The organism is Paenibacillus xylanexedens, from assembly GCF_001908275.1.
GTDB classification, from domain to species: Bacteria; Bacillota; Bacilli; order Paenibacillales; family Paenibacillaceae; genus Paenibacillus; species Paenibacillus xylanexedens_A.
In genome coordinates this window covers 5,132,764-5,190,434 of record NZ_CP018620.1, presented here as the reverse complement: position 1 = coordinate 5,190,434, position 57,671 = coordinate 5,132,764, and the positions used below count along the sequence as shown (strand labels likewise).

Genomic DNA, 57,671 nt, shown 5'->3' with positions numbered 1-57,671 from the left:
ATGCTGTGGATATGGAGCAGGCTGCTCAGGCAGGGAGTCCTTCCATTACGCTGAATAGTGTATATTCAGGTCAGGCCTTACCTTTTATGATGGATGACGAAGGCAAGGTCTATGTAGATTATGCTTTTGACATTATGCAGGCAGTGGAAAAGTCTGACGTGTCTCCAGCAGAGACAGAAGATGTTCGAGATTTGCTGGTGGAACACTCCTACTTCGTACCTGTAAAATCGGTTTTCTACGCTTGGCAAAATAATGCGCCGGTTGCCCAGCCCATAAAATAAGCATGGTTGCAATTCAAATGATTTAGCTGTATGACCACTATGGCTCTAATGGTTCAAAAAGAGATATTCCAAATAAGGGATATCTCTTTTTTCTTTTGTCAGTCTGAGCAATAACCGTCATAAAAGCTTCACGGATCACATAAAGTAGATTGAAATAAAGACGCGCAGTCCGAGATCGGGGGATTCTCCTAATGTCATCACCTTAAGATAAAAAAACAAAAATACGCGTCATATTGCCGCATACGGATACATAAGATGATACTAGTCCAATTGCATGTACGAGTTAACGCCGCTCTCGCCGGTTTCATCAGAATGCAACGTTCGGCGGCGGACGACTTCCGGGCACTCACAAAGGCGGCTCTACCGTTGCAGGGATTTCAGTCTTCTGATTGAAAAAACGAAGCGGATGCTCTTTAGCATTTTTCCTTCGGAGTAATTTAGGGAGGGGATTTCATTGGAGAAAGTGGACATTTTTAAGGACATAGCTGAGCGGACCGGAGGGGATATTTATCTCGGGGTTGTCGGCGCAGTCCGGACGGGAAAATCAACATTTATTAAACGATTCATGGAAACGATCGTATTGCCTAACATCGCAAGCGAGGCTGATCGTGCCCGTGCAGTGGATGAACTTCCACAGAGTGCAGCAGGTAAAACCATCATGACTACCGAACCAAAATTCGTACCAAATAACGCAGTCCAGATCAAGGTGGCAGAAGGACTCGATGTCAATGTACGTTTGGTGGATTGTGTAGGTTACGCAGTGGAAGGAGCCAAGGGATACGAGGATGAGAATGGTCCACGCATGATCTCCACGCCTTGGTTCGAGGAACCAATTCCATTCCAGGAAGCCGCCGAGATTGGTACTCGCAAAGTCATTCAGGAGCATTCTACACTGGGTGTTGTGGTAACAACAGACGGCACAATCGCCGAAATTGCCCGCAGTTCCTATGTGGAATCTGAAGAACGGGTCATTGCGGAATTAAAAGAAGTGGGTAAACCGTTTGTCCTGGTCATCAACTCCACTCGCCCTCGCAGTGAAGAAGCCCTGCAATTGCGCAGTGAGCTTGCTGCCAAATACGACATTCCGGTGATGACACTCAGTGCAGCCACCATGACGGAAGATGATGTGACGGGTGTACTTCGTGAAGTGCTCTATGAGTTCCCTGTGCATGAAGTGAATGTAAACTTGCCGAGCTGGGTTATGGTGCTCAATGAGACTCACTGGCTGCGTAGCAACTACGAAAATTCCGTACGGGATACCGTCAAGGATATTCGCAGACTTCGTGACGTGGATCGGGTTGTCGCTCAGTTCATGGAATATGAATTCATTGATCGCGCAGGCCTGAGTGGCATGAATATGGGGCAGGGTGTAGCCGAAATTGACCTGTACGCGCCGGATGAACTGTATGATCAGATTCTCGTGGAAGTGGTTGGCATCGAGATTCGCGGTAAGGATCATCTGCTGCAATTGATGCAGGAATTCTCGCATGCGAAGAGAGAATATGACCGCTTCGCAGAAGCGCTGGAGATGGTCAAAACGACCGGATACGGCATTGCTGCTCCATCTCTTGCCGAGATGGCTCTGGATGAACCTGAGCTCATTCGTCAGGGCACCAAATTTGGCGTACGTCTGAAAGCAACAGCACCGTCCATTCACATGATCCGGGTTGATGTGGAATCGGAGTTCGCTCCAATCATCGGTACGGAGAAACAAAGTGAGGAACTGGTGAGATACCTGATGCAGGATTTCGAGAACGACCCGATCAAGGTATGGGATTCAGACATGTTTGGTCGTTCGCTGCACTCCATTGTGCGAGAGGGGATTCAGGGCAAAATTGCCATGATGCCGGATAATGCAAGATACAAATTGCAAGAGACGCTGGGAAGAATCATTAACGAAGGTTCGGGCGGCTTGATCGCTATCATTCTGTAAGACATCAAAAGACCGTAAGGGGGCATCCCCTCGCGGTCTTTTTTACGTGATTTCTTTTTTTTGGATGAAATGGATAGGAAGAATAGTACTTTCGAAAAAACTTAGCGAGTTTTAGCTTTAAATTGCTAAAACCCATTTACATACTGGGGATTAGCCGTTATATTAATATTCAACTATTGTGATCGAGATCACAGAGATTGGACAGGGGGATACAGAGATGAAAAGAAGAGAGACAAAATGGCTATGGTTGAGTGTGTTATTAGTATTTACATTGGCGCTGTCCGCTTGCGGAATCAAAAAAGAACCGGCAGCCACTCCGGCTTCGGGTGCATCAGATGATACACCAAAAACGGAAGCAGTTACAGGCCCTCTAAGCGGCAAGCGGATCGCACTTATTATGGAGTTTAATACAGGTACTTTCTCGCAGCAATATGTACAAGGTGTAAAAGAAGAAATCGAAAAATTCGGTGGAGAACTGACAACGTTTGTTGCCGATAACGACAAAGCAAAGATGGTATCCTTGCTTGATAGCGCAATTAACCAGAAATTTGATGCCATTCTCACGGATCACGGGGATTCGCTATTAGAGCCAGGCGTGAAGAAGGCAGTAGAACAGAATATTCCAGTGGTCGTGTTTGACGCAGCTATTAGTGTTCCAGGAGCTACAGTCCTGTCGCAGGATGACCAGAAGATGGCTGAACTGACGCTGGAGCAAATGAAAAAAGATATCAATGGACAAGGTAATATTGTCAAAGTATGGGTAGCTGGTTTCGCACCGATGGAACGCCGTCAGATTGCATACGGTGAATTCATGAAAGCCAATCCGGACATCAAGGAAATAGCAACATTCGGTTCTGCACAGAATCCGGCGCTGGATACACAAGCCAAAATGGAAGCTATTCTCAAGCAATATCCAAAAGGTGAAATTACAGCTGTATGGACTGCATGGGATGAGTTCGCAAAAGGTGCAGCGCGTGCGATTCAACAAGCTGGACGTGATGAGATCAAAGTGTATGGTATCGATATGAGTGACGAGGACCTGCAAATGATTCAGGACCCGAAAAATCCTTGGGTAGCTTCAGCTGCTGTTGATCCAACAGATATTGGTCGCGTCCAGGTACGTTATGCTTATCAGAAATTGAACGGGGACGAGACAGAAGATGCAGTTGTTCTTAACCCGGTCTATGTTCAACGTGAAGCTCTGCCAGATAAACAAATCTCCACTTCGGAGCTGTCTGAGTTCGTTGAAGGTTGGGGTGGCAGCACACAAGGAATCAAGGACTGGATGAGCGAATACGGAATTACTGCTAAATAAGCAGCGTATGGGAAGCGCGCCGCAAGGCGCGCTTTTTTAACCATAATGAAGATATGTGTAGTCTGGATGAAAAAGGGATACTCCCGTATGGGAACGATTGGAGGTTAACATCATGAGCACTGCACCGATTCTGCTTCAAATGGAACATATCCACAAGCAGTTTTCAGGTATTCCTGCACTGAAGGATGTGGATTTCTCTGTAAAAGGTGGGGAGATTCATGCGCTGCTGGGTGCCAATGGTGCCGGTAAAAGCACGTTAATGAAAATTTTGTCCGGTGCCTATCCATTGGATCAGGGTACGATTCAGTTAAGTGGACAAGCGCTTCACTTGAGTTCTCCGGGAGACGCGAAGGCAAGTGGGATTCACTGTGTCTATCAGGAAGTGGATGCTGCACTGGTGCCACAGCTGACGGCTGCGGAGAACATCATGTTGGATCAGCTGGCTTCATCTGCCGGGGGTTGGTGGAAAAGTCCACGAAAACTGCAACAGCGTGCGGTTGAGGCATTGAAGCAATTAGGGGCGGACATATCCGTTCACCAAAAAGTGGCCGATCTGACGCTTGCAGAAAAACAGATGATTTTGCTGGCACGGATTTTGATTCAGGATGCCAAAGTCATCATTTTTGATGAACCGACTGCACCGCTGAGTCAGGAAGAAACGGATGCATTTTTCCGGATTGTTCATCTCCTGAAGGATCGGGGCGTAGCCTGTATTTTCATTACCCATCGTCTTGCTGAAGTGACGGGTCACTGTGATCGCGTTACGGTTATGAGAGATGGACAACATGTATTTACCGGTGAAGCAAAGGGACTGACGATCAACGATTTGGTTACACAGATGCTGGGCAAACCATTCGAAGAAGAGTTTCCGAAGACGGAAGCACCCGTGGGGGAACTGCTGTTGGAGGCGCGTGGGCTTCGTCGTGGAGTGAAGGTTAAAGGTGTTAACCTCTCTGTAAGCCGAGGTGAGGTCCTCGCTGTGGTGGGTCTGGTAGGCGCGGGTAAAACGGAAAGCTCTCGTTTGCTGATTGGTGCAGATCGGCTGGAGGGAGGCGAGATCCGGCTTAACAACCGTAATCTCCGCCTGTCTCAGCCTGCGGATGCGGCGGCTCTGGGGATTGTTTCTGTACCGGAGGAGCGACGTAAACAAGGAATCCTGATTCAGGAGAACGTGGAACGGAATTTAAGTCTTCCTTTGCTAAGTCGTCTTAGTACATTAGGTTTCGTAAGCCGTAAGCGGGAACGTCTAAACGCAGAGTCATTGGTGAAACAGCTTGGAATTAAAACATCGTCCGTGAAACAGGAAGTGAAATATCTAAGCGGTGGTAATCAGCAGAAGGTAGCCATTGGTAAATGGCTTAATGCGGATGCGGATGTATTTATATTTGATGAGCCAACCAAAGGCGTAGATATTGGGGCAAAAAGTGACATTTTCCGCATCATTAATGAACTGGCTTTGGCGGGCAAGGGTGTAATCTATTTCACCTGTGAACTGGATGAAGGCATGGGAATTGGTGACCGAATCGCTGTCATGTGTGAGGGTGTTATCGTAAAAGAGTTCAAACGAGGCGAGACTAACCAAGAACAGCTGCTATACTATGCAAGCGGTGGACAAGAGGTGCAATCATGAAGGATAAATCACTGGATTTTGCGTTCCGTTACGGGGCGATTATAGTCATCATAGGTGTTATCGCATTTTTCGGCATTAAATTGCCTTATTTCTTTACGTACAGTAACTTGACCGATATTTTGGGCTCGATCTCTATCGTTACGTTTGTAGCGATCGGTGTTACGTTATCTCTCATTGTTGATGGATTTGATCTCTCGGTTGGGGCGACTGTCTCATTAACTACCGTTGTTACTGCTTCGTTAATGATTTGGTATCAACAACCACTTGCGATCGTCATTATCGTGCCATTGATTATCGGCGCTGTTATTGGTTTACTGAACGCTTTGCTAATTGTAAAATTGCGTATTCCGGATTTGCTGGCAACCCTTGCCACGATGTACATCATCGGTGGTATTCACAAAACGTATGCACAGGGATATACCATTTACAATCACATGCAGTTCCCTGATGGGAGCAAAGCTGCTGGAGAGATGGACCTGACATTCCTGCTTATAGGGCAGGGTAAATGGCTTGGTATGCCGATATCAGTTATCATGCTACTTATTGCGGTAATAGGTGTGCATATCTTTTTGACGTATACGAAATATGGTCGCCAGATGTACATTACAGGTGGTAATGAGGAAGCTGCACGGTTGTCTGGAATCAAGGTGAAAAAGGTGCGTACACTGGCCTATGTAGCCGCTGGAGTGTTTGCAGCAATCGGGGGTATCATCTATGCCTCCAAAGTAGGATCCGGGCAAATTGATGCGGGTTCACCGTTGTTAATGGAATCCGTAGCTGCAGTATTTGTCGGTTTCTCTGTGTTTGGTGCGGGTAAACCCAATGTCATTGGAACCTTCATTGGTTCGGTTCTGATTGGTGTACTTGTGAACGGTTTAACGATGATGAACGTACAGTATTTCACACATGATATTGTAAAAGGTGGGGTTCTCGTGCTTGCCCTGGCGGTTACATTTTACGTCTTAAACCGCAACCGGACTTGAAATTGTGGGCTGTCTGTATTAGTATGAAATTTGTTCGGCGTCTGAAATGCCCGTGGTTTCAGACGACATTCTGCCGAAAATGACTGTTGACCGCAGGCGGAGATTTGTGTTCATCGCTCAAGATGTACGTAGATTTTTTGCGTATGAACGTATATTTCGCTATAAAACGGAAACACAGTATAACATTCAGGACATTGATACAGGAGGTGAAAAACAAATGAACAAATCAGACTTGATTACACACGTATCTGAAGCGACTGAATTGTCCAAGAAAGATGTAACGAAAGCGGTTGATGCCGTATTCGAAGCAATCTCTGAGGCTCTTCAAAGCGGAGATAAAGTACAATTGGTTGGTTTTGGGAACTTCGAAGTTCGCGAGCGCTCTGCACGTAAAGGACGCAACCCGCAAACAGGTGAAGAAATCGAAATTCCTGCGAGCAAAATTCCTGCATTCAAACCAGGTAAAGCGCTCAAAGACGGAATTAAATAAGATTTCTACATATTCCATATGTCGACAAAAAGACCGTGACTTGTTCACGGCCTTTTCTTTTGCCCTTTAACGATGATTCTTGCGGCTATCCGAGTGCTCAGGATCCTCCGGTTGCCCGGTATAAGCAACCAGAATCAGTTCTTCGCCAGCAACTGCAGACAGATGCTGTTCGATTTCTTTTAACTGATGAATATGCTCGTCTGTAAGTGCGGCAGGGGTGTACTTCATGCAGATTCTCCTTTCTGTGGCTGTACAACTGTAGTGTGACCCGAGGGTAGCTGATTCTTACGGTTCATTCGTATAAGGCGCAGGTTGACAAATGAAACAATCTTAATCATCATTAACGCTATCGAACTAAAGAAGGGGACATGCGTGATGGATCATCCAACCGGCAATGATTATATTGTAATTAAGGCAGAGGAAAATGGTGTCCAGGTGATCGGATTAACCCGAGGTCAGGATACACGTTTTCACCACACCGAGAAATTGGACAAAGGTGAAGTGATGTTTGCCCAATTTACCACCCATACTTCAGCTATTAAAATCCGGGGCAAAGCCACGCTGATTACCAAGCATGGACAGATTGAATCGGAGTAATGGACAGATTGAATACAATCAAATGAAGATTGCAGGCATAGCCTGCTTTTTTTCATTGTACAATGAGGTATGAGCCTTTACCGGACAGACTACACTAACAGGTAAAGGCAGGGAGGCGTATATGAAACCGCGGATGATTGTTACTGCTTCAATCCTGGCAACGGTTGCGGCGGTCTTTCTGCTTGTTGCGATACAAACCTTACATATGCGTACATTGGGCGGGGAAAACGTACAACCTGTCTCTGCATCACATCATCCAGGTCAGCTAACGAATGATAATCTGGTTGATGTTCTAAGCTCCATGCAACTATCTACCCCCATTGCAAGAGTGGAATGGAAACAGTCCATTTTGACACTGGACCTCAAAGTTAAAGGAACGGGTACAAGTTACACTGAAATCTATGAGAACATGGCAGCTGTGGCGGATCTGGGCTTTCGGAGTCTGGATAACGTGGATCAGGTGCTGCTACGTGTGATGGCAGAAGATGAATGGATGCATAAACGACATCTGTTACTTGCTGCTGATATTCGGCGTGGAGAGTGGCCTCTGTATGCGATTGAAACATTACGGAACTGGAAAAGTGCGGCCTTTTCAGATGAATTGAAGGACTGGTTTCATTTGATGGAGACCGAACTCTGGAAGAAGCAATTCGAAATGACAAGTCAGGGGTAATAGAATAGCAGGATTCAGTGCGTGCCCGTTCAACATATGCTATAATATATAAGATTGTAGTGCAGAAATGGTTTAACAATGTTAAGGCTCGGAGGCTGAGAATGAATTCATATCGCGTACCCCAACTAGCAAAGAAATATACGGATTACGACATGATTCGACAACATACGGAAATCCCATCATTTCCGGATAGCCGGGCACGTCTGTTGCAGGTATTTGTGGGCCGCACAGACGAAAAGGTGCATCAAGAGTTATATGCTCTTGCAACTTCGCTCGTTCAGTTGGCCATGGATACGCATGATCGAATCGATACCATTTCCGGTGAGCGGAGAGAGCAGGAGATGCGTTCACGCCAGTTGAATGTACTCGCCGGGGATTATTTAAGTAGCCGTTTTTATCAATTGCTTGCCCAAGCGGGCAGAATTGAAATGATTGGCAAACTCAGTGGTGCTGTATCCGGAGTGAACGCACGCAAGATGACGCTGTATGAACGGATGAAGAAGCTTCTCGTTTCGGCTGACGAATACTTGCGTGAAACGGTACAGCTGAGGATGCAGCTGTTTCTTTCATTTACAGGCATGATTCAACATAACGAAGAGTCATTATGGAACAGCCTGTTGACCGAATTCAGCTCCTGCGAAACGATCGTGGAAGAACTGAAGCGGATGAATGACGCAAAACAATATCTTCACAGCTATGCATACTGGCACATATACGAGCATGGTAATGACGATGAGCGCAGTGTGTTGCGTCAGTCTGAACCGGATGCACGTGCATGGAACGCTATGGTGCTGAAGCATAGGGTTGGCGAGGTTTTGCTGGACAAGCTTCGCGAGTGTACACACCGCATTCAACTGTTGTTGCAAGACGAGGAAGGGCGGATGGGCTTACATGAGATACATGCAATTCTAGAGCCTTACTTGGCATATTTGCAGCCTTCACATGCGGCAGTAAGGGAAGATTGAGGGGGAGACAGACGAATGGGGAGCGGAGAGACCAAACCGAAAGAAGAATATGTCCATTCGGTTTTTCAGAGTATAGCCGGAAAATATGATGTCATGAATGATATTCTAAGTTTCCGCAGGCATAAGGCTTGGCGTAAATTCACCATGAAAAAGATGAATATGTCCAAAGGCGATACCGGTCTTGATTTGTGTTGCGGCACATGTGACTGGACTCTTGCTATGGCAGAGGCAAGTGAAACGGGGCACATGCATGGACTTGATTTTAGTAGCAACATGCTGGAGGTTGGCCAGACAAAGATCAATGCAGTGCAACGTCAAAAGCAGATTACCCTGACACAGGGAAATGCCATGTCACTTCCTTTTGAAGACAATTCGTTTGATTATGTGACGATCGGGTTTGGGTTGCGTAATGTACCTGATCTCAGACAAGTGTTGTCTGAAATGAAACGTGTGGTCAAACCGGGTGGTATGGTTGTGTGCCTGGAATTGTCCAAGCCAACATGGCAGCCGTTCAAAGGCATTTATTATTTTTATTTTGAGAAGGTTTTACCGAATCTTGCCAAAGTGTTTGCTAAAAGTTTTGAGCAGTACAAATGGCTACCGGACTCACTGGCCATTTTCCCGGGAAGGCAGGAACTGGCAGACATTTTTGCAGAAACTGGATTACAACAAGTGCAGGCCTACCCTCTGACCGGAGGTATCGCGGCACTGCATATTGGAACCAAGGAGAATCAGCATGTTTAGGAAAATTCGCATCTTTTTAGAAATGATCAAGATTGAACACACGCTTTTTGCTTTACCTTTTGCATTTATGGGGGCGATCCTCGGCTCCATGGTAGTGAATGATACCTTCCCAAGCTGGATGCAGATCATGTGGGTATTGCTTGCGATGGTCGGCGCACGTAGTGCGGCTTTTGGTTTGAACCGAATTATTGACCAAGCGATTGATAGCAAAAACCCGCGTACCGCGATGAGAGCCATCCCGGCAGGACTGTTGAAAAATGGGGAAGTTGTTATATTTGTCATTATCTCATTTATATTGTTATTCTGGGCCTCATCCAATCTTAATGTATTATCGATGCAGCTGTTGCCTATTGCTGTGTTTATGTTGGTACTGTATTCGTACACCAAACGATTCACATGGTTATGCCACATTGTTCTCGGAATGACGATTGGTTTGGCACCACTTGGTGGCTGGGTAGCTGTAACAGGAACGATGGATTGGACAGCGATTGTGCTGTACGTTACGATTGTGTTCTGGACAGCGGGCTTTGATATTATCTATGCATGTCAGGATCTGGAATTCGATCAGGGAGAGGGTCTTCACTCCATACCTTCCCGTTTTGGCCTGGTTAAATCCTTGCAGATCGCTAAGTTCTTCCATGTGATTACTGCAATTGGTTTTCTTGCGTTATTGTTGATGACAGATCTGAGCTGGTGGTATGGCGCAGGCATGTTGGTGACGTATGGAATTCTGTTCTATCAACACTATATTGTATCGCCTAATGATATGAGCCGTGTTCAAACGGCGTTTTTTACCATGAACAGTTTGCTTAGTTTAATTGTATTTACGTTCACTCTGATTGATCTGGCGGTGAAATAAATGGTGAAGCAGCCGGACAATAAACGACTGGTTGTCGGAATTACCGGAGCGAGTGGCAGCATATATGGCATTCGATTAATTGAAACGCTGCTTGATTTGGAATATAACGTTCATCTGGTCATATCCAATGCAGGGTGGCGTGTACTGAAAGAAGAATTGGACTGGGATGTGACGAATCGGGACGCGGTGCTGGAAGAAAAATTCGGCAACCGTGCCGGTTCTCTGATCTATCATCCTGTGAGTGATATAGGGGCCTCCATTGCAAGTGGTTCTTATCTGGCCGACGGCATGATTATCATGCCATGTTCGATGGGAACTCTTTCGTCCATCGCGCAGGGATCATCGGATAATCTGATGTCTCGCGCAGCCGATGTTATGATGAAAGAGGGAAGAACATTGATCCTCGTACCACGTGAGACGCCTCTTCATGCAATCCATCTGGAGAACATGCTGAAGCTTTCTCGTCTTGGTGTACGAATGATACCGGCTATGCCTGCTTTTTATTACAAACCTCAGACTATGGATGAGTTGATTCTGTTTTTGGTGGGGAAAGTGCTGGATAGCTTGCGCATCCCACATCAACTGTTTACAAGATGGGGAGAACCGGATGAACGGGGATAACGACTGAGTTCGATACAAGGCTGTTTTTTGCCAAAGTGTTGCTCGGTTTATTTGTCCCCCGAATCCCGGGGTATTGGTGAGCACTGATGGTGAGTCTTCATGAACCACAGTCTTGACCCATGCTCCGGCAACTTCTGTATTTTGTTTCAGAACAAGTCGCAGAGTTTAATTTTCGGGTGTCGGCTATGACATTCGGTGAAGAAAAACACGTTAGATTACCTTATAGAACAACACAAGCAAGAACGGTAAGCCGGGTTTTTCGTAATGCCTGCAGGTCCGACTTGCTGGAGGGGAAGGTAAGCATGAATTTATGGACTGACAATACGCTGATACGGGTGAACGAATGAAACTATTGGATATTTTCGGGTTGTTAAAAAAGGACATGGATTACATTGAGAAAGAGTTGTATCGCAGTGTTCGAGGAGAACAGAAGCTGTTGAGTGAAACGTCACTTCATTTGCTCAAAGCAGGAGGAAAACGGTTGCGGCCCGTTTTTGTGTTACTTGGTGGGAAATTTGGTACATACGACATTGAACGTCTGAAGCTGGTTGCGGTTCCGCTGGAACTCATCCATTCGGCATCCCTCGTTCATGATGATGTCATTGATAATGCGGAGACACGCCGTGGCAAACCCACGGTGAAGTCAAAATGGGATAACCGGATTGCCATGTACACTGGAGACTATATCTACGGTAAGGCACTTGAAATGACTGCCGGATTATCCGATCCAGCGATTCATCGTATCCTTGCCAAAGCTATGGTACAGATGTCCATTGGTGAGATGGAGCAAATTCGCGACTTTTTCAATACGGGACAAAGTGTTCGTAACTATCTGCTGCGGATTCGCCGCAAAACAGCACTTCTGATTGCGGTTAGCTGTCAGTTGGGGGCATTGGCTACACGTGCGCCTGAGCATGTATCTTCCCTGTTGTATACTTACGGATACAATGTGGGGATGGCTTTCCAGATTCAAGATGATGTACTTGATCTGGTAGGTACTGAGAAACAACTTGGCAAGCCACCTGGCAGTGACATGAAGCAAGGAAATATCACTCTTCCTGTACTTTATGCCTTGGAAGAATCCGATCTGCGGGAACCTTTGCTTAAGGAGATTTCCCGTGTCCAGCATGAAGAAGGACGGGCAAGTGCATCGGATGCAATTGGAATGATTCGCCAAAGTCAAGGAATTGCTAAAGCTGAAGCCCTTGCTGACCGATATATGAAGAAAGCGCTCGATGCTCTCGATCAGCTACCTAACATCAAGACGACCAAAAACCTGCGTGATATCGCTCATTTTGTGGTTAAACGTACGCATTAAACAATGTATGACCTTCGACTCTCAGATTACTCATACCCAAAGTTGAACAGAACTGTGAGATTCCTCATTGGGAGGATTTGGACATGTATGTTACAATCAGAGGGATTGCGTTTACATAGTGATTAACTTTGAACCGTGAGTGAGGAGTGAGCTGATGGATCGTACATTTTTGATGGTGAAGCCGGATGGTGTGCAGCGTGGATTGATCGGTCGAATTATTAGCCGTCTGGAAGACAAAGGATTTAAGTTGGTGGCAGGCAAATTGGTGCAGATGTCTGAGGATCAGGCAAAACGCCATTATGCTGAACATGAGGGTAAACCATTTTTCGATGATCTGGTTCGTTTTATCACATCTGGGCCTGTATTTGCCATGGTGTGGGAAGGCGACGATATTGTGGCGCTTGCGCGCATCGTCATCGGAAAAACCAATGTGAAGGAAGCGGCTCCGGGTACCATTCGCGGAGACTTCGCCAGCCACACACCACATAATCTGATTCATGGGGCAGATTCACCGGAAAGTGCTTCCCGTGAAGCAGCAAATTTCTTTGCTTCAGATGAACTGGTGGTATACGACAAGAGCATCGCAGCCTGGTTGTAATTATTAGCCAAAAGGGTGATACACGATGCTGGAGCAAGAACAACTACTAGACCCGGATTACACCGGATTCATTCGTAAAATCAAAGAGAGCACAGGCATTGATCTTGCTCAATACAAGGAAGGCCAGATGAAAAGAAGGCTGACCACACTTCGCAACAAAAACGGGTTTCATACATTTTCTAACTTTTTTGAAGCTATGCAGAAAGATAAATCATTGTTTTACGAGTTCCTTGATCGTATGACGATTAACGTGTCGGAATTCTGGCGTAATCCCAATCGTTGGGAAGTGCTGCGAGACGAGATTCTGCCTGAACTGCTGGGGTCCAAGCGTCGTGCTAAAGTTTGGAGTGCAGCCTGTTCGACAGGTGAAGAACCTTATACACTCGCCATGATTCTGGACACGATGGGCATTTTGAAGGAGAGCTCCATTACGGCAAGTGATCTGGATGAAGGTGCATTGGCCAAAGCCAAGGAAGGGCGTTATATGGAACGCTCGCTTAAGGATGTGCCAAAGGAAACGGCGAACCGTTACTTCAAGCAGGATGGCTTGGTATACCGTATTGATGAGCAACTCAAAAATTCGATCAAGTTCATGAAACAAAATTTGCTCGTGGACCGTTTTGACGATGGGTACGATCTGATTGTGTGCCGAAATGTCATGATCTATTTTACCGAGGAAGCCAAAAACCTGTTGTATCACAAATTTGCAGCAAGTTTGCGTCCAGGCGGTATTTTGTTTGTGGGCAGTACGGAGCAGATCTTCTCCCCGGGACAATATGGTCTGGAGACAGCAGAGACATTCTTCTATCGAAAAAAATAACGATACTGGTTGTTCAGCCGTCTGAAGCACATGTACATGTGCTTCAGGCGGTTATTTGTATAACCAAGTACAAGAAAGAGCCGACTTTCTTGTCAAAGCCGGTCAGCTATACTATAATAAGCAAAGAAATTATGGGATTTTAGCAATGTGAAGTTTAACAGTTTAAAGGGGGAACGTATTATGAGTTTACGCTATTTAACCGCAGGGGAGACGCACGGACCCCAATTGACCGCTATTATTGAAGGATTGCCAAGTAATTTGACGATTGATTTTGAAGAACTGAATTTCCAGCTTCACCGCCGTCAAAAGGGATATGGCCGTGGACGCCGGATGCAGATCGAGAAAGATCAGGCGAATTTCGTTGGTGGTATCCGTCATGGATATACAACAGGTGCTCCGGTAGCGCTGGTTGTTCAAAATAATGACTGGAAACATTGGCAGAATATTATGAATATTGAGCCTATTGAAGGCAGTGACGAAGAGAAACGTCGCGTTCATCGTCCTCGTCCTGGACACGCTGACTTGAACGGTGGACTCAAGTATAATCTCAAAGACTTGCGTAACGTACTGGAGCGCTCCAGTGCGCGTGAGACAACGGTACGTGTGGCATGTGGTGCCATTGCACGTCAATTCCTGGCTGAATTCGGAATCAAGGTAGCTGGACGTGTACTTCGTATTGGAGAGATCGAAGCTCCGTATCAGGACCTTCCGATTGATGAATTGATCGCAGTGACAGAAGCTTCCTCTGTACGTGTTACGGATGCTGAGACAGAGAAGAAGATGGAAGCCTACATCGACCAGATTAAACAAGAAGGCGATTCCATCGGAGGAATCGTGGAATGTATCGTTGAAGGTGTACCTATTGGTCTTGGTAGTTATGTTCAATACGATCGCAAGCTGGATGCACGAATCGCTCAAGGCGTAATGTCCATTAATGCATTCAAAGGTGTAGAGATTGGTATCGGATTCGAAGCCGGAGTCATTCGGGGATCACAGGTGCATGATGAAATCATGCATACGGATGAGCGCGGCTACCACCGGGCAACCAACCGTCTGGGTGGATTCGAAGGTGGTATGACAAACGGTATGCCAGTGGTTGTACGTGGTGTGATGAAGCCGATCCCAACGTTGTATAAGCCACTGCAAAGTGTCGATATTGATACAAAAGAAGCATTTACGGCTCAGGTTGAGCGCTCAGACGCTTGTGCTGTACCAGCAGCGAGTGTCGTGATGGAGCATGTTGTAGCGTGGGAAATTGCCAAAGCATTCCTGGAGAAATTCGGCGGGGATTCCATGGAAGAGATCCGTGCCAATGTTGCTAGCTATAACGCTCAACTGGAGAATTACTAATATGCGTCAGCTGACGGTACAGTTGGAGGAACGCTCATATCCGATTCTGATTGGTAGCGGCCTATTGGCACAAGCCCCTCAATATTTTGAGCAATATGGCTTAACCAAAAAAAGTCCGTTACTCATCATTACAGATGAAAATGTGGCTCCCAAATACTTGTCAGGTTTGGAGCAAACGCTGCGTACGGCTGGTTATACAGTCGTATCGGCGGTTGTACCCTCTGGTGAAACATCGAAATCCCTTTCGGTGTACCAGGATATGATGACCGTTGCGATCGAAGGCAAACTGGATCGGAGTTCTGCGATTCTGGCCTTAGGTGGTGGTGTCGTAGGTGATCTGGCTGGTTTTGTTGCCGCTACATATATGCGTGGAATCAAGTTTGTTCAAGTACCTACAACGATTTTGGCGCATGACAGCAGTGTAGGCGGCAAGGTGGCTGTCAATCATCCGCTGGCCAAAAATATGATTGGTGCATTCCACCAGCCCGAGCTAGTGCTCTATGATGTGGACACACTTCAATCCTTGCCGCCACGAGATGTATCGGCAGGGTTGTCAGAGATGCTGAAGCACGGGCTGATCCGTGATGAGGCTTTTGCACATTGGTGTGAGGAGCATGCGGAGGAGTTGCTTGCGCTTAATCCGGAAGCATTGGGATACGGCTTGGAGCGCGGTTGTGGTATTAAGGCAGAGATTGTATCCAGAGACGAACGTGAAAATGGAGAACGTGCGTTGTTGAACCTGGGACATACGATTGGTCATGCCATTGAAGCGATTGCCGGTTATGGAGAATTCCTGCACGGAGAAGCGATCTCGATCGGTATGGCTGGATCAGCATTGCTTGGTGAGAAGCTTGGTGCGCCAGCAGGGCTCTATGAAGATACGGTCCGCATGCTGCGTTCACTTCGCCTTCCAACAACGATGCCTGCGCATCTCGACACGGATGCATTAATGGAAGCGATGATGCATGACAAAAAGTTCCGTGAAGGTCATATGGTGTTTATCATTCCTGATCGGATTGGGGCTGCAAGAATTGTGAAGGACGTACCTGTGTCGGAAGTTCGGGACGTCATTGAAATGCTCAGGAAGGGAGAATGACAGCAATGGTCACACGGGGAATTCGCGGGGCTACAACAGTCACGCAGAACAACGAAGAACAGATTTTGAAGGAAACGGCTGTATTGTTGCAGGAGATCGTGGATCGCAATGAGATCCAACCGGAAGATATCTGCAGTGTGTGGATTACGTTAACTGGGGATCTGGATGCTGCTTTCCCGGCAAAAGCTATTCGTCAACTGGATGGTTGGGAACTCGTACCACTAATGTGTGCACTGGAGGTTCCTGTTAAAGGTGCCTTGGCGCAGTGCATTCGTTTCATGGTGCATGTGAATACAAACAAAGCTCAGAATGAAATCAACCATGTGTATCTGAACGGTGCACAGGCATTACGTCCGGATTTGGCAACACCTTCTGGCTCTTAAATAGTGGGTTGTCAAACCGATCATAATGATGTATAGTGAGAACCAGTTGAGTAGAGTAGAGATTGAGCTGAGAGCAGCTGAGCTAGTGGAGTATATAGCAGAGTCCAGTGGGTGGTAACCGGGGCAACAGAAACCGGTCAACTGATTCACGGTACGTCGTGCTACGGAATAGGTAACAGGAACAGGGAAAACAAACGTGTCATAGGACATCTTTTGTTTTGATATATTTTGGTACAAACACAATCAATGCACTCTCCTATATTTTACGTAATATTGGAATGAGTAGTTGAAGTGTTATAACTAATTTATTTTCCCGATTTGGATGATGTGAGATGCATCAATTCAGCGACCTGTGAATAATCCGACAGCGAAGTATAGGGACTTGTTATTTATGAAGCATCACCCTGTTAAATACAGCTTATAACCAAACCTCTACCTGATGGTAGAGGTTTTTTTGTACATTGAATTGTTTCTTCTCCCCCTATAAGTTCAACTAAACTTTTACACAAAAACGAAGAGGACAGAAATAACGTGAAGAAGCGAAGCGTTCGCCTAAAAGCTTTCTGAAAGAAAGCTACATCGGAAGCATACGCTATCACCGGATTTTCCCTTTAGAAAGGGAATCAAAAAAATCTGGGGATAACAGCGATCGGAAGGTTGTTCTGTCATCGGAGTGCTCAGTGTAAACCTCTTTAGTTGAACTTACCTAAATCTGAAAGGACGTGATCTGATGATAACGCCAAACGTTAATCAAGTACTGAAAATGTCGAATGAGTATAATCTGATTCCGGTAGTCAAACGGATTCTGGCAGATATGGAGACTCCGATTCGAATATTCCGCCGTTATGCTGACAACGACCGGGCATTCCTGTTGGAAAGTGTAGAGGGGGGGATCCAATGGGCGAGATACTCGTTCATCGGTACAGATCCGTTCCTGATGATTTCGGCCAAGAAGGGTCGAATCGTTGTAGAAGAAGCAGGGAAAACTCGTGAATTGCCAGGCAAACCGATCGAAGAACTGAAAGCACTGCTGCGTAAGTACCGCAGTCCAAAAGATGATGAACTGCCACCATTCACAGGTGGGGCAATTGGTTTCTTCGGATATGATCTGCTGTCCTATTATGAGAAACTTCCAGCTCACGCGCTGGATGACCTGAATATGGATGACATTCGCTTTATGTTCTGTGACCAGATTATCGTGTTTGACCATGTGAAGCAGCAGATGCTGCTCGTTGGTAATGTACACGTCAAGGACGGTGCAACGGATGACGAGATACGTCAAGCGTATGCAGTGACTTCGGAGAAGCTGGAGCAGGCCGCAGAACGTTTGCAGCAGCAAGGACCAGGGGAGAACCTGAATCCGCGTTCCATTCCGGGAGACGTGGAACTGGGGGATATTCGCTCCAATCTCACGAAAGAGCAGTTTATCGGTAATGTGGAGCAAGCCAAAGATTACATTCGCGCAGGTGATATTTTTCAAGTGGTATTATCCCAGCGTTTTCACATTGATACGGAAGTTTCTCCGCTTCACGTGTATCGTGTGCTTCGGACCCTGAATCCATCACCTTATATGTACTACCTCAAAATGGATGATGAGATTATCGTGGGTACTTCGCCTGAAGCGCTGGTCAAGGTGGACGGGAATCGTGTTGAGACACGACCGATTGCAGGTACACGTCCAAGGGGGGCAACAGAAGCGGAAGATCGTGCACTCGCTGCTGATCTGCTCCAGGATGAGAAGGAACGCGCGGAGCATCTGATGCTGGTTGATCTGGGTCGTAACGATCTGGGCCGGGTATCCAGCTTCGGCAGTGTGAAGTGTGACATGTTCATGGAGATTGAACGGTATTCTCACGTTATGCACATGGTATCCAACGTTACGGGCGAGCTTAGAGAAGATAAGGATTTCTTCGATGCATTCCTCTCTTGCTTGCCAGCGGGTACTGTATCCGGAGCACCGAAACTGCGTGCAATGGAGATTATCGCGGAACTGGAGAAAGAGGCACGTGGAGCTTATGCAGGAGCAATCGGATACCTTGGTTTCTCGGGTAACATGGACTCCTGTATTACGATTCGTACGATTATTTTTAAAAAAGGAAAAGCGTATGTACAGGCCGGAGCGGGAATCGTATGGGATTCTGTGCCTGAGAATGAATATGAGGAAACGGTTAACAAAGCTAAAGCATTGCTCAAGGCGATTCGAACAGCAGAAGCAATGTTTCCTGCCAAAGAAAAGGACAGCACGTTGAGACTGGCGAATGCAGACTACTTTGTCACACCAGCGGCCGCTAAGAACTGAGAGAGGAGAGACCGGAGATGAACATAAACCCAATAATGAATGAGAACCCTATAACCCCTATTGCTGAGATTACTCGTGAGGAAGGCATGAAAAATGGCCTGGCGAAAATTCTAGAGGGCAGCCATCTGGAGCAAGCCGAAGCAAGAGAGTTGATGTACTCGATCATGAGAGGTGAGGCAACGCCGGCTCAAATCGGAGGTTTGCTGATGGCGCTACGGATGAAGGGTGAAACGGTAGATGAGATCACCGGTTTTGCTGAAGCCATGCGTGGTCAGGGCGGACGAATTCTAACGGATGGCAGCGGATTGCTGGACACTTGTGGGACAGGTGGATCGGGTATTCACAAATTCAACATTTCCACAGCATCCGCGATCATTGCTTCGGCCGTCTCGGTTCGGGTCGCCAAACATGGCAACCGTTCAGCTTCAGGCAAAGCGGGTAGTGCAGATGTATTAGAGGCACTCGGTGTAAATATCCATCTGAACGGGGAGCAGGCCAGACAATGTCTGGATGATATCGGAATCTGCTTCTGTTTTGCCCAGGTATATCACCCTTCCATGCGACATGCGGCAGGACCAAGAAAAGAGCTGGGGGTTCGTACCATTTTCAATATGCTCGGACCGTTAACGAATCCTGCGGGAGCAGATCGCCAATTACTTGGCCTGTATGATCGTTCCCGGACGCCGATGATTGCTGAAGTACTGAATCGTCTTGGTCTCAAAAGAGCGTTGGTCGTGGCCAGCCATGATGGTCTGGATGAAATCAGTATCTCGGCACCGACTCAGGTATCTGAACTTCGCAATGGTGAAGTGCACACCTATGATATTGATCCACGTGATATGGGTTTGTCTCTGCATCCGCTTGAAGCGGTACTTGGAGGAGATGCGGCACAGAATGCCGAAATTATTAAGAGGATCTTCCAGGGTGAGCAGAGTGCCTATCGTGATGTCGTTCTGTTGAATGCCGGAGCGTGCATCTATGTATCCGGTCTTGCAGATAGCATTGCTGAAGGGGTGACACTTGCCGCAGAAGCGGTAGATTCGGGCAAAGCTGCCGGGAAGCTTGAACAGTTAATTCATACAACGGAGGCGTACAGTCATGTATCTTGATCGAATCGTTGCAACCAAACATAAAGAAGTTGAAGTTCTGGCACAAACATTTAACATGGATGAAGCTATCCAACAAATCGAACAACTACCCGCAACCCGGGGGTTTGAACAAGCACTATCAAGCGGACGCAATCGCAAACTCGGCCTTATTGCTGAAGTGAAGAAGGCTTCGCCATCCAAAGGGTTAATTCGTCCGGATTTTCATCCGGTAGAGATTGCTGCTGCTTATGAGCGAGCGGGTGCAGACTGCATCTCCGTATTAACGGATGTGTCGTATTTTCAAGGCAGCAACGAGTACTTGCAGGCGATTCATCAGGCGGTGAACATTCCGCTGTTACGCAAGGATTTTATTATAGATGAACGACAGATTGCTGAGGCAAGATTACTGGGTGCGGATGCGATACTGCTGATTGCCAGCATTCTGACACCTGAACAGATTCGTCAATATCTGGAATTTGCCAAAAGTTTGGGGCTGGACGCTTTGATTGAAGTCCATGATCGAACAGAATTGGAGCATGTATTGGAGATTCCGCAGGCAACACTAGTGGGTATCAATAATCGTAATTTGAAAACATTCGAAACCAGTCTGAACACGACACTGGATTTGATGGAATTGATTCCAAGTGGCGTTACCTTGATTAGCGAAAGTGGTATTGACGGACCAGAATCAACCGTACCTCTGATCCAGGCCGGTGTTCATGGTATTCTCGTAGGTGAGCATCTCATGCGCAAGGATGATGTCGAGGCGGCTGTATATGATTTAATGGGACCCAAATGATGAATACTTCCATACAAGATGGCACAGGCGACAGTATGTCAGAACTGAGAAACCCGCTGCCAGCGGCCGTAAAAATATGTGGACTTCAGGACGTTGAAGTGCTAAAATCGATGATAAACTTGCCTGTGGATTACATTGGTGTTGTTTTTGCCAAATCACGCCGCCGAATCGAACCCGAGCAGGCCGCTGCATTAAGAACGGTGTTGTTCGAATGGTCTACCTATGATCGGCCGAAGCTTGCGGGTGTATTTGTGAATCCTACGATCGAAGAGCTGGAACACATTATGGAGATTGCTCACTTGGATGTTATTCAGCTGCATGGACAGGAGACTGCGGAATTTTGCCAGCAGGTGAAGCAGCGGTGGAATGCCAAAGTGTTCAAAGTTTTTTCTTTTCCCAAAGAAGAAACGGGACCGGAAGCTGATGATGCAGCCATAAGGGATCTTGATAGTTACGATAAATTCGTGGATGCGATATTGCTTGATACCCATGATCCTCTATATGGAGGGGGCTCCGGGAAAACGTTTGCCTGGGAGCGAATCCCTGCCTATGCTGAATGGGCGAAAAGTCGTGAAATTGCTCTGTTCGTTGCAGGAGGTTTGCAGCCGGACAATGTACAACAACTAATACAGACATATGCACCTTTCGGCGTCGATGTATCCAGCGGCGTGGAGACAGAAGGTGTGAAGGATATTGCCAAAATTACAGCATTCGTAGAAAGGGTGAAGCAGGCATGACACATCAATTGCCGGATCAACACGGGCGTTTCGGTCACTTCGGAGGCCGCTTTGTACCTGAGACACTAATGAACGCACTCATAGAGTTGGAGGAGGCATATAGCCACTTCTCTAAAGATGAGGAATTCAACAAGGAACTGAACTATCTGCTAAGCGAGTATTCTGGACGTGAAACGCCATTGTATCATGCAGAGCAATTGTCACGCCGATTGGGCGGACCGAAAATTTATCTGAAACGTGAAGATCTCAATCATACAGGCGCGCACAAAATTAACAACGCCATTGGACAAGGATTGTTAGCCAAACGGATGGGCAAAAAGAAAGTTATTGCCGAAACAGGTGCAGGTCAACATGGCGTTGCAACGGCAACCGTAGCCGCATTACTTGGATTGGAATGCAAAGTATTTATGGGCGAAGAAGATACAGAGCGTCAGCAGTTAAACGTATTTCGGATGAAGCTGCTCGGAGCAGAAGTGATTCCGGTGACGTCCGGAACACGGACACTGAAGGATGCTGGTAATGAAGCACTTCGTTACTGGGTCAGCAATGTGGAGGATACATTCTATGTGCTCGGATCAGTGGTTGGTCCTCATCCATATCCGATGATGGTGCGAAATTTCCAACGTGTGATTGGTGATGAGACCCGTCGTCAGATTCAGGAGATCGAAGGGCGTTTGCCGGATGTAATTGTAGCCGCTGTTGGTGGAGGAAGTAATGCGATCGGTATGTTCTATCCATTTATCGGTGATCAGGATGTGAAGCTTGTTGGTGTTGAAGCCGCAGGCAAAGGGGTCGAAACCGAGTATCACGCTGCGACAATGACCAAAGGTACGCATGGTGTATTCCAGGGATCTATGAGTTACCTGTTGCAGGATGAGTATGGGCAGGTTCAGCCAGCGCATTCCATCTCGGCTGGACTTGATTATCCGGGTGTTGGTCCAGAGCATTCCTATCTTAAGGATATTGAACGGGCAAAATATGTACCGATCACGGATCAGGAAGCACTGGATGCCCTGCAACTCCTATGTCGGACGGAGGGAATCATTCCTGCTCTGGAGTCTGCACATGCGGTTGCCCAAGTTGTCAAACTGGCGCCTGAACTTACAGCAGATGATATTGTAGTCATTTGTCTGTCGGGACGTGGAGACAAGGATGTTGAATCGATCATGAAATACACGGGAGGTGACTTGGGATGAATCTGATGGACCAGACCTTCCAGCAATTGAAGGAACAGAATCGTACGGCACTTATTCCATTTTTAACCGTGGGAGACCCGGATGTGGACACAACGATTGATATCATTAAGGAGCTTGAACAGGCTGGAGCGGATATTTTGGAACTGGGTGTTCCCTATTCCGATCCGCTTGCAGATGGCCCAGTCATTCAGCGTGCTTCCGAACGTGCGCTGAAAAGCCAGATTACCATTCGTACTGTTATGGAAACCGCTGCAAAAGCTCGTAAGGCAGGTGTGAAACTGCCGTTTGTACTGTTCACCTATTATAATCCGGTATTGCAGACAGGACTGGATGTATTCTTTGATGAATTGGTCAAACACGATATTAGTGGCATGATCATTCCGGACCTGCCAATTGAGGAAGCGGAAGAGATGCGAGAACGCGCAAATCGTGCTGGTGTGCATCTGGTGCCGCTTGTTGCACCTACATCTAATGCCCGGATTGAGCGGATTGTAACGGGAGCGAGTGGCTTTATCTATTGTGTATCTTCTCTTGGGGTAACCGGAGAGAGAGCTTCTTTCTTTGATGGCGTAGAGAGCTTCATTGAGACGGTGAAAAGCCTGACAGACCTCCCTGTAGCAGTAGGTTTTGGTATCTCCAGTCATGAGCAGGTGGCACATTTCTCCCGCATCTGCGATGGCGTTGTTGTAGGTAGTGCCATTGTTCGTCAAGTGGAAGATGCGATTCCTCTGCTTGAAAATCCGGATACGCGTGCAGCGGGACTGTTGCAAATTCGCAACTTTGTGGCACAATTAAAGGGATAGATATGTCCTGAAAAGACATCTTTTGGACACGTAAGGTGCACGCTGATTCGTGTCTAACATTATTTCAATAACAGGAGGCGGTCGGGTTGAAACCGAAATCCCAGATTGTCAATCTGCCTGTGTACCAGCCGGGCAAACCGATTGAAGAAGTGAAACGTGAACTGGGGCTTGAACAAGTCATCAAGCTGGCCTCCAACGAAAACCCGTACGGCAGTTCTCCTGCCGCTCTGGAAGCCATTACGAAAGAAATGACTAATATAAGCATATACCCAGACGGTAGCTCGGTTGAGCTGACGGGAGTTCTTGCCAAGCATCTTGGCGTTGAACGGAACAACTTAATATTTGGTTGTGGTTCCGATGAGATTATTGCTTTGATCACGAGAGCTTTCTTCTTGCCGGGTGATGAGAACATTATGGCAGATCAGACATTTTCTGTATATAAAAGCAATGCAGATATTGAGGGTGCCGTGTCCATCGAAGTGCCTCTGAAAGATGGCACGCATGATCTGAGCGCGATGCTGGCGCAAATTAACGACAAAACCAAAGCAGTATGGGTGTGTAATCCAAATAATCCGACAGGTACGATTATCTCCGAGCAGGAACTTACAGCCTTTATGGACCGTGTGCCTGCTCATGTGATGGTCATACTGGACGAAGCTTATTATGAATTCGTAACCGATGAAGCATACCCGCAAAGTGTACCATTGATCGAACGGTATCCGAACTTGGTCATACTGCGGACATTCTCCAAAATTTACGGTTTGGCTTCGCTTCGGATCGGATATGGTATTGCACGTCCCGAAATTATTGATTTGATTAACCGTGTACGTGAACCGTTTAACACCTCCCGTTTTGGACAGGTTGCGGCAAAAGCTGCACTACTGGATCAGGATTTTGTTCAAGAGTGCTCGAAGCGGAATGCAACGGATCGGGATTACCTTCAAAATGAATTTATACGGCTCGGATTGTCGTATTTCCCTTCACAGGGTAATTTCATTATGGTTGACCTGAATATGCCTTCGGCAATTGCGTTCCAATCCTTGCTCAAACAAGGCATTATCGTTCGCTCAGGATTCCACGTATACCCAACTTACATTCGTGTGTCCGTCGGAACATCAGAACAGAACCGTGCATTTGTCACGGCACTGGAGAACACGCTGGCTGAGAAGGCGGTAGCACGCCCTTAATACTGGCGATGAAAGAGTGAGGACCCATGAAACTAAAAATTGCAATGATTGGTGTAGGACTCATCGGCGGTTCACTGGCGCTCTGCTTCAAAGGCAAGCCAGGTGTAACCGTGATGGGCTACGCCCACTTGGATGAACTGAAGGACAAGTACATAGCGAGCGGTGTAGTGGATGATGCTACGCTCTCTCTGGAAGAAGCGGTAGAGGATGCCGACTTTATTTTTTTGTGCGTTCCCGTAGGTTTGCTAGAATCCTATTTCGAAAAGCTCTCCAAGCTGCCATTGAAAAAAGGATGTATCATCACGGACGTAGGAAGCACTAAAGCTTCCATTGCCGCTTGTGCCGAGCATGTGCGGTTGACTGACGCTTATTTCATTGGTGGTCATCCTATGGCAGGGTCGGAGCGTGCAGGCGTAGATGCGGCCTCAGCTGTGTTGTTTGAGAATGCATACTATGTCTTAACCCCTTCAGAACATGTACCTGAGGAAGCCTACAGCAGGTTGTCTGAGCTGCTTGCGTATACGCGGGCACAGATCGTGCGTGTGGAGCCTCTGCTGCACGATGACATCGTGGGGGCGATTAGTCATCTGCCACATGTTATTGCTGTTGCACTGGTGAATCAGGTGCGTGAATATAATGAGTCGAATCCACTGTATAAAATGCTGGCTGCAGGTGGTTTTCGGGATATTACCCGGATTGCGTCCAGTGATGCGATTGTGTGGAGAGATATCTTGCTTAGCAACCGTGATGTACTGCTGGGCTTGCTTAAGGACTGGAATAGCCAGATGACGGCCTTTACGGATATGCTGGAGCATAAGAACGGTGAAGGCATAGAGGAGGCATTCCGTCAGGCCCGCGAGTTCCGCAGTATATTACCAGAACGACGCAAAGGTATGATTTCGCCGTTATTTGATCTATATACTGATGTCCAGGATGCACCGGGTATGATCGGTAAGATCGCAACTGAGCTTGGGGCGAATGATATCAACTTGAGCAACTTGGAGATTATCGAAAACCGGGTGGATGTGCCGGGCATTATGCGTCTGTCTTTCCGTCAGGAAGAAGATATGGAACGAGCCAAGACGTTATTGGATTCCTTAGGCTATCAAGTGTGGATATAAGACGAGAAAGAGGGCGAAAGCCCTCTTTTTTGTGAGGTTATATTGGAGTTCTTATTTGATTTTCAGTCACAGATCAAAGAGGGTTTTATGTAGGGATTATATAAATATTAACATATAAACATCTTTTTAAAGGCAAAAAAAAGACCGCTTACAAAAGCGGCCATTGCTCACGTGGAGCAATACAGTTATTGGATAGGAGTGGAGAGAAACCATACTGTACCCTTATTATATGTATACGTTTTCATTTTGTCAACACTTTCAGTAAAATTGTTTGAATTAATTATATCTTTCGGTAATTCAGGATAATAACTCCTATTTTTAGGGATACCTTAGATCAAATAAATATCACATTTTTGTAACCTTTTCAGTATGTCGAGCGTCTGTATAAGCAAGGGTTAACAAAAAGGCTCAAAATGAAGTCATGAACGTGAAAATGACTGCATATGAATGACAGGTCGGGTTCTGAGGATAGCAATGGATTTGCCAGGATGATGCAGACCGTTGTACAATAAATACTGTTAATGTAGAAACGTTGGGGAAATTGCCATTACATAGGGGAATTTGGCGGGAAGGCCAGTTATGGCGCTGAACGCTTTTTATATGCGGTGAGAACCGCAACTTTTTTGTGCCTGTTCGGTAATACATGGATAGAGTCGAACGGGGAGAAGCACATGGATGGGCGAGGAGGGGTCGCACTCAAATGACGGATTCCCAGTTGATTCGAGAGATCAAGGAAGGTAACCTGGAGTTATATTCCGAGCTGATGAGTCGTTATCAGCGTAAAATACTGGCTTTCGTATATCATATGTTGAAAAGTTCCAATATGGAGCTGCTTGCGGAAGATCTCTGTTCTGAGACTTTCTATAAGGCGTTCCGCAGTCTGCACTCTTTCCGTGAGGTGGATGCCTCATTCTCAACTTGGTTATATACCATTGCGAGAAATACGGTACTGAGTGAGCTTCGCAAACAGCGCAGCGGAAATGTCCCACTTGAAGAGAGCGGGATTGTTCCCGTTGCTCCTTCGGAGAATACACCGGAGTATGCTGTACTACGCAGCGAGCGGGTGATGCTGGTTAGGGATGCGATTAACAATTTGCCGGAGAAGCAGCGTTCTGCGATTATACTCCGTGAGTATGATCAACTAGACTACCAAGAGATTGCGAATATTCTTGGGCAGAGCGTCAGTTCTGTGAAATCGCTATTATTCAGAGCAAGATCAAGCGTAAAAACTCAATTGGAACCTTATTTCTTCGAACCGGTGTACGAGCCATATGAAGGGATGAAGAACCGATGAATTGCAATGAAGCCCAGGAACTGTTTGCACTGGTCTGGGACTTGCCGGAAACTCATCCTCAGCGGATTGCATTTCATGCTCATCTCGTTGGTTGTGAAGAGTGCTCTGAGCAGTTTGAGGTCTGGGAAGAAGCTCAGATCTTGCTGCACAGCATTCCGGTTCCAGTGACAGAACAACAAGCAGAGAGAGTGAACCGTAACGTTATGGACCGGATCTACGCGGAGTCTCCATGGTTACTGCCGGAAGAGGTAAAGGTTAATCGTTTCTCTGCTGTGATCCGCAAGCATATGTCTTTGTGGATTGCCGCGTTCCTGGCTATTTTTTTATGCAGCTTTCTGTATATGGCAATGTTTAAGCCAGACGTATCAGAAGCTGAGCAAACCAAAGTTGTTACTACGGGTATCCTGGAGACAGGGGTTGCCGGAAGCGGACCATCGTCCTCTGGAATGTATCAGTACAACATGACTGGAGCGGACAGAGGAAGTATCATAGAACCTTTTGTTGTGAGCATGGGACCTGCTTATCCGCAGTATTGGATGGCCCTCTCTTTACTTGCAATAGGAATGGCGTTATTTTCTCTTGGACGTATGCATCGAACAACGAATAAACGCAAACAAGGTGCGAGTGCATAGGTAATAACCTTTCGTTCGCCGTGTGGAGAAATGAGGGATGTAAGTGCGAATCGGGCTTATTCGTCACGGTCTTACAGACTGGAATGCGGCGGGCCGTATACAGGGTCAGACGGATATTCCTTTGAATGGAGAAGGTCGTGAACAGGCAGAGCGCCTGGGAAGACGTCTGCTGACGGAAGAATACCAATGGGACTATATCATCACAAGTGGATTATCGCGGGCACAGGAAACAGGGGAGATTATCTCCAAGCTGTTGAATGTACCTTTGCTTGAGCCAGACGCACGGTTGAAAGAAAGGGCTTTTGGTCAGATTGAAGGTCTGACTTCAGAAGAACGGGTTGCCCGTTGGGGCCAAGCCTGGGAGACATTAGACTTGGGACAGGAGCAGATAGCGGATATCCAGATTCGTGCACTGGCGTTTCTGGAAGATCTATGGTCGGCCTATCCGGACCAAAACGTACTCATTGTCACTCACGGAGCTTTCTTAGCCAACCTTTTAACAGCTTTGTTTAAAGATCGGTATACAGAACGGATTGGAAACCTGTCACTGACGATCCTGGAAAAGGAACGTGATGACTGGAGTCCGCTGTTGTATAATTGCACACGACATCTGTCTTTGGACACAGCGAAACAACCTGAGTAATCCAACTTGGGTTGTTTTTTTGCGTTTTATGGGGAAATAAAGACTTTATATGATTTCAAACCTCTCATTTTTCTTCTGATTGACCAACTCGGGGCATAGTATGGTTTAAAACATAAAAGATTTCCAAAAAGAGGTTTAGATTATGGGAATTCCGTCAACGATGTTTACAAAACCAAACTATTTCAGGCTCCGAATCAGTAGTCGAAGTAGTTAACGGGCGAGGCGATGGACCCATGAATCTAGCGGATATGCTTACTTTTGCCGATATTGGCCAGCTTAATCGAATAGCAGACTATTACCAATGTGAATGCAAGCCCAATTCCAAACATGAACTCATCCAGAGTATTCTCACTACATTGGGCAGCAGACCCTTTTTTGAGCAGCAGGTACGTCAACTGAATCAAGCAGATCAGCGCTTTTTGAACAACTTGTTGTTTGACCCTCGCCAGTATTATGGTATGGAAGAACTCATTGCCATAGCCCGTCAATCGATGGACAAAAAGGAGAGTGAGGCTGGCGCGAGTCCACGTGATCTCATCGTTCGCTTCAATAAGAGTGGATGGTTGTTCAATGGGACAACGCAGCAGACCAGGTATTTGTATCAGGTACCCCAGGATCTGAAATTAAGATTCAGGGATGTGTTATCCACACATCTGCGAGCAGGGATTACCAAAACAACGGAACCACCCATGTATCGGGATGAATATCATCTCTTAGCGGATGATCTCAAGTTGTTCCTGCAGTTTGTCCAGCAGCACGAAATTGCCCTTAACGCTGAAGGCATGATGTACCGTCGCTCTCAACAGCAGATTATGGAGCATCTGCACATTAGTGAGGAATTGGTGGGCAAAGGTGGATGGAGATTCGGATATGGCCGTTCCTTCAAGGATTACCCGGATCGTTTCGCACTTCTCTACGACTATGCATTTCACCATCGGCTGGTTCGTGAGGAGCAAGGCACGCTGAAGTTATCATCAGCTGGAGAAGACAAGCTGGGAGCTGAGAAAACAGCCGAAATGATACAGCTATTTAGGTTTTGGTTAAGATTGTATAAAGGTGCTATTCCCAATCTGTCCTCTATTGTGTATTGGACAGGCGAATGTGCCCAAGAATGGTCAACCGCCGAGTCGCTGTTTCGTCAGATCGGTCCGTTCATTCAGCCGTTTTACTATGATACGGCCGAGGCCATTTATGATAACAGAATTGTTAAAATGATGTTGCATCTTGGCATGGTCCGTATTGGGGAACATGAGGAAGGCAGGACTATACAAATGACAGCCTGGGGCACACGTCTTGCTGCATCCTGTCGCTCCATCTCAGGAGACATTACGCCTATTATGTTTGACAACTGAAGGACAAGTTGCTAAAATCACTCCCAAATTAAGGAGTGATAATAATGATAATTCCATACAAAGGTCTACAACCTCAGTTACACCCTTCGGTATATATGGCTGAAGGTGCAAAACTGATCGGTGATTTGAGGATGGGAGAAGAGTCTTCCGTCTGGTTCAATGCAGTCCTTCGGGCTGATTTGGCTCCTATTATCATTGGAAAGCGCTGTAATATTCAAGATAACGTTGTCGGGCATGTCAATACTGATCAACCTTTGATTGTAGGAGATGATGTCTCAGTAGGACATACAGCGATCATTCATGGTTGTTGTATTGGAACAGGATCATTAATCGGCATGGGAGCCATTCTGCTGAATGGAGCCGATATTGGCAAATATACGCTGATTGGAGCCGGTTCTGTTGTTACTGAGAATAGTAAAATTCCGCCCTATACTCTTGCTTTGGGGACACCTGCCAAAGTGATACGTGAGCTGACTGATGCCGATCTGGAGCGGATGTCCAGAACTTCACTGGGTTACGTTACCAAAGGAAAAGAATATAGGAGCTCTTAAATCCGTTTTGGAGGTGCATCCTATTGGATAAAATGAAAGTTACGTATGAAGTCATGTTGGGGCTGGCAGCTGAGATGGTTTGGGACGAAGCGCTTCGCAAACAGCGCAGCGAGAAGCTCTATTTGGAAATCGATAAAGCGTTAGCTACCGGAGACGAAGTAGCTTTCCGGAGTCTGACGGATGAACTGAGGACCATAAACTGATTAGCAAAATAGTTCCTTTCTGAGATAAAAGGGAATGCGCAGATGCGTGTTTCCTTTTTTTGATATGTGTAATTCCAAAATGAATGTCTGGATTTATAAGATATAGTCATATATAATATGGGAATAAAATGGATAGAGAGGGGATATAGGGAATTGAAATTCAGTGAGATGACTCAAGACAGCTGGGCTGAACTGCAACTCTATCTGGATACATGCCTTATTCCATACACAGCTCTTAGCGGTGAGCAGTCGCCAGTTGAAGCTACCGAGGCGTTGGAGCGGCTGAGAGATTTTCTGGATCTGGTTGAAATTCCTTTCAAAGGGAGAATCATGACTTATCCAGCCTATCATTATGCTAATTCGGAATTGTCAATGACATTAAATTCCTTGTCCGCACAGCTTAAATCCTCGGGATTCAAATATGTGGTTATTATGTCATCAGATGGTCATTTGGATGGCGTAGAAATTCCAGCTGCTGATCTGATTTTGAGTCGGCCCGTCTTAACTCATGAGGTTGGAGAAGAAGGGATTGCGAGATTTGTAGGGGAAAAGATACGCGAGTTGTGGAAAAAATAGTTTTTAGCGACAAATGTGACAATTTTACAACAATTTTTTAATAACGCTTACAATTGAACCTTAAAAATGTGTGACAAATTCTTGACGGTGTTCTAGGGCTACTATATGATTATGTATGTTCTAGTAAGTCGTGGAATTTATGAAAATGAAAACGTTTGAGAGAGTTGGCTGAAAAAGGGGGTTGGAGACAGTATGAGCAGTGAGCATGACCACGAAGCTTCATTGAAATTGCCAAGCCGCATGGAGATGTCACGCAGGCAGTTTTTGACGTACACGCTTGGTGGAGCTACAGCCTACATGGCCGCCGGTGCAATCCTTCCTATGGTCCGTTTTGCGGTGGACCCGATTTTGCAACATAAGGGAGAAGGCACCTCTGTCAAAGTAGCTGAAATCAGCAAAATTACGAATGAGCCTCAAGAATTCACCTTTGAACTTAAACAACAGGATGGTTGGTATCTGAGTAATGCATCGTTAGTGGCGTGGATTCGCAAAGACGAGCAGGGTAAAATTTATGCACTCTCACCTATCTGTAAACATCTGGGATGTACAGTAGGCTGGAATAGTGACAAGCAGTACCCTGACGAGTATCATTGCCCCTGCCATGGCGCGCACTATGACAAGGAAGGGAAGAATCTTGCCGTAGCCCCCAAACCGCTGGATGAGTACGTAGTCAAGGAAGAGCAGGGTTGGGTATATCTGGGCGACATTGTTCCGAACACCCGAGTGAATTAGGAGGCGTGAACGCAGATGTTTAAAAATGTCTATGACTGGATTGACGAGCGTCTTGACATCACGCCAATCTGGCGGGACGTTGCGGATCATGAAGTTCCAGAGCATGTAAATCCGGCTCATCACTTTTCCGCATTCGTGTACTGCTTTGGTGGATTGACGTTCTTTATTACTGTTATTCAGATTCTGTCAGGCATGTTCCTGACCATGTATTATGTACCTGATATTATCAATGCCTACGCAAGTGTGGAGTACCTGCAGACCAAAGTAGCTTTTGGCCAAATTGTTCGCGGCATGCACCACTGGGGAGCCAGTCTGGTTATCGTAATGATGTTCTTACATACGATGCGTGTGTTCTTTACAGGCTCTTACAAGGCACCGCGTGAAATGAACTGGGTTGTCGGCATGCTGATCTTTTTCGTCATGTTGGGCCTGGGGCTGACAGGGTACTTGTTGCCATGGGATAACAAAGCCTATTTTGCAACAAAAGTAACACTGGAGATTGCCAATACGGTTCCTTGGCTGGGACCGATTATTAAAGAATTCCTGCAAGGCGGTACGATTGTTGGTGCACAGACACTAACCCGATTCTTTGCCCTGCACGTATTCTTCCTCCCCGCTGTGCTTCTGGTGCTTCTGGTCGGACACTTTATCATGATCCGCAGACAGGGCATTTCGGGACCACTATAAACTGAGAAGGGAGGAATCGCAATGGCTCACGGACATAAGAAGGATGATGAGGAAAAGGTTATCTTTGTCGGTGATTCACGGGTCCGTAAAGGGGCGGGATTTATTACCCCGCCGGATTACACGGCGTATCCCGGCAAATCAGAAGCCTTTATCCCCAACTTCCTGCTGAAAGAATGGATGGTTGGTGTCGTTGTATTGGTGGGGATTCTGGTTCTCACGATCTCAGAACCTGCACCTTTAGGCTATCCGGCCAATCCGAGCGCATCCGTAATTCCTATGCCGGACTGGTACTTCCTTTTTCTGTATCAGTACTTGAAGTATCCATACGCATCGGGCGATTACGTTCTGCTCGGGGTACTGGGGGTCAGCGGAGTCGCTTTTGGAGCTTTGCTGCTGGCACCATTCCTGGACACAGGCAAGGAGCGGCGTTTCTATAAACGCCCAATTGCTTCATCACTGATGATTTTGTCGGTCATTTCTGTATTCTACCTGACAAATGTAGCGTGGACGCACTACGAGCATGAGTTGGAAGCAAGTGGACAGAAGCCTGAACATATTCAACGTGAAGAAGAAGCGCTGGAGAGGCGTGAACAGGGGCTCCCACCCGTTTCCAATGCACCTGGACAGCAAGAAGAAGTTGCGATCGTGGAACAGGATGATCCTGCAATGGAAACGTACAAGAAGGCCGGATGTATTGGCTGCCATGCGGCTGATATGAAGGGCGCAACTGGACCTTCGCTTCGAGGCATAGGTGACAAGCACAGCCAGGAAGAGATTCTGACCATTATCAAAGAAGGCTACAACGAGATGCAGCCTCAGTACAATAATGCTATTGCTCAAGGTGTTACGGATGAAGAGATTACTCATCTGACCGAATGGCTTGCGAAACAGAAAGCAGAACAGTAAAATCGAAATAACCAATGAAACCTGATCGTTTATGCGGTCAGGTTTTTTGAAGTGTTTTTTTGGACAGCACTGTATCGTGCACAATATATGATGAAGGAAGGGGCAGGGAATATGGCTTTATCGTATTTTTGGAGTAGGGAATTTCTAACCAATCGTTATTTCCTGTGGCTATTATTTTGGTGTAATGCAGTAGGAACCGTATATGGATACATCTGGTACGGAGAGCAAATGAAATTGACGCTGGCTGAGCAGCCGGTGTGGCAGATCGTATTTGTGCCAGATAGTCCAACAGCGAGTTTGTTTTTTACTTTAGCGTTGTTATGGGTCTTGTACCCACCACGGTCCATCATTATCAAACGGATCGGACATGTGATTCAGGCGCTTGCCGTGGTCACATCTGTGAAATATGGCGTGTGGGCCGTATCCATTATTTTCGCTGGCTGGATGCAAGGCGGTACACAGCACTGGCAAGACTGGATGTTGATTGCTTCGCATAGTGCGATGGCCATTGAAGCTCTAATTTATGTACGCTTTTTCGGCTTCCGCTGGGCTTCCCTTGTCGTTGCAGGTCTCTGGACACTGTTGAACGATACGATGGATTATACATATGATATTTACCCTTGGTTACCCGCTTCCCTCTATGATCATGTAGAAGCTGTGCGTAATTTCACATTCGGACTGACACTGGTAAGCATTCTGTGCGCGTGGCTGGCCTTAAGACAGGCGAAACGAACCTGACCTCATACTTTGGAGAGAGAATAACATGTCTCATGAAAAGTCGCTATTTTAGCGGCTTTTTTTGTGTCCAAAATGTGTCCATATTGTGCTATTTCATGGCTTGAAAATTAAGGATATCTCCATTCTGCACCTTATAATAAAATTGAAACTGAATTTTGAAATTATTTAACATAATTACTTAATATTGAAAGAGGTGATGAATGATCGGCTTTGTAAGATAATTCGGAAAGGGAAGGTGACATGTATGATGAAGAGAACAAGAATAGTAAAACTATTAACTTTATTTTTGATAGCGCTGTCCTTTTCATATCAAGTTGATGAGGGGAATTCTCAAGCCAATGCCGCTCCACAAACTCCATCTCAGGCATATGTGCAGAAAATGGGCAAAGGCTGGAACGTATTCAATACCTATGACAGTTTTAGAACCGATGATCTCTCCCTGTCTGACGAAACCTCCTGGGGGCAGCCAATAGTAACCCAAGAATTGATATTATCAGCCAAAGCAAAAGGCTTTGATAGTATTCGGATTCCAATGACTGCCTATACAAGGTATACACTAGGTGCAGATGGACACTATGTAATTCATTCCGAATGGTTGGCCAAATATAAGCAAGTGGTTGATTGGGCAGTTGATGCAGACCTTTATGTAATGATTAACCTTCATCACGATTCCTGGACATGGCTTTCCAATTGGGATGGAAATAAGGCGTCAGAGGAGTATAAAAGATATGTAGATCTCTGGACACAGCTTGCTAATCATTTTAAGAATGAACCTGAGCGGGTCATGTTTGAGACAATGAATGAACCTTATTTTGAAAATGATACAGGAACCATCACCAAACAGGAGAAATTGGATATGATCAATCAAGCTGCATATGATGTTATCCGCAGCTCTGGTGGAAATAATGCAACAAGAATGATTGTTATTCCAACGTATTCTACAAGCGCAGATATGGATAAAGCTGACGCAGCCTATCATTTTATCGCGGAGCTGAACGATCCGAACTTGATAGCCACTGTGCATTTTTATAGCGACTGGGTCTTCAGCGGCAACTTGGGTAGAACGGGCTTTGATGAAAAGCTTTACGATGGAGTTCAAGATACGCCAAGAAGCAATATAGACCAGATGTTTAACACATTAAATCATGCCTTAATTTCCAAGGGGATTGGAGTTGTCATTGGTGAATATGGCTGGTTATCCCCTGATGATGGCGCGGCGAAAATGCAGTCAGGTGAAAAACGGAAATATCTTGAATATCTGAACTACAAGGCATCCCAATACGGAGTTAGCTCAATGATATGGCCAGGAGCGTTCTGGCGAGTTCCACCTTTTGACTGGCATGATGAATATGGAACCACCATTCAAGCAGCTAATATGAAACAGCGTTCTTCCTACTCCACAGGTCTAAATGAAATCTATGTTAATCAACAAGCTGCAAACGATATCCAAATTCCGCTTACTCTGAATGGAAACAGCTTTAAGCACGTTAAGGGAGTTCATAAAAAATATTATTCATTCGATACAGCAACCTCAACACTTACGATCTCTAAAGAATTTATAAACGAGAAATTCAATCAGGCTTCAAACGGCACCATTGCTGATTTGGTTTTTGTATTCTCGAAAGGCGCAGACTGGCATCAGCTTATCATCAAATATTCAACGCCTGTGTTTGAAATGGCAGCAGGCACGATAACAGAGGGAATCGTCATTCCGGTCCAATATAACGGGACCTACGTAAGACGTGCCTCCCTCTTCGATTTATCTGGCAACCGATTAGGCAGCAATTCCTGGTTTCCATATATGATGTTTGGCGGTGAGTTTACAGCCGACTACAATGAAGGAACATTCAGCCTTCTGAAAGATGCTTTTAACGCCTCGGTTCCGAATGGGCAAATTAAGCTCAGAATCGAATTTTACGATGGTCAAAGTATAAACTATTCCATTCAAAAAAGCGGAAATAATGTAACAGGTTTAGGTATCGTTTTCTAAATGAAGTGTCATAAGTCTAGTAGGATACGTAATCGTCCTCTGCTTGTTCTAACGATCTGTCCCACGCCATACATTGGTGGTGGGAGGGATGTCCATGAAGAGAACGTTTGGGATCAAAACTGGCTTATTGGTGGTATCGTTCATGGCTCTGCTGCTTTGGACGAACTTAGCATATCGTGTATCCGCGCAAAGTGAAGCATTAGATTCGAATTCAAATCAGCAAGTGTCCACAAGCAATTCAATTGCACAATTGAATGAGGAAGCAGCCATATTGTATCGTCAGGCGCTCGAGAATAATATTGAAGAAGTGCGCGGAAGCATTCTGCGTATCAGTAAAAGTCTGGAGCATATCTCCTTTGAGGGACAAACAACAGTCGAGGGCATTCACGCCTTGTCCGAAACCATAGTCGAAGTGAAACAAGCCGTTGTGAAGGTGAAAAATGACGATGCTTCCCTTCAGCAGTCCTCAGCCAAGCTCAGACTTGCAGCAGATAGTCTCGCGAATCCAACCAAGCCTTTATGGCTTCAGTATTATAAAATCGTGAAAAACGATCTGGACGCTTTATCCGCTGCTACAAATCAAGGGCAAACTGCGGCCGTACTGGCAAACCGCTACACCGTTCTGGAGGAGCATTATGAGACGATTCGTCCTGCCGCACTGATTCGCCGTGAACCGTATGAAATTGCTCAGATGGACGCTTGGTTATCTCATACCAAAGGGCTTACCAATGCAAAGCAGCCAGATCTGGCTCAATTAAAGAGCATGGTGGGCCATGGGGAGGAACTGGTGAACCAGTTATTTGGTCGGGAGAAGGATGAGAGTGCGTTCGTACCATTTGTACAGGGCCCTGATCGCAGGGCGGCCGGGTTGCTCATCAGTTCGGTCATTGTGGCAACGCTTAGTTACGCCGGATACCGTAAGTATCGTGCGCAGCAACAAGGGATTTTTCCTTTTCGGCGCTAATCGGATATGAACTTGATCCTGGTCTATAAGTGGTATATAAAAAAAGACCTCTTTCCGCATGAACAGCCACGCTAACGGCTCTTCATGTAAAAGAGGTTTTTTTGTAGTTTCTGTGTTATATCAGCTTTCTTTGAAACCTTCGCCATGTACATCGTGAACATCGCTGATGATGACAAAAGCTCTCGGGTCAATGGAACGTACAATGGTCTGCAATCGCCTGAACTCTTGCCTGGAGATCACGCAGTAGGCCATGTGTTTGGCCTGTTTAGAGTACGCGCCAATGGCTGGAATGAGAGTAACGCCACGATCCATATCCCGTGTGATCTGATCCGCAATCTCGGGTGCATGGTCACTAATGATCATAAATGCTCGGGCAGAATATGCACCTTCCTGAATAAAGTCGATGACTTTAGAGGCGATGAATACAGCTACAAGCGTATACAGAATTTTTTCTTTGGGGATGTAGATGAGAGAGAGCCCGATAATGACGAAGTCGATGCCCAGTAATACTCGGCCCATACTCCATCCATACTTGCGGTTGAGAATACGGGCAATGATGTCTGAACCGCCCGTCGTTCCGCCCCAACGGAATACAATGCCAAGGCCTGCTCCGAGGGTGACACCTGCATATAGGGCTGCTAACAGTAAGTCATTCTCGGTATGTAATGGTTCAATCCAGCCCAGATGAATCAACTTCTCAAACAACCACAGAAAAACAGTCAGTGCCCCGATTCCGATACCCGTATAGATCATCTGTCTGCCGCCCAAAATTTTGAGCCCGATCAGAAAGAGGGGAACATTCAGAATCAAGGTTGTAAGTGAAGGTGAGATGCCAAAAGCGTAATTGATCAGCACCGTAACCCCGGTGAGGCCACCTTCCATAAGCTGGTTGGGGATAATGAAATAGAGGAGCCCAAAGGCATATAAGGCTGTACCCAGCACGATGGGAAGAACCAGTTTAACTTGTATCCAGGTTTTGGCAGTGCTCATAAGATCCCTCGCTGTAGATAAATTAGAATGAAGAAGCAATCATTCCCATCTAGTATACCTGTTTATTGATTCTTTAAAAATGATTTGTCGCTGATGATGGTGGAAGTGAATCTAAATAACTGATATTATTAGGAACAAATACGACATCATTTCAAAGGAGAATCCGTTCTCATGGAGAAAAGCATCGCAGAAATGCAGCGTGAGGTTGATCAGTATATCTCCCAGTTCAAGGAGGGATATTTCAGTCCTCTGGCCATGTTGGCCCGGATGTCTGAAGAGGTTGGGGAGCTCGCCAGGGAAGTGAATCATGAATTCGGCGAGAAGCCGAAGAAATCTTCCGAAGCAGCCAATTCCATTGAACTTGAGCTTGGAGATATTTTATTTATCACGATTTGTTTTGCGAACTCACTGGGAATTGATCTAGCTGAGGCGCACGATAAAGTCATGCATAAATTTAACACCCGCGATGCCAATCGGTGGACTCCCAAAAACACCGATTAGGCGTAGATTACATATGCTGTACCATCACCCGATCGGGGAGGGTCAGCTTAATGATGAAACCGGAAGAATATATGCAGCAGGCTTACCGCTGTATATTGCAAAATGATTTTGAGCAGGCCATTCGTTGGTTCGAATCAGCCATTCATGCTCATCCAAAACATGCGGAGTTATATTATCGCTGTTCCATTACACACGCCCGCAGCAAACATCTGGTTCCGGCACTTGAATATGCGCGCAAGTCGGTTGAATTGTCGCCAGGAACAGAAGAGTATATTTTGCATCTGCAGACGTTGGAAGCAAAAGAATTGACCTCCAGAGCGAAGTTGCTGTTGGAGCAGGCGGGTATTGCAACACAGGAGCGCTATGTGGAAGCGTCTACGCTTCTGCAAGAAGCGGTCAAACTTGATCCGCTCTCAGTGGAAGCTCATGTTATGCTTGCGCTGGCTTACAGTGATTTGAATGAATTTAACTATGCAATTCAGGCGCTGCGTGAGGCAATTTTGCTGGACCCACAGAATGGGCAACTGCATCAGATGTTACAGGAAATCAAGCAACGTATGAAATCCATTCAATAAGAATTCATTTTGCAAAGATTTCTTTTGAGTAGAAATGGATTCAACGATATGATCCCAACATAGCGAGGAGATGCAGTCAATATGAGTGAAGTAATCAGAGTTGCCGTGATCGGAGCGGCTGGCCGTATGGGCCGTGAAGTTGTGAAATTGGTACTTCAGGACCCGGAATTGGAGCTTGCAGCGGCTGTCAACCGCTCCGGAGCAGGCACGGATGCAGGAACCCTTGTTGGTTTGCCAGAGTGTGGTGTGCTGGTGACTGATGATATCGAAATGGCTTTTGCCGAAACAAAACCTCAGGTTATGGTTGATTTTACAGTACCACAATTTGCGTTTGCACATACTGAGATCGCGATCCGTCATGGAGTCAGACCTGTCATGGGTGTTACCGGCTTCACGCCGGAGCAGATCGAACAGTTGGACAAGCAGTGCCAGGACAAAGGAATTGGAGGGCTTATTGCCCCTAACTTCTCGATTGGTGCCATTTTGATGATGCGATTCGCAGCACAGGCTGCCAAACATATGCCAAATGTGGAGATTATCGAATATCACGGAGATCAGAAGCTGGATGCTCCTTCCGGAACTGCGATCAAAACAGCGGAACTGATTGCTGCCAATCGTGAAGAACTTCGTCAAGGTAATCCAAATGAGGAAGAAACGATTGAAGGAGCACGAGGCGGGTATTACAATGGCTTCCGAATTCACAGTGTCCGATTGCCTGGCGTATTCGCGCAGCAGGAAGTTGTTTTCGGAGACTATGGACAGTCACTCAAAATTCGGCATGACTCCTACGAACGCGCAGGTTATATGCCTGGTGTTAAGATTGGTGTGCAAAAGGTTATGGAGTATACAGGAATGATCTACGGATTTGACCACTTTATCGACTAAAGGAGATTGTCATGTTGAAAATAGCATTTATCGCCCATGATCGTAAAAAAGAAGAGATGGTTAACTTCGTGACGGCATATGAGCCTGTTTTTACGGACCATCAATTATATTCTACAGGAACAACAGGCCTTCGTATTATGGAAGGAACGTCGCTGAAGATTCATCGATTCGAATCAGGCCCATTGGGCGGAGATCAGCAGATCGGAGCTTTGGTTGCGCAAAATGAGATGGATCTGATTATTTTCTTACGCGATCCACTGATGGCACAACCTCACGAGCCGGATATTAATGCGTTGCTACGTCTTTGTGATGTGCAGGGAATCCCACTTGCCACCAATATCGCAACCGCTGAGATTCTGGTCAAGGCTCTGGATCGTGGCGATTTTGCCTGGAGAGAGCTGGTACATAAGTACAAGCCGGAGGCTGGATTGAATTCGGGTGATTCCGAATGAGTCTGGATATTCTCATCTTTGGAGCACATGCAGACGATGCGGAGATTGGTATGGGTGGAACGATTGCCAAACATACCGCTGCCGGCTTAAAAGTAGGCGTGTGTGATCTGACTCGTGCTGAGATGTCTTCCAACGGAACAGTAGAGCGCAGAACCGAGGAAGCGGAGCAAGCCTCCCGCGTCCTCGGTCTTTCGTGTCGAACGAATCTGGGGCTTCCTGATCGTGGCTTATATCTTACGCCTGAACATGTACAGGCGGTGACGGCTGAGATACGGCGTCATGCCCCTCGGATGGTGTTTGCTCCGTATTGGGAAGATCGTCATCCGGATCATGTCAATTGCAGTAAGCTTGTGCAGGAGGCTGTATTTAACGCCAAGCTTCGCAACTACATGCCGGACATGCCTGCCGTGCAGGTGAAGGAATTTTATTTTTACTTTATTAATGACATCGGTCCTACGGATTTGATTGTTGATATTACGGAACACTATGAGCAAAAAGAAACATCATTGCTCTCTTATCGTTCCCAATTCGAACTGGGAGACGGAGCGGTCTCGACGCCATTGAATCAAGGGTATATTGAACGTGTAAGAGCCCGTGATTCCTTGCTCGGACAACGCAGTCTCATCCCGTTTGCAGAAGGTTTTGCTACAATTACGCCTTACGTGGTTCATCAATTTGGCTCGGGTGCCCAATAAGCGATTTCACATTTTACGTCTAATGAAACGAAGGGTTTCATTATTCCATTGTATTATATCAACCTGCATGAAGCGGGAGATCAAAGGAGCGTCCACAGGATGGATAAAAAGCTAAAAATCGGCATCACCTGTTATCCGTCCCTCGGCGGGTCTGGCGTTGTCGCAACGGAGCTGGGCAAATTACTTGCCGAACAGGGGCATCAGGTTCATTTTATTGCCAACAGTATCCCGTTCAGACTGGGTACGTTCCAGAAGAATATTTTTTATCACGAAGTTGAAGTAAATGATTATTATGTTTTCCGTTACCCTCCGTATGACCTGTCCCTGGCAACAAAGATGGCTCAGGTGGCTAAGTCACAGCAGCTGGATCTGCTGCATGTTCATTATGCCGTGCCACACGCAGTATGTGCCTTTCTTGCGAAACAAATGGTAGGGGACGGCCTTAAAGTGGTTACCACGTTACACGGAACGGATATTACGGTTCTGGCTCAGGATGAATCTCTGAAGGATCTGATCCGTCTAGCCATTAATGAAAGTGACGCGGTTACTGCCGTATCAAAAGATTTGATTCGGGAAACGGTCGAACTGCTGGATATTCAGCGTCCAATCGATCTGACCTATAATTTTATTGACAAACGAATATATTATCCGCGTGATGCTGCCAGTTTGCGAAGAGATTTTGCTGCGCCCGACGAAAAAATATTAATGCACATCTCCAATTTCCGACCGGTGAAAAGAACTCAGGATGTGGTAGAGGTCTTCCGTCAGGTACAGGAGCAGGTTCCTGCCAAACTGTTATTTGTTGGTGAAGGACCTGATTTGCCGAAGATGCAATGGAAAATTAATGATCTTGGGTTGAATGATAAAGTTCATTTCCTTGGCAAACAGGATGACATTGCTCAGGTCATCTCCATGGCGGACGTGTTGATGCTTCCATCGGAGAAGGAAAGTTTCGGACTTGTGGCGCTCGAAGCAATGGCTTGTGGCGTACCCACGATCGGTTCACAGGCCGGAGGAATTCCGGAACTGGTCTTACATGGTAAGACGGGGTATTTATCCGCGATCGGGGATACACAATCCATGGCCGAGAACACCATCCGTTTATTGACGGACGATCGTTTGGCTGCTGAGTTCAGGGAAGCATGTCTTCAGCGCGCGCATCACGACTTTTGCAATGATGCTATTCGGCATGAATATGAACAGATATATTACCGGGTGTTGGGAAGGGAAGTTCCGAATCTGAAGCCGGTTTGCGGTTAATCATTTCTTAGACGAAATCATACTGTGCATACCACAACAGGCAAGAGAAGAGGTGATATGTGGTGGTTCAATGGACACAGGTAGATCGTGAAATGGCAATGCAAAGTGAGAATGTACTCACAACATTAAACAAACATGGCTACAAGGCATATTGGGTAGGTGGTTGCGTTCGTGACGAATTGCTGGAACGTGTTGTGGACGATATGGATATCACGACATCTGCTTCTCCTGAGCAAGTCATGGAACTGTTTGACGATTGTATTCCTACAGGTTTGCAACACGGTACGGTGACCGTTCGTTCAGGCGGTTATTACTTTGAAGTGACCACGTTTCGAACAGAATCCGAATATCAGGATAACCGCAGACCTGCTGCGGTTCAATTTGTTCAGGATATCAAGGAAGACTTACAGCGGCGCGACTTCACGATGAACGCTCTTGCTATGGACGTCACTGGGACAATCGTTGACCCATTCGGTGGACAGGCAGATATCAAGGAAGAGCGAGTCAGATGTGTGGGTTCTGCGATGGAACGATTTGGTGAAGATGCACTGCGGATGCTCCGCTGTGTCCGGTTTGCTTCCGTATTTGATTTCAAAATTGCCCATAACACGTGGAAGGGTCTTGCAAGGAAGAAAGACCTGCTTCAACATATAGCAATGGAACGGGTACGTACCGAGATGGTAAAAATGATGTCTGGACCGCATCCTTTAAGAGGGTTGGAGCTGTTATACAGAAGTGATTCCCTTGCGCATATCAAAGCGCCGGTAAGCTCGACCCGATTTAACAAGATGTTGTTATCCAATTTGGAACAATTGTCAGGTCAGCATGTGTTGCTTCGTTGGTCACTCATCCTGATTGCTGGCGGTTATAGCAAGGATGAAGCAGATGTATTATTACGTCAGTGGACATTCTCCAATGAACATCGTTCTCGTATAACAGGTGTCCTTCAGGTGGAACAGTTGATTCATAATTCCGTGCAGGAGCCGAAGGATACGGTCAGTCTCCGTTCCGATTGGATCGTTACGGTTCTGGCTTGTGGCGTTCAGGCTGCGGATGATTGGCTTCGAATACAGTCTACACTGCCAGCAGGATGGCGGAATCAGTCCGAACTGGCAGAAATGCAGGTTGTTTTGGTTCAAGAGCTTGCAGCCGAATGGAGTCAATCGATTCCTGTGCATGACTTGAAAGAGCTGGATATCACAGGGGAACAAGTGTTACAAATGGTGCAGCGCAAAGGCGGGCCTTGGCTGGGTCAACTGATGAAACATTTGTTACGAGAAACAGCGATTGGAACGATAGCGAATCAGCATGAAGCACTAAGTGCAGAAGTGAAGCGGGTGGTTCAAGATGACCAAACATGAAGATCTGTTACATATGTTATTAAATGCAGAAGGACGATTCGTATCGGGTGAAGAGATCAGCCGTAATCTGTCCATCAGTCGGACCGCTGTGTGGAAACATGTGAACAAGTTGCGAGACATGGGTTATGAGTTTGAAGCTGTATCCCGCAAAGGATACCGTCTGGTAACGAAGCCGGATAGCATTGACGCTACTGGCCTCCAATTGGCTCTGGATACAACCGTATTTGGCCGTAAGGCTGTTTTGTTAACCTCGACCCTGTCTACGCAAGGGGATGTTCTCAAGCTAGCTGAGCAAGGGCAGGCAGAAGGTGCTGTGGTCATTGCGGAAGAGCAAACAGGAGGAAGAGGACGTTTCGGTCGACAGTGGTTCTCTCCTCCTGGTAAAGGAATCTGGATGAGTGTCCTGTTACGCCCTGATCTACCACTTCAGCATACGCCGCAGCTAACTTTATTAACAGGAGTGGCTGTATGTCGTGCCGTTCGAGCTTGTTCAGGAGCTGATGCAGGCATCAAATGGCCAAATGATGTGTTGATTGACGGACGCAAGGTATGTGGCATATTGCTTGAATCTACAGTGGAAGATCATGAAGTCAGATACTGTATCGCAGGTATAGGCGTTGACGTGAACTTTGATCCCGAGGATTATCCGGAAGATCTGACCACAATCGCTACTTCGCTCAAGATGGAGACGGGTCAATCCGTTGATCGTACCAAACTAACGGCTGCCATTTTGACGGAGCTTGAACAGTTGTATTTTTTGTATCAAAAAGAAGGATTCGGCGTGATCTCAGCCCTATGGGAGGCCCTGTCCGTATCGATGAATCGAGAGATTACAGTGACTAACCCTCATGGTGTCATTGAAGGGAAGGCAATCGGTCTTGACCCTTCTGGAGCACTTATCGTGGAGAAGCATGATGGAGAACTTACACTAATCATCTCTGGTGAGATTTCCTGGAAATCATAAACAATTTGTCGAATTTTCACTGGTAAAATGAACATAAGACGTGAAGTTTGAGCAGAACTTTGGTATACTGTGTTCGTGAGGCGATATCGGCTAATGCAGACCGAATTGCACTCCCGTAACAGTAACCTTTGTTCTGCTTTGATGTGTTTTATACAAGCAGACCGCAGTGCAAGAATGAAATACGTTTAAGTGAGTTGTTGGATTCTGCTCTGAGCCGAAGAGGACCGAGACAGAAGGGACGATCGCAAGTGACTCTTTTTTGACTTTTCGGGACTTTTTAGTGGAAAACTAAAAGGTTTTTTTGTTGCGTTTATTTGAAAAGAAGAAAGGAGCCATGAAAAAAATGGCGAACAGACAAGCGTTGAATATTGTGAAAATGAAAAAATATAAGCAGGATGGCGTGCCGCTTACCATGATCACGGCTTACGATTATCCAACAGCGCTCCTCGCAGAGGAAGCAGGTATCGATCTAATCCTGGTTGGTGATTCACTCGGCAATGTAGTACTGGGTTATAATTCGACGCTTCCGGTGACCATCGACGACATGGTATACCACACACGTTCCGTAGTGCGCGGTGCTGAGAAGACATTTATTGTGGCTGATATGCCTTTTATGACCTATCATGGCAGCGTGGATGAGACGCTTAAAGGTGTCCGTCGACTGATGCAAGAGGGGCATGCCCATGCGGTTAAAATGGAAGGCGGAGTCGAGATAGCGGACACCGTCAGAGCAGTCGTGCAAGCAGGCGTGCCTGTTCTTGGACATATCGGACTGACACCTCAATCGGTTAATCAGATTGGTGGTTACCGCATTCAGGGCAAGGATGCAGCGGATGCGAAACGTCTGATGGACGAAGCCAAAGCCTTGGAAGCTGCAGGTGCGTTTGGCATTGTGCTTGAACTGGTTACGGAAGAAGTTGCACGGGCGATCTCGGAGGAACTGTCCATCCCTACCATCGGAATTGGAGCAGGACGAGGCTGTGATGGTCAGGTACTGGTATTCCACGATGTGGTTCAATATGCCTCTCCGTATACGCCCAAACGATTTGTCAAAACCTATGGAGATGTGGGTACATTAATCAGAACCAGCATCGAAGCTTACGTGAAAGAAGTGAAAGATCGTTCATTCCCGGCCGAAGAGCATGTATTCAATGTGGCGGATGGTGTTCTGGATCAACTGTACGGCGGACAACGCAAGGAAAAGGTGGGGAGTAACTCATGAAAGTATTACGGACAATCGCAGAGTTAAGACAGGAACTAAGCTTGAAGCGTCAAGCGATTCGGTCCAGTGCGTCTGTTGTAGGTCTTGTACCAACAATGGGTTATCTTCATCAAGGTCATGCAAGCTTGATGCAGGCAGCCAGACAACAGAGCGATATCGTGGTATTAAGCATATTTGTTAATCCGATTCAATTTGGCCCTAATGAAGATTTTGACAGCTATCCGCGGGATGAAGCCAGAGATGTGGAAACAGCACGCTCACAAGGAGTGGATATCGTATTTATTCCCTCTGTTGAAGAGATGTATCCACAGGCAACGCAAACGACGGTATCTGTCTCAAAACTGACGGAGCGCTTATGTGGCGCTTCCCGTCCGGGGCATTTTGACGGGGTAACGACCGTAGTCTCCAAACTGTTTAACATCGTACAGCCACAGCGTGCATTTTTTGGAATGAAAGACGCTCAGCAGGTTGCGGTCATTCAACAGATGGTGAATGATTTGAATATGCCTGTAGAAATTGTACCCTGTCCGATTGTTCGCGAAGAGGATGGGCTTGCCCTCAGTTCACGTAACGTCTACCTTAACCCAGAACAGCGCACACAGGCCTTGGTTCTATCGAAGGCACTACGTGCAGCTCAGGAAGCCGCAGATACAGGTGTAGCTACTACAGCCGCAGACATCCGTCGTATTCTGCACGAGCAGATTGCAACCTCACCGCTTGCCGTTATCGACTACGCCGAGATTCAGGCTTTTCCAAGTCTAGAGCCGCTCACAGATCAGGAAGAAGTTCAAGGCCGTGACGATCTGCTCATTGCACTTGCGGTGAAATTCGGAAAAACAAGATTGATTGACAATATAAGGTTGCAAAAATCGGAGGTACTGTCCCATGTTTAGAACACTGATGAAATCCAAAATTCACCGGGCTACGGTAACGGAAGCCAATTTGAACTATGTGGGTAGCATTACCATAGATGAAGATTTGATGGAAACATCCGACTTGATGGAAAACGAAAAAGTGCAAATTGTGAACAACAACAATGGTGCACGTCTGGAAACTTATGTGATTCCAGGACCGCGCGGAAGCGGGGTCATATGTCTTAACGGCGCAGCTGCACGTCTGGTGCAGCCTGGAGATAACGTCATTATCATTTCTTACGCCATGATGTCGCAAGAAGAGGCAAATACTCACAAACCAACCGTTGTATTTGTAGATGGACAGAATAAACCTGTACAAACGATGAAACAGGAAGTCCACGCAACAATTATGTAATCGACTGGTAAGGAGAATGAAATCGGCCCTTGAAGCAAAAAATGAGTACAGGTCACTGCACTAATCCATTTTTTCAAGGGTGGGGATGCATCGATGTTCCAGCATGTTTTCGCAGAAATGAACGACATGTTAGATGAAATTATCAAGAGCTATCCTTCCGCTGAAGGCCTGAACAAACAGGAATTGCTGCAAAAGTGGAACTTGCTTAAGCGGATGAGTGACGGAATGCTGGATGAATGGCTGATGTTTGAAGAAAAGATGAGCCAGGTGAGGGAGCGGGAGATGGATAAGCCTGCTTCCCTTGAACCGGAACAGGAAGCTGTTACTGCGCTGCCTGAACTCCATCTGGAATGTTTCAGTCGAGGTCAGGGTTATTTCAAATTACAGATGTATCCGCAGGCGATCATGCAGTTCTCCCGGGTTGTGACCGACCATCCGGAGAGTGCATTAACTCGTTTTTATCTGGCGCTCGCGTATCTGAATCTGGAACAAATGGCGGAAGCCGGGACACATTTGCAGCAAATCATGTACCTTCAGGGTTCACCTCGCTTAAAAGGGCTTGTGTGTAACGCCCTGGGCTGTATTCAAGCCAAGCTTGCGAATCCCGAAGCTGCATGTTCACTCTTTGCACAGGCCCTTCAGTATGACCCGACATTGACCGAACCACTGTACAACATGGAAGCTTGCAGGTTGAACAGGGGAAAATTGCAATATGCTAATCAGCTGACGACCCTTCATTAAGCGGGAATTCGGCGACAAAAAACGGTGTTCCCTCCTTTGGCATAGCGGCGGGGACACCGCTTTTTTGTCAGTTAATTTTCAAATCCCCTTTTTTTTGCTATGCTGTAACATAGACTGGAATGGAAGGGACCGTACATTGCAATGAAATTTGCCGTATTGGATTTCGAAACAACCGGCACGCAGTCCGACGGTGAGATTATACAGGCCGGACTTGCCATCATAGATCATGACTACAGCATAACTCAAATATATAGTTCTTATGTGAACCCTGGTGTACCGATTCCCCCGTTTATTTCGGGGTTGACGGGTATTACCGATGAAGATGTAGCGGACGCTCCTTCACTCGAAGAGATGATGATGGAGATGGTTCCGCTGCTTAATGATGTGGTGCTTGTTGGACACAACGTCGCTTTTGATTTTCACTTTTTGCAGAATGCTCTCGACCGTTGCGGTTATTTGCCGTTCACTGGCCGCATTCTGGACACGATTGATTTTCTGAAGATTACATTCCCATCACTGGGTTCTTATCAACTCGGTTATGTGTCTTCCGAATTTGGATTTCAACATGATCGCCCTCACCAGGCAGACAGTGATGCACTGGCGACAGCCTATGTGCTGCTCAAGTGTCTGGATGAGTTAAAGGAATTACCGCTCATAACGATTCAGCGCCTCAGTGACCTGTTTGCACCAGAAGACAGTGACTTGGGCTGGTTCTTGGACGGAATGCGCAGTGAGAAGGAAGCAGAGCCGATTCAGGATCTGGACGGACATACCTATTATCGTCAGCTTGCTCTTAATGTAAGTGATTGGACCGATATTGGTGCACCACGCGATGAGCGGGAGGCTAACCCCCTCGATGGTGTAAGCTTCGAACAGTTTATGGACCAGGTTCGGGAGAACCTGAAGGATACACTGGATCATTACGAAGAGCGTGAAGCGCAGACTCAGATGTTCAGCAGTGTAAGGCAAGCCCTGGATGAAGAGAAACATCTCTTGATCGAAGCTGGAACGGGTACCGGTAAATCTCTAGGGTATCTGTTGCCTGCTATTTACGAAAGTGTAAAGCAAGAACAGAAAGTTATGGTCAGCACGCATACGATCAATCTGCAGGAGCAATTGAGAGAGCGGGACATTCCGATGCTGACCCAAGTGGTTCCGTTCCCGTTTAAGGCTGCTGTTTTCAAAGGACGTGGACATTACCTGTGCCTGCGCAAATTTGAACACAAAATCAATAAACGTGAATTCGCCACACCCAAAGAGGATTATTTCACAGCTGCTCAGATGATTGTCTGGCTTACGCAGACCGAAACCGGAGATGATGAGGAACTTAACCTTAGCGGACGCGGAGGGGACTTCTGGGAGACGGTACAGAGCGAATCTGAGTCTTGTCTGGGAAGATCATGTCCATGGTTCCGCAAATGTTTCTACCATCGTGCCAAACATGAGGCTGGGTTGTCTGATATCGTAATCACCAATCACTCCAAATTGTTTACGGATGTGAAAGCTGCGCATCAGCTGCTGCCAGCCTATGAGAGTCTTGTGATCGATGAGGCCCATCATCTGGAGGATGTCGCTGGTAAACATCTTGGAATGCATATGAAATATTTCACGTTGGTTCATACACTGACCCGCCTGTTTAAAGACAGTCGTAATGGACAGCTGCCTATGCTTCGTTCGCAGTTATCCGGGCATGAAAATTCGGTGCAATGGGGCTCCATGGTGGATCAGATGTTCCCGCTCGCTCTTGAAGTTAAGGAGCTGTGGGATCGTATGAGCGATGCTTTGTTTGGTCTGTTGCCTGAACGAAGTGATGCTTCACCGGGAGAGACGGGGCAATTTTCACTGCGTCTGAAAGCATCTCAGAAACCTGCAAAATGGCAGGAGTTGCAGGATCTGGAGAACCAGATCTATGTGACTCTGGGCGATTTGGTTCGCAAAGGGGACAAATTGCTGCTTGAGGTGAAAGAAGATCAGGATGATTATCAATCGGATAGTCTGATCACGGATATTACAGGATTACTGAAAGATCTGACCACATTGAAGGAAAATTTACGTTTCTTCATGCGTATGGATGACGCCAAAACGGTGTACTGGATGGAAGCCAGCGGACAGTTCCGCAGCAAATCTCTCCAGCTGTATGCCGTACCTGTAGATGTGAGTGCACAACTTAAGGATTTGTTTTTTGACAAAAAGAAAAGTGTTGTTCTTACATCCGCTACGCTCTCCGTGGATAAGTCATTCCAGTTCATGATTGAACAGCTTGGCTTGCAGGAAGCCGCCGAAAACAATCGGCTATTAACGTCGATGTTGCCATCACCTTTCAACTATCGTGATCAGGCACTTCTGGTGATTCCGCGTGATTTCCCAAGTGTGAAGGGCAGTGTGGGTGATGCGCACTTTGTCAATATGCTGGTGCAATCACTGGCAGAGACCGCAATTGCCACGCGTGGACGCATGATGGTTCTGTTTACTTCATACAAGATGTTGAGACAGGTCTATGATCCGCTGAAAGAAGCTCTGTCTGGTAACGACATCTCGTTGCTTGGTCAAGGCGTTGATAGTGGAAGTCGTTCCAAATTGACTCGCAGGTTCCAAGATGCCAAAGCTACGGTACTTCTTGGCACAAGCAGCTTCTGGGAGGGTGTAGATATCCCGGGAGAGGCGCTAACTTGTCTCGCTATTGTGAGACTGCCTTTCCAGCCACCGAATCATCCGTTGGTGGAAGCCAAGAGTGAGTTGCTTCAGGAACAGAAGAAAAATCCGTTCATGAAACTGTCCGTGCCACAAGCGGTCATTCGTTTCAAGCAGGGATTTGGCCGATTGGTGCGTACAGCAAAGGACAGAGGAATTGTCATTGTTTATGATACACGGGTGATTGAAGCGTATTATGGTAAATTCTTTTTATATTCATTACCTGGTCCCAAAATGGAGCATATGCTTACGGAGCAGATGGTTCCACGAATTACCGAATGGTTGGAAAAACCAGCTAATGAACAAGAATAATAGTTGTTTTGGTCGTTATATCATTGCATGACACTATCGTTTGGCGTTAAACTTTATTAGATATTTCCGTATCCGATTAAAGCAGTTGCACGTAAGAACTTATAACCTAAATTACAAGGAGCATTCTGTATAAAATGTCACGTTTATCTTTGAGTTTATACAGAATACTCATCTTTTCATCTATTATTTTATCGTGGCCTTGGTAAGGGGGAGCAAGAATGAAATCGGATAAAATTTCGGAAGCGGTGGTACGACGTCTGCCTGTATACTTGCGCTATTTAAACGAGTTGCATCAGCGTGAGGTGGCTACTGTTTCTTCTCAAGAGCTTGGACAGAGGCTGGATCTGAATCCGGCCCAAATTCGTAAAGACCTGGCTTACTTCGGTGATTTTGGTCGTAAAGGGATCGGGTATGATGTATCCTATTTGATCGAGAAAATTCGTCACATTCTCAAAATCGATCAGCAAATTAATGTGGCTCTGGTAGGCGCGGGTAACCTCGGACAGGCCTTGTCCAACTATAACGCGTATCTGAAAGACAACATGAAGATTGTTGCTGTATTCGATGCATACGGACCGAAGATTGGTAGTCAAATCAACAGTTTGACGGTAAAACCAATGGATGAATTGACGGAAGCGGTTAAAACGGAAAACATTCGCATCGGAATTATCACGGTTCCGGATACGGAAGCCCAAAATGTAGCCGATCAGCTTATTGAATCCGGAATCGAAGCGATCCTTAATTTTGCACCAACAATTCTAAAAACACCGCCGCATATCCGCATTCACCATGCTGACTTTACAACGGATCTGCTTAGTTTGGCCTATTACTTGGAGACTGGAAAGGACGACGAGGAAGATGACAACAAATAGATGGGTAATTCACAACGGCAAATTTGCCGTTAATGAAGGCGGCACAACATGGAACGTGGTTCAAGGATACATGGTTGTTGAGGATGACAAGATTGTGCATATTGGTGAGACATTGCCGGATGGAGACAAAAATAGTACCAAAGTAGATGGAAAAGGACTGTTCTTCCTGCCGGGTCTGATCAATACGCATGGTCATGCAGCAATGTCGTTGCTCAGAGGGCACGGAGATGATCTTGCGTTGCAAGTATGGTTGCAGGAAAAAATGTGGCCAATGGAAGCGAAAATGACTTCAGAAGACGTATATTGGGGAACTTCGCTATCAGTGCTTGAAATGTTGAAAGGCGGAACTACAGCTTTCCTGGACATGTACGATCACATGGATCAAGTTGCCAAAGTTGTGGAGCAATCCGGCGTTAGAGCAGCACTGGCACGTGGTGTAATCGGGCTGTGCTCGGAAGAAGAACAATTGCGGAAGCTGGAGGAGTCGGCTGCGTTTGCACGTGAGTGGAATGGACAGGCAGATGGTCGCATTACAACCGTAATCTCGCCACATGCACCATATACATGCCCTCCTGACTACATAGAGAAGCTTGTACAGGTCGCGAACGACCTAAACCTTCCCCTTCATACACATATGTCGGAAACGCTTCGTGAAGTGGAGCAGAACGTGGCTGATTATGGACTGCGTCCTGTGGCACATCTGGAGAAACTGGGCTTTTTCTCCCGTCCATCCCTGGTTGCACATGCGGTGCATCTGAATGACGAAGAGATTGAAATTTTGGCCCGACATGATGTGGCTGTATCCCATAACCCGGGAAGTAACCTGAAACTCGCTTCCGGTGTTGCGCGGGTACCTGCGTTGCTGAAAGCAGGAGTTACCGTGTCACTCGGAACAGACGGACCGGCAAGCAACAACAACCTGGATATGTTCGAGGAAATGAGACTGGCTGCATTGATCCACAAAGGTGTATCCGGTGACCCGACGGCAGTGCCAGCAGGCGAAGCGTTATTACTCGGAACGTCATACGGTGCCAAATCTATCTTCTTGAACAATACCGGAGCACTCAAGGTCGGCATGAAGGCTGACTTTATCGCCTTGGACATTGAACAGGCACATTTCTATCCACATACAGACCTGATCTCACATACGATCTACTCGGCTTCTGCCAAAGATGTTGAGCACGTATGGGTGGATGGAAAACAAGTGGTGAAACATGGCGAATGTCTGACGCTGGATGAAGAACGCATTTTGCGTGAGTCTCAATTGGCATTTGATGGTCTGCTTGCTCGTTAATTGCAGGACAGCATCATAGGGAAAGGAAGTTCGGCTTTTGAAGAAAAAAAAGAAGTGGATATGGATTTCGCTGCTTGCACTGGTTCTGATTCTGTTTGGACTTCAGCGTTATTACGTCCATGTCACGCAGGACCAACGCAAGGAAGAAGCGCTCGCCATACAAGCAGCACAGGAGCAACTGGGCATTACATCCTATGATGAATTGCGTAAGTACATCTGGGGAGACAAAGAAGGCTCTGACAACATCTACTGGACTCTGATCGGCAAAAACAAGGATAACCAGGATGTTATGGTCTGGGTTAAGTTCGACGCAAACAATCAACCTGCTACGGGTGCAAACGCTGTACACAGCGAGTTGCTGCAGAACGGCATGTCCGAAGCGCAGATCCGCAATCGCTTTAGTTCTGAAGTTCCTGCCGGTGAGATTAAGCGAATCATGCCCGGAGTTGTGAATGGAATATATGTGTGGCAAGTGTATTATAAAGACGGTACGCATAACCACTATCGCTTTTATCGTTTTAGCAACGGAGAACAGGTGGACCTGGTCTACACACTCCCGAACAGCTAGAACAAATAGAGTGACATAACTAGAGAATTTAATGAAATGAAAGAACCGGCAGACGGATATCCGACTGAACCGGTTCTTTGTGTTGTCTGTAAACATTTTTGATTTAAATAGTTAAAATTAATAATTTATTCATATTTTCGCCTTCGAAATTGTATATACGATGTGATATACTCAGATATGTACTCAAAGTTACATTCAAAAACAAATAAACCTGTCGAAATTATCTCAGGAGTCAATGTGCACATATTCGTATATACCAATAAGCCAGTAGGTTGGGCCAAAATCTGGGAGGGGTAATTCACTTGAAGCTAAAAGTATTGCCTATTGCTATAACTGCCGTCATTTCAGCCGTTGTGTTGTTTGGAGGTTGGTTTGTATATCGTCAGGTGGCTGTGCAGAATCCGATTGAAAAAATGGTAACCCAGTACGATGGAGTCAATGACGTTCAATTAACTATTAACCGCAATGACGTACAATTGAAACTGGATCTGCAACCTGATGTTGATTTGGGCAGACTGGTACAATATATTCACAAAGAAGGACAGACGTTACTTGGAACACGTTCACTAAAGTTGGATGTTGTGGATCATTCCAGTGAAGCACTGGAGAGTTGGTGGGGGGATGCGATGTTCACCGTAGCTCAGGCGATGGAGAACAAGCAATACACCGAGATTACACCAACGTTGTCAAAGATGGCGACGAATGGAATTAAGGTAAATACAGCGATGGATGACAACAATGTATATGTCAGTCTCAGAGACGGAGATGCCAGCAAGTTTATTATTCTGCCGCGTGTGCCCGGTCAGATAGGAGTGTGGCCTAATGCCTAAGTGGACAAAAGAAGTTGCCATCGGATTTTTTCCCGTATTGATTATTTTCCTTGCTTTTACTGGTGTTAATATTGTTCCGATCCTGATTGCAGCAGTGCTTGTCGGAGCTTTGCTGTTCATGATGCAGATGCGTGGCGGGATTACAGTAGGCGCTGCACAGGAACGTAAACGGAAGAAAAAAGGACCTTCCAAGCTTACTTTTGAAGAAATTGGCGGACAAGACAGTGCTAAGCAGGAATTGCGTGAAGCGCTTGACTTTCTGATCAAACATGAAGAAATCCGGAAGTTCGGGATTCGCCCGTTAAAAGGGATCTTGCTGACGGGCCCTCCAGGGACAGGGAAAACGTTGATGGCCAAGGCTGCTGCCCATTACACCGATTCTATTTTTGTAGCAGCATCGGGTAGTGAGTTCGTGGAAATGTATGTTGGTGTGGGTGCCAGCAGAATTCGGGATTTGTTCAAGGACGCGAGAACCCGTGCCACCAAGGAAAATAAGGAAAACGCTATTATCTTTATCGATGAAATCGATGTCATCGGGGGGAAACGTGAGGGTGGTCAACAGCGTGAATACGATCAGACCCTGAATCAGCTCCTGACGGAAATGGATGGAATCTATTCTTCCGATACGCCAAGAATTCTGGTTATCGCTGCAACGAACCGTAAAGAGATGCTGGATAGCGCCCTGACGCGACCGGGACGTTTTGACCGCCACATTCAAGTGGACTTGCCTGACAAAAAGGGCAGAAAGCATATTCTGGAACTGCATGCGGTGAACAAACCTCTGTTGAAGGAAGTTAATCTGGAGAAAACAGCGGAAGAATCATATGGTTTCTCCGGTGCACAGCTCGAAAGTGTGATGAACGAAGCAGCAATATACGCCATGAGAGACGGGCTGTTAAACATCGAACAGCGGCATTTGTCCCTGGCTATTGATAAAGTCATGATGGGTGAGAAGACAGACCGTGAGTCCAGCGTGGAAGAGAAGAAAAGGGTCGCCATTCATGAGTTGGGACATGCCATTATGGCTGAACTCGTTCGTCCAGGCAGTGTTAGTCAGGTGGCACTTAGTCCGCGTGGTCAGGCGCTGGGATATGTACGTCATAACCCGCAACAAGAACAGTTCCTCTATACGAAGCGCTTTCTGGAAGAGCAGATCATGATTGCACTCGGAGGAGCAGCTGCGGAGGAAATGTACTACGGTGGTCGTTCCACAGGTTCACGCAATGACTTTGATCAGGCAACCAATGTTGTACAGACGATGATGGCTTCGGGGTTGACTTCACTTGGGATTGTGAACATGGATATGGTCACAACCGAGGAACTGATGCGAGAGAATAAATTAATTCTGCAAGAACTGATGGAACAGACAAAGCGGTTACTTGAAGAACAACGGACAATTTTCGACAATTCACTCGACATCTTGATTCGTGAGGAAGTTTTGTCTGGCGAGCAATTTCGTTGTCAATCTCGTGACAGTGCCCTTCTACCAGCATAATTTATTTATGTTGGTTATTTTTTTTTACATTTCACTCGTGCTAAGATATTATTATATGTTGGGTCGAAATTTGTAATTTTCGGCGAACAGGGTACAATAGAGAAATAGAGAACCGAAAGGATGGAGCAGAACCATGTTTTTCAAAAAAATAGGAGTTGTCGGCGGCGGTACGATGGGGCAAGGTATTTCCCAGATGCTCGCAGCCAAAGGACTTGATGTGCTTCTCGTGGAGCATACAACACAAAAGCTGGATCATGCATATGACATGATCGAAACCAACCTGGATAAACAACTGGAGAAATGGGCGATTACAAAAGCGGAGAAGAAATTGATTCTTTCCCGTATTACCAAGGTAGCTCATTTAGCTGAACTTGGAACTTGCGACATGGTCATTGAGACAATTTCAGAAGATCTGGATGCGAAAAAAGCAGTATTCAGCCAACTGGACCAAGTTTGCCCAAGCAATGTCATTCTGGCAAGTAATACATCCACGCTGAGTTTGACCGAGCTTGCAAGCTCGACCAAATACCCGGAGCGTGTTATTGGTATGCACTTTATTCACCCGGTATCCCGGGTTGATCTTGTAGAGATTATTCGTGGACTGAAAACTTCGGATACAACATTCGAAGAGACCAGACGTTTTGTTGAAGAAGTAGCGGACAAAAAAGGAGTCATGATTTATGAATCCCCTGGATTCGTAACTTCCCGTCTGATCTGCCTGCTGATTAACGAAGCGTTGCATGTATTGCAAGAAGGTGTTGCATCTGCTGAAGATATCGATGATGCAATGCGTATCGGATACAACTTCCAACATGGACCACTCGAAATGGCTGACCGTTTCGGACTGGATTCTGTTGAAGCTGCACTCGAAAGAATGTTCCGTGAATTCGGAGAATTGAAATATCGTCCTTCTACAGTCCTGAAGAAAATGGTGCGTGCAGGACACCTGGGTGCCAAAACAGGCGAAGGATTCTTCAAGTACGACAAGGATGGTGACCGACTGTGAAAGTACTCGTAATTAATGCGGGGAGTTCCTCGCTCAAATATCAACTGTATAATATGACTGACGAATCTGTACTGGCTAAAGGTTTGGTAGAACGGATCGGAATGGATTCCTCCATCCTGACACACAAACCGACAGGCCGTGAGGATGTTACAGAAGTTAGTGAGATTCTGGAGCATACAACAGCGATCCGTAAAGTCATTGATATTTTGACTCACAAAGAAAATGGTGTACTGGATTCTGTAAGTGAAATTCAAGCTGTTGGACATCGTGTTGTTCACGGTGGTGAAGCATTTAAAGAATCTGCATTGGTAGATGATGCTGCCAAAGCTGAAATTCGTCGTTTGTTCGACTTGGCTCCACTTCATAACCCTGCAGCAATGATGGGTATTCGTGCGGCTGAATTAAATATGCCTGGTGTGCCACAAGTTATGGTCTTTGATACAGCGTTCCATCAGACGATGCCTGAAAAAGCTTACCTGTATGCTATTCCGCGTGTACTTTACAAAAAATATAAAGTACGTCGCTACGGCGCAC

At 46.4% G+C, this 57,671-nt stretch carries 61 protein-coding genes (2 of these 61 only partly in view); 59 read left to right on the top strand and 2 right to left on the bottom strand.

Annotation, left to right across the window (positions count from 1 at the left end; all coding sequences use genetic code 11):
• The 6 genes from BS614_RS22615 to BS614_RS22590 all read left to right on the top strand — a co-directional run.
• Nucleotides 1-281 carry the end of a hypothetical protein gene (locus BS614_RS22615; RefSeq protein WP_074095649.1) on the top strand. It extends 499 nt beyond the left edge of the window, so 281 of the gene's 780 nt are visible here — the last part of the coding sequence; the start codon falls outside the window, past its left edge; its stop codon occupies nt 279-281.
• Nucleotides 282-735: 454 nt separating this feature from the next.
• A complete protein-coding gene (spoIVA, locus tag BS614_RS22610) occupies nt 736-2,214 on the top strand; it encodes a stage IV sporulation protein A (protein ID WP_017687692.1) in 1,479 nt (492 codons plus the stop codon).
• A gap of 217 nt (nt 2,215-2,431) precedes the next feature.
• Complete coding sequence (locus BS614_RS22605; RefSeq protein ID WP_074095648.1) at nt 2,432-3,529, top strand: sugar ABC transporter substrate-binding protein; 1,098 nt, start codon at nt 2,432-2,434, stop codon at nt 3,527-3,529.
• Between the two features lie 112 nt (nt 3,530-3,641).
• The gene (locus tag BS614_RS22600; protein WP_074095647.1) at nt 3,642-5,159 is read left to right on the top strand and encodes a sugar ABC transporter ATP-binding protein; all 1,518 of its coding nucleotides are present in this window, start codon (nt 3,642-3,644) and stop codon (nt 5,157-5,159) included.
• Nucleotides 5,156-6,142, top strand: a complete 987-nt coding sequence (locus BS614_RS22595) for an ABC transporter permease (RefSeq protein ID WP_074095646.1) — start codon at nt 5,156-5,158, stop codon at nt 6,140-6,142. Before BS614_RS22600 ends, BS614_RS22595 begins: the two co-directional genes overlap by 4 nt.
• A 217-nt stretch (nt 6,143-6,359) precedes the next feature.
• On the top strand, nt 6,360-6,632 hold the full coding sequence (locus BS614_RS22590) for an HU family DNA-binding protein (RefSeq protein ID WP_024630670.1): 273 nt from the start codon (nt 6,360-6,362) through the stop codon (nt 6,630-6,632).
• Nucleotides 6,633-6,698: 66 nt separating this feature from the next.
• On the opposite strand, the gene BS614_RS31600 is transcribed toward BS614_RS22590, so the two are convergent.
• Nucleotides 6,699-6,860, bottom strand: coding sequence for a hypothetical protein (locus tag BS614_RS31600; protein ID WP_157116178.1), 162 nt, complete (start codon nt 6,858-6,860; stop codon nt 6,699-6,701).
• Between the two features lie 147 nt (nt 6,861-7,007).
• On the opposite strand from BS614_RS31600, the gene mtrB reads away from it, so the two are divergent.
• The 33 genes from mtrB to BS614_RS22425 all read left to right on the top strand — a co-directional run bounded on the left by mtrB (nt 7,008) and on the right by BS614_RS22425 (nt 37,154).
• On the top strand, nt 7,008-7,229 hold the full coding sequence (gene mtrB, locus BS614_RS22585; RefSeq protein ID WP_017687697.1) for a trp RNA-binding attenuation protein MtrB: 222 nt from the start codon (nt 7,008-7,010) through the stop codon (nt 7,227-7,229).
• Nucleotides 7,230-7,350: 121 nt separating this feature from the next.
• The gene (locus BS614_RS22580; RefSeq protein WP_074095645.1) at nt 7,351-7,902 is read left to right on the top strand and encodes a hypothetical protein; all 552 of its coding nucleotides are present in this window, start codon (nt 7,351-7,353) and stop codon (nt 7,900-7,902) included.
• Between the two features lie 101 nt (nt 7,903-8,003).
• Nucleotides 8,004-8,867 (top strand): heptaprenyl diphosphate synthase component 1, encoded by an 864-nt coding sequence (locus tag BS614_RS22575; protein ID WP_074095644.1) that lies wholly within the window; start codon nt 8,004-8,006, stop codon nt 8,865-8,867.
• A 15-nt stretch (nt 8,868-8,882) separates the two neighbouring features.
• Entirely contained in the window at nt 8,883-9,611 is a 729-nt protein-coding gene (locus BS614_RS22570; protein ID WP_036607690.1) for a demethylmenaquinone methyltransferase, read from the top strand.
• On the top strand, nt 9,604-10,470 hold the full coding sequence (locus tag BS614_RS22565) for a UbiA-like polyprenyltransferase (RefSeq protein ID WP_047843561.1): 867 nt from the start codon (nt 9,604-9,606) through the stop codon (nt 10,468-10,470). Before BS614_RS22570 ends, BS614_RS22565 begins: the two co-directional genes overlap by 8 nt.
• Nucleotides 10,471-11,091 carry a UbiX family flavin prenyltransferase gene (locus tag BS614_RS22560; RefSeq protein ID WP_074095643.1) on the top strand — a complete coding sequence of 207 codons (621 nt, stop codon included), beginning with the start codon at nt 10,471-10,473 and terminating at the stop codon, nt 11,089-11,091.
• 343 nt (nt 11,092-11,434) lie between these two features.
• On the top strand, nt 11,435-12,409 hold the full coding sequence (locus BS614_RS22555) for a polyprenyl synthetase family protein (RefSeq protein WP_017687703.1): 975 nt from the start codon (nt 11,435-11,437) through the stop codon (nt 12,407-12,409).
• Between the two features lie 154 nt (nt 12,410-12,563).
• Nucleotides 12,564-13,007: a nucleoside-diphosphate kinase gene (gene ndk / locus BS614_RS22550; protein WP_017687704.1), complete on the top strand. Its 444-nt coding sequence runs from the start codon at nt 12,564-12,566 to the stop codon at nt 13,005-13,007.
• Nucleotides 13,008-13,032: 25 nt separating this feature from the next.
• Nucleotides 13,033-13,827 (top strand): CheR family methyltransferase, encoded by a 795-nt coding sequence (locus tag BS614_RS22545; protein WP_074095642.1) that lies wholly within the window; start codon nt 13,033-13,035, stop codon nt 13,825-13,827.
• Between the two features lie 180 nt (nt 13,828-14,007).
• Complete coding sequence (gene aroC, locus BS614_RS22540) at nt 14,008-15,177, top strand: chorismate synthase (RefSeq protein WP_017687707.1); 1,170 nt, start codon at nt 14,008-14,010, stop codon at nt 15,175-15,177.
• Between the two features lies 1 nt (nt 15,178).
• Complete coding sequence (gene aroB / locus BS614_RS22535) at nt 15,179-16,273, top strand: 3-dehydroquinate synthase (protein WP_074095641.1); 1,095 nt, start codon at nt 15,179-15,181, stop codon at nt 16,271-16,273.
• A 5-nt stretch (nt 16,274-16,278) separates the two neighbouring features.
• Nucleotides 16,279-16,656: a chorismate mutase gene (aroH, locus tag BS614_RS22530; RefSeq protein ID WP_036607677.1), complete on the top strand. Its 378-nt coding sequence runs from the start codon at nt 16,279-16,281 to the stop codon at nt 16,654-16,656.
• 730 nt (nt 16,657-17,386) lie between these two features.
• Nucleotides 17,387-18,955: an anthranilate synthase component I gene (gene trpE / locus BS614_RS22525; RefSeq protein ID WP_036607674.1), complete on the top strand. Its 1,569-nt coding sequence runs from the start codon at nt 17,387-17,389 to the stop codon at nt 18,953-18,955.
• A gap of 68 nt (nt 18,956-19,023) precedes the next feature.
• Nucleotides 19,024-20,064, top strand: coding sequence for an anthranilate phosphoribosyltransferase (gene trpD / locus BS614_RS22520; RefSeq protein ID WP_157116324.1), 1,041 nt, complete (start codon nt 19,024-19,026; stop codon nt 20,062-20,064).
• Complete coding sequence (gene trpC, locus BS614_RS22515) at nt 20,054-20,842, top strand: indole-3-glycerol phosphate synthase TrpC (protein WP_074095640.1); 789 nt, start codon at nt 20,054-20,056, stop codon at nt 20,840-20,842. The genes trpD and trpC overlap by 11 nt, the downstream gene beginning before the upstream one ends.
• Nucleotides 20,843-20,877: 35 nt before the next feature.
• Nucleotides 20,878-21,579 (top strand): phosphoribosylanthranilate isomerase, encoded by a 702-nt coding sequence (locus BS614_RS22510; protein ID WP_074096961.1) that lies wholly within the window; start codon nt 20,878-20,880, stop codon nt 21,577-21,579.
• Nucleotides 21,576-22,775, top strand: coding sequence for a tryptophan synthase subunit beta (gene trpB, locus BS614_RS22505; RefSeq protein WP_074095639.1), 1,200 nt, complete (start codon nt 21,576-21,578; stop codon nt 22,773-22,775). Before BS614_RS22510 ends, trpB begins: the two co-directional genes overlap by 4 nt.
• Nucleotides 22,772-23,578: a tryptophan synthase subunit alpha gene (trpA, locus tag BS614_RS22500; RefSeq protein WP_074095638.1), complete on the top strand. Its 807-nt coding sequence runs from the start codon at nt 22,772-22,774 to the stop codon at nt 23,576-23,578. The genes trpB and trpA overlap by 4 nt, the downstream gene beginning before the upstream one ends.
• Nucleotides 23,579-23,664: 86 nt before the next feature.
• On the top strand, nt 23,665-24,765 hold the full coding sequence (gene hisC / locus BS614_RS22495) for a histidinol-phosphate transaminase (RefSeq protein WP_074095637.1): 1,101 nt from the start codon (nt 23,665-23,667) through the stop codon (nt 24,763-24,765).
• A 26-nt stretch (nt 24,766-24,791) separates the two neighbouring features.
• Nucleotides 24,792-25,886 (top strand): prephenate dehydrogenase, encoded by a 1,095-nt coding sequence (locus BS614_RS22490; RefSeq protein ID WP_074095636.1) that lies wholly within the window; start codon nt 24,792-24,794, stop codon nt 25,884-25,886.
• 700 nt (nt 25,887-26,586) lie between these two features.
• Entirely contained in the window at nt 26,587-27,180 is a 594-nt protein-coding gene (locus tag BS614_RS22485) for an RNA polymerase sigma factor (protein WP_036607662.1), read from the top strand.
• Nucleotides 27,177-27,812, top strand: a complete 636-nt coding sequence (locus BS614_RS22480) for an anti-sigma factor family protein (RefSeq protein ID WP_074095635.1) — start codon at nt 27,177-27,179, stop codon at nt 27,810-27,812. The genes BS614_RS22485 and BS614_RS22480 overlap by 4 nt, the downstream gene beginning before the upstream one ends.
• Nucleotides 27,813-27,855: 43 nt before the next feature.
• Entirely contained in the window at nt 27,856-28,455 is a 600-nt protein-coding gene (locus BS614_RS22475) for a histidine phosphatase family protein (protein WP_074095634.1), read from the top strand.
• A 233-nt stretch (nt 28,456-28,688) separates the two neighbouring features.
• On the top strand, nt 28,689-29,807 hold the full coding sequence (locus BS614_RS22470; protein ID WP_074095633.1) for a hypothetical protein: 1,119 nt from the start codon (nt 28,689-28,691) through the stop codon (nt 29,805-29,807).
• Nucleotides 29,808-29,851: 44 nt separating this feature from the next.
• Nucleotides 29,852-30,358, top strand: coding sequence for a gamma carbonic anhydrase family protein (locus BS614_RS22465; protein ID WP_074095632.1), 507 nt, complete (start codon nt 29,852-29,854; stop codon nt 30,356-30,358).
• Between the two features lie 23 nt (nt 30,359-30,381).
• Entirely contained in the window at nt 30,382-30,561 is a 180-nt protein-coding gene (locus BS614_RS22460; protein WP_017687723.1) for an IDEAL domain-containing protein, read from the top strand.
• Between the two features lie 153 nt (nt 30,562-30,714).
• Nucleotides 30,715-31,137 carry a DUF2487 family protein gene (locus BS614_RS22455; protein ID WP_074095631.1) on the top strand — a complete coding sequence of 141 codons (423 nt, stop codon included), beginning with the start codon at nt 30,715-30,717 and terminating at the stop codon, nt 31,135-31,137.
• A 192-nt stretch (nt 31,138-31,329) separates the two neighbouring features.
• Nucleotides 31,330-31,869, top strand: a complete 540-nt coding sequence (locus BS614_RS22450) for a QcrA and Rieske domain-containing protein (protein ID WP_036607648.1) — start codon at nt 31,330-31,332, stop codon at nt 31,867-31,869.
• 15 nt (nt 31,870-31,884) lie between these two features.
• Nucleotides 31,885-32,556, top strand: coding sequence for a menaquinol-cytochrome c reductase cytochrome b subunit (qcrB, locus tag BS614_RS22445; RefSeq protein ID WP_017687726.1), 672 nt, complete (start codon nt 31,885-31,887; stop codon nt 32,554-32,556).
• Between the two features lie 21 nt (nt 32,557-32,577).
• Nucleotides 32,578-33,462 carry a menaquinol-cytochrome c reductase cytochrome b/c subunit gene (locus BS614_RS22440; protein ID WP_074095630.1) on the top strand — a complete coding sequence of 295 codons (885 nt, stop codon included), beginning with the start codon at nt 32,578-32,580 and terminating at the stop codon, nt 33,460-33,462.
• A gap of 111 nt (nt 33,463-33,573) precedes the next feature.
• Complete coding sequence (locus BS614_RS22435; RefSeq protein ID WP_074095629.1) at nt 33,574-34,200, top strand: DUF1405 domain-containing protein; 627 nt, start codon at nt 33,574-33,576, stop codon at nt 34,198-34,200.
• A 244-nt stretch (nt 34,201-34,444) separates the two neighbouring features.
• Entirely contained in the window at nt 34,445-36,190 is a 1,746-nt protein-coding gene (locus BS614_RS22430) for a cellulase family glycosylhydrolase (protein WP_074095628.1), read from the top strand.
• Nucleotides 36,191-36,284: 94 nt separating this feature from the next.
• Nucleotides 36,285-37,154 (top strand): sporulation protein YpjB, encoded by an 870-nt coding sequence (locus BS614_RS22425; RefSeq protein WP_074095627.1) that lies wholly within the window; start codon nt 36,285-36,287, stop codon nt 37,152-37,154.
• Nucleotides 37,155-37,274: 120 nt separating this feature from the next.
• On the opposite strand, the gene BS614_RS22420 is transcribed toward BS614_RS22425, so the two are convergent.
• On the bottom strand, nt 37,275-38,144 hold the full coding sequence (locus tag BS614_RS22420) for a YitT family protein (RefSeq protein WP_036607636.1): 870 nt from the start codon (nt 38,142-38,144) through the stop codon (nt 37,275-37,277).
• Nucleotides 38,145-38,315: 171 nt separating this feature from the next.
• Between BS614_RS22420 and BS614_RS22415 the strand changes: the two genes are divergently transcribed.
• The 20 genes from BS614_RS22415 to BS614_RS22320 all read left to right on the top strand — a co-directional run.
• The gene (locus BS614_RS22415) at nt 38,316-38,645 is read left to right on the top strand and encodes a nucleotide pyrophosphohydrolase (RefSeq protein ID WP_017687732.1); all 330 of its coding nucleotides are present in this window, start codon (nt 38,316-38,318) and stop codon (nt 38,643-38,645) included.
• Between the two features lie 50 nt (nt 38,646-38,695).
• Nucleotides 38,696-39,220: a tetratricopeptide repeat protein gene (locus BS614_RS22410; protein WP_084174687.1), complete on the top strand. Its 525-nt coding sequence runs from the start codon at nt 38,696-38,698 to the stop codon at nt 39,218-39,220.
• 81 nt (nt 39,221-39,301) lie between these two features.
• The gene (gene dapB / locus BS614_RS22405; RefSeq protein WP_074095626.1) at nt 39,302-40,105 is read left to right on the top strand and encodes a 4-hydroxy-tetrahydrodipicolinate reductase; all 804 of its coding nucleotides are present in this window, start codon (nt 39,302-39,304) and stop codon (nt 40,103-40,105) included.
• Between the two features lie 11 nt (nt 40,106-40,116).
• Complete coding sequence (mgsA, locus tag BS614_RS22400) at nt 40,117-40,557, top strand: methylglyoxal synthase (protein WP_017687735.1); 441 nt, start codon at nt 40,117-40,119, stop codon at nt 40,555-40,557.
• Entirely contained in the window at nt 40,554-41,252 is a 699-nt protein-coding gene (gene bshB1, locus BS614_RS22395) for a bacillithiol biosynthesis deacetylase BshB1 (protein ID WP_074095625.1), read from the top strand. The genes mgsA and bshB1 overlap by 4 nt, the downstream gene beginning before the upstream one ends.
• Nucleotides 41,253-41,351: 99 nt before the next feature.
• Entirely contained in the window at nt 41,352-42,512 is a 1,161-nt protein-coding gene (gene bshA, locus BS614_RS22390) for an N-acetyl-alpha-D-glucosaminyl L-malate synthase BshA (RefSeq protein ID WP_074095624.1), read from the top strand.
• A gap of 62 nt (nt 42,513-42,574) precedes the next feature.
• Entirely contained in the window at nt 42,575-43,873 is a 1,299-nt protein-coding gene (locus BS614_RS22385; RefSeq protein ID WP_244898181.1) for a CCA tRNA nucleotidyltransferase, read from the top strand.
• Nucleotides 43,860-44,837: a biotin--[acetyl-CoA-carboxylase] ligase gene (locus tag BS614_RS22380; RefSeq protein WP_074095623.1), complete on the top strand. Its 978-nt coding sequence runs from the start codon at nt 43,860-43,862 to the stop codon at nt 44,835-44,837. The genes BS614_RS22385 and BS614_RS22380 overlap by 14 nt, the downstream gene beginning before the upstream one ends.
• A gap of 343 nt (nt 44,838-45,180) precedes the next feature.
• Nucleotides 45,181-46,059: a 3-methyl-2-oxobutanoate hydroxymethyltransferase gene (gene panB / locus BS614_RS22375; protein WP_074096957.1), complete on the top strand. Its 879-nt coding sequence runs from the start codon at nt 45,181-45,183 to the stop codon at nt 46,057-46,059.
• Entirely contained in the window at nt 46,056-46,952 is an 897-nt protein-coding gene (panC, locus tag BS614_RS22370; protein ID WP_074095622.1) for a pantoate--beta-alanine ligase, read from the top strand. The genes panB and panC overlap by 4 nt, the downstream gene beginning before the upstream one ends.
• A complete protein-coding gene (gene panD / locus BS614_RS22365) occupies nt 46,945-47,328 on the top strand; it encodes an aspartate 1-decarboxylase (RefSeq protein WP_017687742.1) in 384 nt (127 codons plus the stop codon). The genes panC and panD overlap by 8 nt, the downstream gene beginning before the upstream one ends.
• Before the next feature lie 93 nt (nt 47,329-47,421).
• Complete coding sequence (locus BS614_RS22360; protein ID WP_017687743.1) at nt 47,422-48,069, top strand: tetratricopeptide repeat protein; 648 nt, start codon at nt 47,422-47,424, stop codon at nt 48,067-48,069.
• A 141-nt stretch (nt 48,070-48,210) separates the two neighbouring features.
• Nucleotides 48,211-51,072 carry an ATP-dependent DNA helicase DinG gene (dinG, locus tag BS614_RS22355; protein ID WP_074095621.1) on the top strand — a complete coding sequence of 954 codons (2,862 nt, stop codon included), beginning with the start codon at nt 48,211-48,213 and terminating at the stop codon, nt 51,070-51,072.
• 218 nt (nt 51,073-51,290) lie between these two features.
• Nucleotides 51,291-51,944: a redox-sensing transcriptional repressor Rex gene (locus BS614_RS22350; RefSeq protein ID WP_036671997.1), complete on the top strand. Its 654-nt coding sequence runs from the start codon at nt 51,291-51,293 to the stop codon at nt 51,942-51,944.
• Entirely contained in the window at nt 51,931-53,238 is a 1,308-nt protein-coding gene (locus tag BS614_RS22345; protein WP_074095620.1) for an amidohydrolase, read from the top strand. Before BS614_RS22350 ends, BS614_RS22345 begins: the two co-directional genes overlap by 14 nt.
• A 37-nt stretch (nt 53,239-53,275) precedes the next feature.
• A complete protein-coding gene (locus BS614_RS22340; protein ID WP_074095619.1) occupies nt 53,276-53,806 on the top strand; it encodes a DUF5590 domain-containing protein in 531 nt (176 codons plus the stop codon).
• Between the two features lie 302 nt (nt 53,807-54,108).
• The gene (locus BS614_RS22335) at nt 54,109-54,636 is read left to right on the top strand and encodes a hypothetical protein (protein WP_074095618.1); all 528 of its coding nucleotides are present in this window, start codon (nt 54,109-54,111) and stop codon (nt 54,634-54,636) included.
• Complete coding sequence (locus tag BS614_RS22330) at nt 54,629-56,131, top strand: AAA family ATPase (protein ID WP_074095617.1); 1,503 nt, start codon at nt 54,629-54,631, stop codon at nt 56,129-56,131. Before BS614_RS22335 ends, BS614_RS22330 begins: the two co-directional genes overlap by 8 nt.
• 133 nt (nt 56,132-56,264) lie before the next feature.
• Nucleotides 56,265-57,137: a 3-hydroxyacyl-CoA dehydrogenase family protein gene (locus BS614_RS22325; RefSeq protein WP_017687750.1), complete on the top strand. Its 873-nt coding sequence runs from the start codon at nt 56,265-56,267 to the stop codon at nt 57,135-57,137.
• A protein-coding gene (locus BS614_RS22320; RefSeq protein WP_036671987.1) for an acetate/propionate family kinase crosses the window boundary here: on the top strand, nt 57,134-57,671 show its 5' end (the start). It continues 668 nt past the right edge of the window; the window shows 538 of its 1,206 coding nt (coding positions 1-538); its start codon is at nt 57,134-57,136; the stop codon falls past the right edge of the window. The genes BS614_RS22325 and BS614_RS22320 overlap by 4 nt, the downstream gene beginning before the upstream one ends.

What these genes read in the sequence shown, in the direction of transcription:
- BS614_RS22345 (WP_074095620.1), top strand. Translation starts at nt 51,931, where the DNA reads ATGACAACAAATAGATGGGTAATTCACAACGGCAAATTTGCCGTTAAT.
- BS614_RS22440 (WP_074095630.1), top strand. Translation starts at nt 32,578, where the DNA reads ATGGCTCACGGACATAAGAAGGATGATGAGGAAAAGGTTATCTTTGTC.
- BS614_RS22430 (WP_074095628.1), top strand. Translation starts at nt 34,445, where the DNA reads ATGATGAAGAGAACAAGAATAGTAAAACTATTAACTTTATTTTTGATA.
- BS614_RS22545 (WP_074095642.1), top strand. Translation starts at nt 13,033, where the DNA reads ATGCTGGAGCAAGAACAACTACTAGACCCGGATTACACCGGATTCATT.
- BS614_RS22435 (WP_074095629.1), top strand. Translation starts at nt 33,574, where the DNA reads ATGGCTTTATCGTATTTTTGGAGTAGGGAATTTCTAACCAATCGTTAT.
- BS614_RS22560 (WP_074095643.1), top strand. Translation starts at nt 10,471, where the DNA reads ATGGTGAAGCAGCCGGACAATAAACGACTGGTTGTCGGAATTACCGGA.
- panD (WP_017687742.1), top strand. Translation starts at nt 46,945, where the DNA reads ATGTTTAGAACACTGATGAAATCCAAAATTCACCGGGCTACGGTAACG.
- trpB (WP_074095639.1), top strand. Translation starts at nt 21,576, where the DNA reads ATGACACATCAATTGCCGGATCAACACGGGCGTTTCGGTCACTTCGGA.
- BS614_RS22380 (WP_074095623.1), top strand. Translation starts at nt 43,860, where the DNA reads ATGACCAAACATGAAGATCTGTTACATATGTTATTAAATGCAGAAGGA.
- BS614_RS22555 (WP_017687703.1), top strand. Translation starts at nt 11,435, where the DNA reads ATGAAACTATTGGATATTTTCGGGTTGTTAAAAAAGGACATGGATTAC.
- BS614_RS22485 (WP_036607662.1), top strand. Translation starts at nt 26,587, where the DNA reads ATGACGGATTCCCAGTTGATTCGAGAGATCAAGGAAGGTAACCTGGAG.
- trpA (WP_074095638.1), top strand. Translation starts at nt 22,772, where the DNA reads ATGAATCTGATGGACCAGACCTTCCAGCAATTGAAGGAACAGAATCGT.
- BS614_RS31600 (WP_157116178.1), bottom strand. Translation starts at nt 6,860, where the DNA reads ATGAAGTACACCCCTGCCGCACTTACAGACGAGCATATTCATCAGTTA.
- BS614_RS22325 (WP_017687750.1), top strand. Translation starts at nt 56,265, where the DNA reads ATGTTTTTCAAAAAAATAGGAGTTGTCGGCGGCGGTACGATGGGGCAA.
- BS614_RS22410 (WP_084174687.1), top strand. Translation starts at nt 38,696, where the DNA reads ATGATGAAACCGGAAGAATATATGCAGCAGGCTTACCGCTGTATATTG.
- BS614_RS22575 (WP_074095644.1), top strand. Translation starts at nt 8,004, where the DNA reads ATGAATTCATATCGCGTACCCCAACTAGCAAAGAAATATACGGATTAC.
- panB (WP_074096957.1), top strand. Translation starts at nt 45,181, where the DNA reads ATGGCGAACAGACAAGCGTTGAATATTGTGAAAATGAAAAAATATAAG.
- dinG (WP_074095621.1), top strand. Translation starts at nt 48,211, where the DNA reads ATGAAATTTGCCGTATTGGATTTCGAAACAACCGGCACGCAGTCCGAC.
- BS614_RS22490 (WP_074095636.1), top strand. Translation starts at nt 24,792, where the DNA reads ATGAAACTAAAAATTGCAATGATTGGTGTAGGACTCATCGGCGGTTCA.
- BS614_RS22330 (WP_074095617.1), top strand. Translation starts at nt 54,629, where the DNA reads ATGCCTAAGTGGACAAAAGAAGTTGCCATCGGATTTTTTCCCGTATTG.
- ndk (WP_017687704.1), top strand. Translation starts at nt 12,564, where the DNA reads ATGGATCGTACATTTTTGATGGTGAAGCCGGATGGTGTGCAGCGTGGA.
- BS614_RS22580 (WP_074095645.1), top strand. Translation starts at nt 7,351, where the DNA reads ATGAAACCGCGGATGATTGTTACTGCTTCAATCCTGGCAACGGTTGCG.
- BS614_RS22360 (WP_017687743.1), top strand. Translation starts at nt 47,422, where the DNA reads ATGTTCCAGCATGTTTTCGCAGAAATGAACGACATGTTAGATGAAATT.
- BS614_RS22480 (WP_074095635.1), top strand. Translation starts at nt 27,177, where the DNA reads ATGAATTGCAATGAAGCCCAGGAACTGTTTGCACTGGTCTGGGACTTG.
- BS614_RS22470 (WP_074095633.1), top strand. Translation starts at nt 28,689, where the DNA reads ATGAATCTAGCGGATATGCTTACTTTTGCCGATATTGGCCAGCTTAAT.
- BS614_RS22510 (WP_074096961.1), top strand. Translation starts at nt 20,878, where the DNA reads ATGTCAGAACTGAGAAACCCGCTGCCAGCGGCCGTAAAAATATGTGGA.
- aroC (WP_017687707.1), top strand. Translation starts at nt 14,008, where the DNA reads ATGAGTTTACGCTATTTAACCGCAGGGGAGACGCACGGACCCCAATTG.
- trpE (WP_036607674.1), top strand. Translation starts at nt 17,387, where the DNA reads ATGATAACGCCAAACGTTAATCAAGTACTGAAAATGTCGAATGAGTAT.
- BS614_RS22590 (WP_024630670.1), top strand. Translation starts at nt 6,360, where the DNA reads ATGAACAAATCAGACTTGATTACACACGTATCTGAAGCGACTGAATTG.
- trpC (WP_074095640.1), top strand. Translation starts at nt 20,054, where the DNA reads ATGTATCTTGATCGAATCGTTGCAACCAAACATAAAGAAGTTGAAGTT.
- BS614_RS22600 (WP_074095647.1), top strand. Translation starts at nt 3,642, where the DNA reads ATGAGCACTGCACCGATTCTGCTTCAAATGGAACATATCCACAAGCAG.
- BS614_RS22450 (WP_036607648.1), top strand. Translation starts at nt 31,330, where the DNA reads ATGAGCAGTGAGCATGACCACGAAGCTTCATTGAAATTGCCAAGCCGC.
- BS614_RS22465 (WP_074095632.1), top strand. Translation starts at nt 29,852, where the DNA reads ATGATAATTCCATACAAAGGTCTACAACCTCAGTTACACCCTTCGGTA.
- BS614_RS22415 (WP_017687732.1), top strand. Translation starts at nt 38,316, where the DNA reads ATGGAGAAAAGCATCGCAGAAATGCAGCGTGAGGTTGATCAGTATATC.
- qcrB (WP_017687726.1), top strand. Translation starts at nt 31,885, where the DNA reads ATGTTTAAAAATGTCTATGACTGGATTGACGAGCGTCTTGACATCACG.
- BS614_RS22350 (WP_036671997.1), top strand. Translation starts at nt 51,291, where the DNA reads ATGAAATCGGATAAAATTTCGGAAGCGGTGGTACGACGTCTGCCTGTA.
- mtrB (WP_017687697.1), top strand. Translation starts at nt 7,008, where the DNA reads ATGGATCATCCAACCGGCAATGATTATATTGTAATTAAGGCAGAGGAA.
- BS614_RS22565 (WP_047843561.1), top strand. Translation starts at nt 9,604, where the DNA reads ATGTTTAGGAAAATTCGCATCTTTTTAGAAATGATCAAGATTGAACAC.
- BS614_RS22570 (WP_036607690.1), top strand. Translation starts at nt 8,883, where the DNA reads ATGGGGAGCGGAGAGACCAAACCGAAAGAAGAATATGTCCATTCGGTT.
- bshB1 (WP_074095625.1), top strand. Translation starts at nt 40,554, where the DNA reads ATGAGTCTGGATATTCTCATCTTTGGAGCACATGCAGACGATGCGGAG.
- dapB (WP_074095626.1), top strand. Translation starts at nt 39,302, where the DNA reads ATGAGTGAAGTAATCAGAGTTGCCGTGATCGGAGCGGCTGGCCGTATG.
- BS614_RS22595 (WP_074095646.1), top strand. Translation starts at nt 5,156, where the DNA reads ATGAAGGATAAATCACTGGATTTTGCGTTCCGTTACGGGGCGATTATA.
- panC (WP_074095622.1), top strand. Translation starts at nt 46,056, where the DNA reads ATGAAAGTATTACGGACAATCGCAGAGTTAAGACAGGAACTAAGCTTG.
- BS614_RS22425 (WP_074095627.1), top strand. Translation starts at nt 36,285, where the DNA reads ATGAAGAGAACGTTTGGGATCAAAACTGGCTTATTGGTGGTATCGTTC.
- aroB (WP_074095641.1), top strand. Translation starts at nt 15,179, where the DNA reads ATGCGTCAGCTGACGGTACAGTTGGAGGAACGCTCATATCCGATTCTG.
- BS614_RS22420 (WP_036607636.1), bottom strand. Translation starts at nt 38,144, where the DNA reads ATGAGCACTGCCAAAACCTGGATACAAGTTAAACTGGTTCTTCCCATC.
- bshA (WP_074095624.1), top strand. Translation starts at nt 41,352, where the DNA reads ATGGATAAAAAGCTAAAAATCGGCATCACCTGTTATCCGTCCCTCGGC.
- aroH (WP_036607677.1), top strand. Translation starts at nt 16,279, where the DNA reads ATGGTCACACGGGGAATTCGCGGGGCTACAACAGTCACGCAGAACAAC.
- mgsA (WP_017687735.1), top strand. Translation starts at nt 40,117, where the DNA reads ATGTTGAAAATAGCATTTATCGCCCATGATCGTAAAAAAGAAGAGATG.
- BS614_RS22605 (WP_074095648.1), top strand. Translation starts at nt 2,432, where the DNA reads ATGAAAAGAAGAGAGACAAAATGGCTATGGTTGAGTGTGTTATTAGTA.